A 56,964-nucleotide genomic window follows, 5' to 3' on the forward strand; every position below is an offset into this window, starting at 1 on the left:
GGGCACCGAGGGCGCACTGCCCGCCTATCTCTACGACCTGACGGCTCTCGACGCGCACGTCTCGGCGGTCCGCGCCGCCTTCGACGCCACCGATACCCGGATCGAACTCCTACATGCGGTCAAGGCCAACCCGGATCCGGAGCTGTTGACGGTCATCGCCCGGCACGTGCACGGCTTGGAAGTCGCCAGCGGCGGCGAATTGGCCCACGTGCGCCGGCACCTGCCCTCCACACCATTGGCTTTCGGCGGCCCCGGCAAGACGGACGCCGAACTGTCGGCCGCGCTGGCCGCCGACGTGGACTGCTATCACGTCGAGAGTCTGCACGAGGCGCGCCGGCTGGACGCCGCCGCCCGGGCAGCCGGCCGAACCGCCCGGGTGCTGCTGCGAGTCAACCTGCCCTCACACTCTCCGGCCGGTGGTGATGCCGCCCTGACCATGGGCGGGGTGCCCAGTCCGTTCGGAATGGATCCCGCCGAAGCCGATGCGGTCGCCACCGAACGTGGACAGCTGCCCGGGATCGAGGTGATCGGGATTCACGCCCACCTGGCCAGCGGGCACGACGCCACCGGGTGCGCCGGCCTCGCCGAGACGGTATTGGCCTGGGCCGGGCACTTCGCCCACCGGCACGGCCTGGCGCTTCATCAGGTCAACGTCGGCGGCGGTATGGCGGTGGACTATAACCGGCCCGACCGGCTCTTCGACTGGGCGGACTATGCTCGGCGACTCTCCCGGATCGTGGCCGCCTCCGCTCCCGATACCGGCCGACCCCTCACCGTTCGCATCGAACCCGGACGCGCGGTGAGCGCCTACTGCGGGTGGTACGCCACCCGGATCCTCGACCTCAAACGCAGCCAAGGTGACTGGTTCGCCGTCTGCGCCGGAGGCACCCACCACCTGCGCACCCCGGCGGCCAAGGGACACGACCAACCGCTGGCCGTGCTGCCGGTGCGCACCTGGGACCACCCCTGGGCCCGACCGTCGGTCTCCGACGAGGCGATCACCTTCGTCGGCCAGCTGTGCACCCCCAAGGACGTACTCGCCCGGCAGGTACCCGTGCCCACGCTGGCGGTGGGTGATCTGGTGGTCTTCGCGATGGCCGGGGCGTACGCGCACAACATCAGCCACCACGACTTCCTCATGCACCCCGCCCCCACGGTCGTGCACCTTCCGCGCCGCCGCGATCCCCACCAACCCGGCTCACGCCCCTAAAGGAGGACGACACATGCTGCGCCCCAATGCGGTCAAGCACGCGCTCGCGGCAAACCGGGAGGTGTACGGGCTGTACTGCTCGACCCCCGACCCGGTACCGGTGGAGATGATCGGCTGCACCGGTTACGACTTCGTCATCCTCGACACCGAGCACACCCTGGTCGACCCTCAGCAGCTCGAGTCGCTGATCCGCGCTGCCGAGGCCGTCGATCTGACCCCGTTCGTGCGGGTGCCGGAGGCCGATCCCGGCGCGGTGCTGCGGGCGCTCGATGCAGGGGCGATGGGAATCGTGGTGCCCCACGTGCGGAATCGGCACGGTGTGGACGAGGCGATTCGGGCGGCCCGGTACCACCCGGAGGGCATGCGTTCGCTCGGCGGCGGTCGCATGACCGGTTTCGGCCGTATCGACTCAGCCGAGTACATCCGGCTCGCGAACGCCGAGATCATGGTCATCGCCCTGATCGAGGACGCCGACGGGGTGGAGGCGATCGACGAGATCCTCGCCGGCGGTGGTGTCGACCTGGTGCTGCCCGGCCCCGGTGATCTGTCCCAGTCCTACGGCGTGCCCTGGCAAACCCGGCACCCGTTGGTCACGGCAGCTATCGAACGCATTCACCGGTCCTGTCTCGAACACGGGGTGCCTTTTGCGGCGATGGCCCGCACCCCGGAGAACCACGCCAGGTGGCGATCGGAAGGGGTGACCGCGTTCGTTCTCGGCGAGGAACGCGACCTCGCCGCGCAGGCCCTGCGCCGGCACCGCGATGTCGTCACCGGGTCCGGCCCTGGCGAGCCGGCCACACCCCCTCCTGTTAAGGTAACCCTACCCTAATTATCTTCTCTCCGTGGAGGTTTCATGTCTTTTTTCTCGCGCGTCCTGACGCGACGCCCGGCGGCGGTGGCCGCCGCCGTGGTGCTGGCGGCGACGCTGGCTGCGTGCGGCTCACCCGGGGGCGGCGACGCCGACTCGGGGTCGGGCACGTCTGCGGCCGGCGGCTCGGAGGCGGTGTTCCCGCGCACCGTGCAGCACCATCAGGGTGAGACGGTGATCGAGGCCAAACCCGAACGGGTGGTGGCCTTGGACAACAGTTTGGTCGAAGCGGTGGTCGCACTCGACGCCCCGCTGGTCGGCGGCATCGGCTCCTACCGTGACCAGTCGGGATTCCCCGAGTACCTCGGTGACGCCGTCAAGGACACCAAGGACGTCGGCCCGTTGGCGACGCCGGACCTGGAGGCGATCGCGGCCCTGCAGCCGGACCTGATCGTGTCGGCGAGCGTGCGTCACGAGGCACTCTACGACGAGCTGTCCGCGATCGCCCCGACGGTGTTCGTCGAGACCACCGGCCCGATCTGGAAGCAGAACATTCGCGACCTCGGTACCGCCCTGGGTGAGGAGGACAAGGCCGCGGAGGTGCTCACCGCGTACGAGACCCGCGCAGCCAAACTCGGCAAGGCGATCAACGACAAGGCCGGCAACCCGACGGTGTCGATGGTCCGGTTCGTCGACGGCCCGACCCGCCTGTACGCGAACAAATCGTTCAGCGGAATCGTCTTCAAGGACATGGGCCTTGCCCGGCCGGCGGACCAGGCCGTAGATGCCTTCAGCGTGGAGATCGGTGAGGAGGAAATCCGCAAGGCCGACGCCGATCACATCTTCGTCACCGTGTTCTCCGGCGCCGAGGCGACCGCCGAGAGTTTCCGCCGCAATCCGCTGTGGGGCGGACTGAAAGGCGTGCAGGCGAACAACGTGCACCAGGTCGAGGACGCCATCTGGATGACCTCGGTCAGTCTGCAGGGTGCGGACCTGATGATGGACGACATGGCCGAAATCTTCGGGGTGGATCCGATGAAACCCTGATTTCGCACTCGCGGATGCATCGGCGCCCGTCCTGCCTACCCGGCGGGGCGGGCGCCGCCGCACGGTACCGGCGGGGGCCGCCGGTCAGATCCGTGCGTAGGGCACGACCACCGGGCCGCCGCTGGCCGGGTCGCTGAGGATATGGCACTCCACACCGAACACCTCCCGCACCATCTGACGGTCCACGACCCGAGACGGTGCACCGGAGGCGACGATCACGCCGTCGCGCAGGGCGACGAGGTGGTCGGCGAAGCGGCAGGCCTGCGCGAGGTCGTGCAACACCATGACGACGGTCCGACCCTGCTCCCGGTTCAGGCGCTGCACCAACTCGAGCACGTCGAGTTGGTGGGCCAGGTCGAGGAAGGTGGTGGGTTCGTCGAGCAGCAACAGCGGTGTGCCCTGGGCGACGACCATCGCGATCCACACCCGCTGACGCTGACCACCCGAGAGGGCGTCGACGGGCCGGTCGGCGAGCTCGACCAACCCGGTCGCGGTCAGCGCGTCGACCACGGCCGCCTCGTCGGCCGGGGACCACTGACGCCACATGCTGGTGTGCGGGGTCCGGCCCCGGGGCGACGAGATCGCGCACGGTGATCGAGTCCGGGGTGATCGGCGACTGCGGCAGCAGGCCCAGCTCGCGGGCGACCACCCCGGTCGGGAGGCCGGCGATGTCCCGGCCGGCGAGCAGCACGGTTCCCGCCTCGAGACGGTGCAGTCGGGCCAGGGCCCGCAGCAGCGTGGATTTCCCCGAGCCGTTCGCCCCGACGATCGCCGTCACCTGACCCGAGGCCACCTCCAGATCCAGATCCGGGATCACGGTACGGCCGGGCCCGTACCCGACACGCAGCTGACGGGCCGCCAGCGACGGCGCGGGCCGGATCACCGTGGCCGGGTCGACGGTGGGACTGGGTGCCAGGTCGGCCATGTCAACGTTCCTTGGATGTGCGCAGGATGAGATAGAGCAGGTACGGGGCGCCGACGAGCGCACACACCGCGCCCGCGGGTAACTCGAAGCCGGGGATCACCCCGCGTGCCACCAGGTCGGCCGCCAGCACCACCACCGCACCGAGCAGCGCCGAGGTCACCAGCGGCACACCCGGGCCGCGCACCACCCGCCGCGCGAGGTTGGGGGCGACCAACGCCACGAACGCGACCGGGCCCGCCGCCGCGGTTGCGGTGCCGGCCAGGGCGACTGCGGCAACCACGATCCACAACCGGCTCCGGCCCACCCGGATGCCGAGTGCGGTGGCGGTGGAGTCACCGAGCAGCAGGACGTCGAGGCGGCGGACCAGCACGGCCGCGAACGGCAGCAGGATCAGCAACGCCGTCGCCACACCCCAGACGTGCTCCCACCCGCGCCCGTGCAGAGAACCGGTGAGCCACACCGTCGCCTTCGTCGCCTGGTCGACGTCCCCGCGAACGAGGGTGTACTCGACCAGCCCGGTGAACGCCGCGGCGAGCACCACCCCGACCAGGACCAGACGGTGCGGGTCCAGCCCGGCGCCGTCCACCCGGCGGCGACCGGTCAGCGCGAGCACCAGAACTGCGGCCAGGGCGGCGCCCACGACCGCCCCGAGCGGCAGGCCGACCTGGGCCAGCCCGGCCGACGCACCGCCGGCGGCGGCCGTCGTCGAACCCTGCGCCAAGAGCACCAGGACCGCCCCGGCACTGGCACCGGCGGTCACGCCGAGAACGTCCGGGGAGGCCAGCGGGTTGCGGGCCAGCCCCTGGGTGAGGGCACCGGCGGCGCCGAGCGCCAACCCGACGAGCAAACCGACCAGGGCGCGCGGCAGCCGCAGCCGCTGAACGGTGAAGACCACGGACGACTTCCCCTGCCCGAGCAGCCCGCCGACCACCTCGCCCGGCGACAGGTCCGTCGAGCCGACCGCGAGCGCGGCCAGAAACAGGCCCACCGCCCCGGCTGTGGCACCCACACCGACGAGCAGCGCGCGGGGACGCAGCAGCGCCGACACCGGCCCCGCCTGCACCACCACGGCCCCGTTACCGGCCCGGGCGGCGCTCAATGCGGGAGCGGTCACCGGGCAGCTGTCCGGATCCGGCGCAGCACCACCAGCACGACCGGGGCTCCGACCACCGCGGTGACGATGCCGACCTGCAACTCGCCGGGGCGCACCACGATTCGTCCGAGCACGTCGGCGAGCACGAGCAGTGTGCCGCCGAGCAGCGCCGCGTAGGGCACCAGCCAGCCGTGCCGGGCACCGGTGAGGGCGCGGGCGGCGTGCGGCACCGCAAGGCCGATGAACCCGATCGGGCCGGTCGCCGCGACCGCGACTCCGGTGAGCAGGACCACGGTGGCCCCGATGGTGAGCCGGATCCGTCCCAACCGCAAGCCCAGTGCGCGCGCCGCCTCGTCGCCGAGCGCCAGGGCGTCGAGCCAGCGGGCGCAGGCCCAGCCCAGCAGGACGGCGACGCCGAGTACCGGAACCACCAGGGCGGCGGTGCTGTTGCCCCGTCCGGAGAGTGCGCCCACGGCCCAGAACCGGTACTCCTCGAGGGTGTCGGCGTCGATCAGGACCAGTGTGGTCGTCGCGGCGGCCAGCAACGCGGAGACCGCGACTCCGGCGAGAGCCAGTTCGGTGGAATTCGTCCGCACGCCTGACCGGCCGGCCAGCAGCAGCACGGCGGCTCCGGCCAGTGCTGCACCGACGATCGCGAATCCGATGTGTGCGGGCAGCGCGCCGGTCCCGAAGAAGGAAATTCCCAGCACCACCGACAGTGCGGCGCCGGCCGAGACGCCGAGCAGAGCCGGATCCGCCAGTGGATTGCGGGTCAGCCCCTGCGCCGCGACGCCCGCGACCCCCAGCGCCGCACCCACTGCGAGCCCGAGGACCGTGCGCGGTAACCGTTGCTCCAGGATGATGATCGCGGCGTCGCCTTCTCGCGCACCGCCGAGTACCGCCAGCACCTCAGCCACCGGCAGCGCACGCGTTCCCACCGCCAGCCCGGTCACCGCGACCAGCACCAGCGCGCCTGCCAGCACCACCATGCCGGCAGCGAGCTGTCCGCTCCGCAACGGCACGCGGCCGAGACTGGCAGGGACGGTCATGCACTCTCCCTCAAAGATCGGCGGCCTGAAAGTTGCCCTACCCTAACCGAAGGCACAAGCTCCGATGCTCACGGCAACGCCCACACCGCCGACCCCGACACCATCGCGACCAACCCCCTCGTCAGCGGCCGGTCCGCACCGGAATGGGTGGGGCGGCGCGGCGACTGCCTCACCTACCTCCTCCGCAACCCATCCACGGTGACCTGCACGAGCCGCTGTACCCCGTCCCGGGTGGGCAGACCGGTGGCCGCGGTCAGGGCGTGCAGGCAATACCTCGCCAGTTCGTCGGCGGCGATGTCGTCTCTGAGCTCGCCGCGGCCGGCGCCCTCGGCGATCAGGTCCGTGACGAACCCGGTGAGCTGGTGCTGCGCCCGGCCGACGTGCTCACCGCGATGCAACGCGGCGGTGTCCACGGTGGGCTCATGGTCGTGGAGGATCAGGGCGTAGGCCGCGAGCACTGCCCCCAGCCGGTCGGCGGCACCGCCGACGGTGCGGTCCCGCACCTCGGCGAGCTGCTCGAGGTGACGGAGGATCTGACGTTCGTGCCAGGCCAGGACGATCGCCTGCACGTCGGGGAAGTACTTGTACAGCGTCGCCCGGCCGATACCGGTGTCCTCGGCGATCCGCGACATCGTCACCGCCGCGAGCCCATGGTGGGCGACGAGCGCCGCGGTGGCGTCCATGACCGCCTCGCGGACGGCTTTGCGATGCTCCTCGATCGTCTCGTTCCACAGCTTCGGCACCCCGCAAGTGTACGCACCGACGTACTCAACACAGTGTGATTCAGGAGTGACGTTGTGTATCGTAAAAGTCCGGTACTGCTGCGGCATTCTGCTGCTCGGATGGGAGGACCCCCACGATGACTGACCCCACCCCTGACGCCGGTTCCCCCCGACCCGACGAGGACCGTGGTTCTCCTCCTCGGCGTGAACCCACGCCGCGCTGGGTAAAAGTGGTCGGCATCGTCGTCGGAATCTTGCTCGTGCTGGTGATCCTGATGATGGTGTTCGGCGGCGGCAACCATGGCCCCGGCCGCCACCTGTCCGCCGGGACCACCCTCGGCTCTGCCGCCGCGATCAGCGGGGACGTCGACGTCATGCAAGCCGGTGGCGGTTCTGTCGGTGATCGTCTCGGAGTGCGGACGGTCGCTGCGTGAGCATGTCGCCGGGCCTGCGTAAGCTCGCGCGGACCGTGCACATCAGCGCCTCGGTCGGCTGGCTCGGTGCGGTACTCACGTATCTGGCGTTGGCCATCGCCGCGCTGACGAGCCCCGCGGCGTCGACCGGGCGGGCCCTGCATCCCGCGATGGAGCTTCTCGTCTGGGCGGTGATCCTCCCGCTGAGTCTGGCATCGCTGGTCACCGGGCTCATCTCGTCGCTGGGCACCTCGTGGGGCCTGCTCCGGCACTATTGGGTGCTGTTCAAGCTGGTGCTCAATGTCGGCGCCTCGGCGGTGTTGTGGCTGTACACGCAGTCCATCGATTACTCCGCCGCCATCGCCACGAAGACGACCCTGACCGATGCCGATGTACTCGTGCTGAGGAATCCGACCCATGTGGTCCACGCCAGTGGCGCGGTCCTGGTGTTGCTCGCCGCGACCGTGCTCGCGGTGTACAAGCCGCGGGGAGTCACCCCGTACGGGTATCGGAGCCGACGTGCGGCTGCCGCCGCCGAGTAGCTCAGAACTACATTCCAGGGCTGAAGTCGTCAGTCCAGGCCGATGATCGATGCCCCTCGTTTGGTGAGCCACTTGAGGGGGTCGGTCTTGTCCCCGTCGGGTGTTTCGACTTCGAAGTGCAGGTGCGGCCCGGTCGAATTGCCCCGGTTCCCGATGGTGGCGATCTTCTGGCCGGCTTTCACCCGCTGGCCAACCTCGACGAGGTTGTCGTTGTTGTGACCGTAGGTGGTGATGGTGCCGTCGTCGTGCCGAATCCGCACCCACAGCCCGTATCCCTGGGCGGGTCCGGCGTTGATGACCTCCCCGTCGGCGACCGCGACGATCGGCGCGCCCAACGTGTTGGCGATATCGATACCCCCGTGATCGCGCCCGTCCCCGAAGGGTGAGGTGATCGTGCCGGACGACGGTGCCACGAACGCGCGGCTCCCGGGCCGATTCCAGGTCTTCGGTTGTGGTGCCGGCACCGGGTCTTCCTGCGCCGCCCCAGCTTCCTCGTCGTGTGGCTCGGTCTCGTCGTGCGGTTCGGTCCCGTCAGTGGTGTGTGTCTCGTCCAGGGTTTCGGTGCCGTCAGCGGTGTCGGTGCCGTCAGCGGTGTCGGTGTCCTCGTGCGTTTCGGTGCCGTCCGGAGTTTCGGTGCCCTCATGGACCTCGGTCTCGTCGTGGGCTTCGGTCTCGTCGTGGACCTCGGTCTCGGTCCCGCTGCCCGCCCCGGCCTCGGGGGACAGTTCCGCGGCGCCCGAGGCCGGTGCCTCCGGCGACGGCGTCACCGGCTCGGCCGTGGTGCTTTGTGGTGCAACGGTCGCGCCGGCCGGTGTGCTGGGCCCTTCCGGGGAGGTCTCGTACTGCGGTGCGGTGGAATCGGTTGCCGCGGGAGGTTCGCTGGGCACAGCGGAACCCTCCGCAACCGTGGATTCGTCGACCGGGGCGGTGGTCGCACCCGGCGGTTCGGTGGAGGTTCCGGAGAGGTCCGGCGGCGCCGAGATCGGTGGCGACACACCAGCGGCAGGGTCGTATTCGAGGGCAGCGAGCAATCTCGGGCCGATGCTCGCGTCGATGCTGTCGAGTTCATTCGTGCAGGCGCTCAGGGCACCACCGATGCCGGGTTCGCCGTGTGCCGACCACGCTCCCAGGCAACTCGTGAGCATCTGCTGGGTGGCCAGGGCGTCCTCGAGGGATCCGTTGGCCTGCGCGTTCTGCAGGCTGGTGGAGGCTATGTTCGCCACCTTCTGCCAGAGGCTGGGGTCGACGATGACCACGTCCGGGTCGGCGGTATCCGCGGTCATGGTCAGCGCATTGGCGACCGCGGCCGCGAACGACGTCGGCGCGGACACATGGGTGGCGGATGCGGTCGGCGCACCGGCAAGGAAGAGCGCGGCGGTGGCGGTCGATCCGCCGACGACCAGCGCGGTCAGTCTCTTACGTGCGGCGAAAGCGCCTGTCGTGCCTCGCATCGCAGTCCCTTCTGAAATTCACGCTCTGCACGAATGAACGGCCAACCGGACGAACGATGCGGCGCGAGTAAGTCAAGACGACACGCCGTAACGTTAGTGCATTTCCTTCCCTTCAGTGCCGCTAATGCCCTTCTTCCTCAGAGGTGACATTCAGAAACATCAGTCAGATCGGTAGCACGACGTTGCTGACGAACTCGTCCCGAAGCCAGGCAATGAACAGATCCCACGCCCCGGTCAGCAGAGCGAGCCCGACCACGATGAGGGCGATCCCACCGACGATTTGGATGGTCCGCGAATGCCGGCGCAACCAGCCCGCCCCGGCCATCGCCCTCGTCGACCCGAACGCGAGCAGGATGAACGGCAATCCCAGTCCGGCGCAGTAGGCGATGATCAACACCACACCTCTGGCGGCCGTGGCGCCTTCGGTTCCGGCCGTGACCGACAGGACGCCGGCGAGAGTGGGCCCGAGGCACGGCGTCCAACCCAAGGCGAAGACCGCACCGAGCAGCGGAGCGCCGGCGAGGTGCCCGATCCGTCGAGGACGGGGCCGGGTGTCCTTCTGCAGTGCCGGAATCAGTCCGAGGAAGGCCAACCCCATGACGATGGTGACGCCGCCGCCGAAGCGTTGGAGCAGTTCTCGGTTCAGGTGCAGGACGCTGATCAACCCGAAGACCGAGGCGGTGGCGAGAACGAAGACGAGGGTGAAGCCGGCGACGAACAAGATGGCGGCACCGGTGACCCGGATCTTGGCCGCGGTCTTCACCCGGAGGTCACCGGCCGGGTCGGTGGTGGTTTCGGCTCCGGCGATTCCGGCCAGGTAGGACAGGTATCCCGGAACGAGGGGAATGCAGCACGGCGAGGCGAAGGAGACCAGCCCGGCCAGGGCGGCGGCCCCGAGCGCCAGGAGCAGGGGTCCGGTGGCGGCGGCGGTCTGGAAGCTGGTGCCCAGTTCCTGGGCGAGCAGGTTCATGATTCGGCCGCTATTCGTTCGATCACCGGTTGCAGATCCTCGGTAAGCAGTGCCCGCAGGTAGACGGCGGCGACCTTGTGATCGCGGTCGAGGATCAGGGTGGAGGGGATGACGCTGGTCGGATAGCCGCCGCCGAGGGCGAGCAGGGTGCGCATGGGTGGGTCGTAGATGGAGGGGTAGGTGACGGCGTTGTCGGTGACGAAGTCCTGCGCCTTGTCGCGGTGCGGGTCGCGGACGTTGATGCCGAGGAATTGCACACCGAGGTCCCGGGTCGCGGTGAACGCGCGCTCGAGGTCGTCGGCCTCGCTGCGGCAGGGGGCGCACCATTGCCCCCACAGGTTGATCACCACGACCTGCCCGGCGTAGTCGGCGAGGGAGACGGGTTCGTCCGTCATCAGCTCGGCCCCGGACAGTGGTCCGATGGATCCACGGACGTCCGGTGGGTCGTAAAAGATGTCCGTCTGCCCGCCGGGGGCCACGAAGTCGAAGGTGCCGCCCTGGGCGACGGCGTCCGCGCCGGTGGCGCATGCCGTTGCCGTGAGCAGTGCCGCGCAGACGGCCGCGAGGGCGGCTCGCCTCCGCCTCGGCCTCGGCGTGGTCATGACAACTCGCGAACGGCTCGGTGGATTTGGGTGGGATCGCCGAAGGTGGCGGGCGTGGTGATGCGGTGGATCGAGCCGTCCGGGCGCAGCAGGAAACTCAGGGGCAGTACTGGCGGTGCGGCGAGCGCGGCGCGCAGCGCGTCGGCGTCGGTGTCACCGAAGGACGGATAGAGCGCCCCCAGTTCGGTGAGCAGCGCCAGTGCGGCGGTGGAGCTGTCGTCGACATCGATGCCGACGATGCGGATCGCATCCGGGGTGTGGGTGTAGGCCTCGAGGACGGGGATCTCCTCCCGGCACGGTCCACACCAGGAGGCCCACAGGTTGATCAGGGTCGACTCCCCGTTCAGGGCGGCACCGAGATCGACCTCGGTGGCCGAGCCGAGGCAGCGGGCGGTGATGCCGCTCAACGCTCCGGCCCCGGTGGTCGCCGATTCTGCCGCCGGGCACGGCTGCAGCGCTCCGGCGGCGAGCCGGTTCGAGTCGCCCTGGTCGCTTCCTCGGCCCAGTGCCGAGGCGGTGCCCGCTCCGGTGGAGGGATCGTTCCCGGTGTTGCGTGGCCAGAGAGCGATGATCAGCACGACGATCACTGCCAGAATCGGCACGAGCCAACGAATTCCGGCCGGCATGGGTTGACTCATGTCGTGGTTCTTCGGATCCTGCGGTCTCCGGGCCGGTTACGAGGGCATCATCATCGAGCACATGTCGCACATCTGGCACATCGTGCCGTTGAGCATCATCATCTGGCAGTCCCACCAGGCCTGCAGGTTGCTCACCATATCCAGCATCATCGGCTCCATTCCTCGATTCGGACGGGATATCCCGCACCCAATATACGTACTACGTACGTAGATAGTAGATACGGTGGTCCTTTGCGGCGTCCGCACTGGTGGGCGCGAGGACCGAGGCGGTGAACACCGTCCGGGGCGTCGTAGGCTGGGGCGACGAACTTGGTGGGAGGCCACATGCGGGTGCGCGGCTTCGGCGAACTCGAAGCGGTAGTGATGGAGCGGCTGTGGGACCGGGACGGGCCGACCACGGTCCGTGCGGTGTTCGACGACATGGCCCGGGGCCGGGAGATTGCGTACACCACGGTGATGTCGACGATGGACAACCTGCATCGCAAGGGGTGGCTCGAGCGTGAACGCAGCGGTAAGGCGTTCCGCTACTGGCCCACCCTGACCCGGGAGGAGCACAGCGCCCGGTTGATGCGGGAGGCCTTCCACTCCGGCGGCAGGTCCGATGTGGTCTTGACCCACTTCTTCGAGCAGATGAGCGAGGACGAGGCCGCCGGTCTTCGGGTGGCCCTGCAGCGAATGGCCACCGACGAGGACGCCGGCCGATGATGGGCGCGGCGGCGTGTTTCCTGCTGTTCAGTGGGCTCGTTGCCGTTCTCGGCCCGCCGGTGCTGCGCCGCCTGACCCATGGTGGCCTCGCCCCGCGGCTCGGCGTGCTCGCCTGGGCGGCGGCGATCGCGAGCGTGGTGCTCTCGTGGGCGATGGCTGCACTGCTGGTTGTGCTCGACCTACTCCGGTACCGGACTCTGCCCGGCGGGTCGATGATCGGCGCGTGCCTGGCCCACCTGCGGGAGACGGTCGGCGGCGCCGACACCGCAGTCGAGATGGTGGGAGTCGCCGTGGCCGCGACGGTGGTCTCGGCCACCGCGTGGATCGGTTGCCGACTCGCGGTGGGCCTGGTGCGCCTGCGGAGGCAAACGCACGGCCACGCCCGCCGCGCCCGCCTGATCGGCCGCCGGGTGTCCGGCGTCGATGCGGTGGTCATCGACAACACCGAGCGCGTCGCCTACTGCGCCGCAGGTCGCCCGCACGCCGTGGTGATCACCACCGCCGCACTCGAGGCCCTCGATGACCGGCAGGTCCAGGCCGTCCTCGCGCACGAGCGCGCCCATCTGGCCGGGCACCACGCGCAGATACTCGCCGTCCTGCGGGTGCTGACCGCCGCCCTGCCCGGTATCACGGTGTTCACCGCCGCCGCGCTGGAGGTCGCTCGCCTGCTGGAAATGTGTGCCGACGACTGCGCCGCCCGGGTGCACGGGCCGCGGCCCCTGCTCACCGGGCTGATCGCGTTGTGCGCCCCGGCGCAGGTCCCCGATGGGGCCCTCGGTGCCGGCAACATCGCCCTCCTGGAGCGGGCCGGACGACTGGCATCCCCACCGTCACGGTCGGCGAAGATCCGGGTACGGGTGATGTCGGCGGCCGTGGCCGCCGCGCTGACCGCCGCCCCGATCGCCCTGACCGTACTCGAGGTGACCGGAACCATGTGGTGCCTGCCGACGGCCTGGTGACCAGCGGGAATCGAACCCGCGACCGCGCCCATCGCCCGACTGTCTGGACCAATGCCCAGGTCACGGCTGCTACAGTCGAGAAATTGTGACGGCACTTGCGATACGCCCCCCGCGTATGCGGACGGTAGTCGCGGTCGCCGCTGTCCTGTATCTGCTCGCGCACACGATCGCCCAGTGCGGCATCTTCCTCGCGCACGGTCACCAGGGCGAGGACGTCCACGTCTCTTCCTCGTCCGCCCTGCCTGCCGAGGAGCTCACTCCCGGGCACGCGCACATCGACGACGGATCGACCCACGCGGCGCACGAGGCGCACACCGTCGTCGCCATGCCCCGATCCGACAACCCGCTCCGCCCGCTGACCGTCGCCGCGGTCGTCGCGATGGCCCTGGCGGTGGTGCTGGTGGTGCTGTCGGCGCCGCGCACTCCGCGGGCCCCGCCGGATCAACCCATTCCCATCCGGCGCGGCCGGACCGTCTTGAACGAACTCTGTATCAACAGGTGCTGATCAGCAGCCCGCAGGCCATCTGAGGACTTCCCCTCGTGGCCCAGCTCGTGCTGCCCATCACTCACCCACTGCTCTTGTCGCAGTCACATACAGGGATTTTTTCATCATGAACAGTGCTGTTCCCACCACCCTGATTCCACCATCGTCCGCTGCACCCCTGCCGGCCGCCGCTCACCGGTGCCCGCAACCGAGCACCATGGTCGGCAACACCCCCGTGTTGTGGATCGGTGAACCGTTCGCCGACGCCGGGCGGGGTTTCTGGGCGAAACTAGAAGGCAGCAACCCCGGCGGGATGAAGGACCGCCCCGCCCTGCACATGGTCGAGAAGGCGAGGGCCCGCGGCGACCTCGCCCCCGGTGCGATGATCATCGAATCCACGAGCGGCACCCTGGGTTTGGGCCTGGCGTTGGCCGGGATCACCCATCACCATCCCGTCACCCTCGTCACCGACCCCGGTCTGGAACCGATCGTGCACCGGATGCTCGCCGCCTACGGTGCCCACGTCGAATTGGTCACCACCCCCCACCCCACCGGCGGCTGGCAGCAGGCCCGGCGTGAGAAGGTCAGTGAGCTCCTCGGCGCCCATCCGGGGTCGTGGTGCCCGGATCAGTACACCAACCCCGACAACGTCGCCGCGTACGAGTCGCTCGCGCACGAACTCATCGCCCAGCTCGGCCGCGTCGACACGCTGGTGTGCTCGGTGGGCACCGGCGGGCACTCCGCCGGTGTGGCCCGGGTGCTGCGCCGGTTCTACCCCCACCTGAAACTGGTCGGCGTCGACACCGTCGGATCGACCATCTTCGGGCAACCCGCCAGTACCCGGCTCATGCGCGGACTGGGCTCGAGCATCTATCCCGACAACATCGACTATCCCGCGTTCGACGAAGTGCACTGGGTGGCCCCACACGAAGCGGTGTGGTCGTGCCGCACCCTGGCGGCCACCCACCACGCCAGCGGCGGCTGGAGCGTCGGCGCCGTCGCCCTGACCGCCGGCTGGATCGCCCGCACCAGCCCTCCGGACACCCGGGTCGCAGCCGTCTTCCCCGACGGCCCGCAGCGCTACTTCGACACCATCTACAACGACGACTACTGCGCCGAGCACGGCCTGCTGAACGCGAACCCACCGACGGAGCCGGCCACCATCGACCACCCGACCGACCAGATCGTGCAGTCCTGGACCCGGTGCGCCACCGTCGTCGATCCCACAGAGAGCGTGTGATGAAGAACCTTCTGACCCAGTTCCGCAGCTTCGACCGGCCCGCCCAGGTCCTGATGGTCAACCAGTTCTCCATCAACGTGGGTTTCTACATGCTGATGCCGTATTTGGCCGGATACCTGGCCGGACCCCTGGGACTGGCGGCGTGGGCGGTCGGACTGGTGCTGGGTATGCGGAACTTCTCCCAGCAGGGGATGTTCCTGCTCGGCGGCACCCTCGCCGACCGCCTCGGCTACAAACCTCTCATCGTGGCCGGCTGCCTGCTGCGGGTCGCCGGGTTCGTGCTGCTCGCGGCCGTGGAATCACTGCCGGCGATCCTGCTCGCCTCGGTCGCCACCGGATTCGCCGGAGCACTGTTCAACCCGGCGGTGCGGGCATATCTCGCCGCCGACGCCGGGCCCCGGCGGGTCGAGGCGTTCGCCACCTTCAACGTGTTCTATCAGGCCGGGATTCTGCTGGGCCCGCTGATCGGGCTCGCCCTGACCACCCTCGATTTCCGGGTCACCGCACTGGCCGCGGCCGCCGTCTTCGCCGTGCTGACGATCGTGCAGATCTGGGCACTGCCCGCGCACCGGACCGAACCGGCCGCGGCCAAGACGTCCGTACTCGAGGACTGGCGGCTGGTGGTCGCCAACCGGCCCTTCGTCCTGTTCGCGCTGGCGATGATCGGGTCCTATGTGCTCTCCTTCCAGATCTATCTGGCGCTGCCGCTGCAGGCGGCGGTGGTGGTCGGCGACGACCGGTCCGACACCGCCCTGGTGACCTCGCTGTTCGTGGTCTCGGGGGTGGTGGCCATCGCCGGGCAGTTGCGGATCACCGCCTGGTTCTCCCGCCGGTGGGGTTCGGGGCGGTCCCTGGTGGTCGGCATGGCGATCATGGCGGTGGCATTCGTGCCGCTGATCGCGCTGCCAGGCCCGGCCACCGCCAGCGGATTGGCCGCCGCCGGCGCCCTGGTACTGACCGCCGCCCTGTTGGCGGTCGGCACCGCCGCGGTGTTTCCGTTCGAGATGGACACGGTCGTCGCCCTCTCCGGCGGCCGGCTCGTGGCCACCCATTACGGCTTCTACAACACCGTCGTCGGGCTCGGCATCCTGCTCGGCAACCTGGGCACCGGCGCCGTCTTCGGGATCCTGCGCGACGCGGACCTGGGTGCGCTGATCTGGGTGGCCTTGACCGGTGTCGGGGCGGTCTGTGTGGCCGCGCTGTATCTACTCGACCGCTCCGCCCGACTCTCCCCACCGCCGGTCGAACCGGCGCTGCCCGAGACCGACGAGATACCGGCCGCGACCTAGGCCGCCGGGGTGCCCGCCCTGCTCAGACACCGACCCTCACCCCATCTACTATGCAACTACGTAGATTGGGTGGGGTTGTCGGCGACAGTCCCGTGCCGCCCTCTGCGCTCGAACAGGAGTTTGTGCATGATCGAACCGTTTCCCGGCGCCGCCCGCCTGTCGCGCCGGAACTTTCTGGCGCTGGCCGGTCTGGGGGTAGCAGCGACCGCGGTCGGGTGCAGCAGGGGCGGCGGCCCCGCACCGGCGCCGCACGCCGTCGGCCCCGACTCGACGGCAGTGCGGGCGGCCGAGCAGGTCCGCAAAGCCAATATCGGGACCGGGAACACGGTCACCGCCTCGCTGCAGGCTCGGCCGACCCGGATCGACCTGGGCGGGGTCCAGGTCGATACCTGGGCCTACGGCGACCGGATTCCCGGCCGGGAGATCCGGCTGCGCCGCGGCGATCTGCTCCGCGCCGAGCTGAGCAACGACCTGCCGGCCGAGTCGACCATCCACTGGCACGGTCTCGCGTTGCGTAACGACATGGACGGGGTGCCCGGGTTGACCCAGGCCGCCATCCCCGCCCGCAGCCCGTTCACCTACGAGTTCCTCGCCCCGGACGCCGGTACCCACTGGCTCCACCCCCATGTCGGGATGCAGTTCGACCGGGGCCTCTACGCCCCAATCATCGTGGAAGATCCCGCCGACGGTGCCGATTACGACCTCGAGGCCGTCCTGGTGCTCGATGACTGGCTCGACGGGGTGGCCGGCGCAACCCCGGACCGGCAACTCGACGCCCTGCGGCGCGGTGGGATGCCGATGAACGGCATGGGCATGGACCACGGCGGGATGACCGGGATGGGCATGGGGTCGCAGATCGATCCGGGAAACCCGCTCGGCGCCGACACCGGCGACGTGGACTATCCCTACTATCTGATCAACGGCACCCTCGGCGCCGACCCGTTCACGGTGCGGGCCCGACCCGAGCAACGGGTGCGGTTGCGGATCATCAACGCCGGCGCGGACACCGCGTTCCGCGTCGCGGTCGGCGGCCATCAGCTGACCGTCACCCACAGCGACGGATATCCCGTGCAGCCGGTCACCGGGTCCTCGCTGCTGATCGGCATGGGCGAGCGCTTCGATGCGATCGTCACACTCGGCGACGGGGTCTTCCCCCTCGTCGCCTCCGCGGAAGGCAAGCAGGGGCAGGGGTTCGCCGTGATCCGCACCGGGGCCGGTGGACGACTCGACCCGGTCATCCGCACTGCCGAGCTCGACGCACCCCCGATCACCGGCCTGACGCTGCGCTCGCGTGAGGATGTTCGACTCGACCGCCGTAACCCGGACCGGGTGCACGAGCTGATGCTGGGGATGGACATGTCCGGGTATCGGTGGACGATCAACGGCGCCACCTACGGCGAGCACACCCCACTCGAAATCACCCAGGGTCAACGGGTGCGGCTGCGGTTCGTCAACCAGACCATGATGTTCCACCCCATGCACCTGCACGGACACACCTTCCAGGTCGTCGACGGCCAGGGCGCCGGTCCCCGCAAGGACACCACCTTGGTGCTGCCGAATCAGAGCGTCGAGGTCGACCTCGACGCGGACAACCCCGGCCAGTGGCTGGTGCACTGCCACAACCTCTATCACGGCGAGGCCGGGATGATGACCACCCTGTCCTACACCGAATAACCTCTCCCCGCACCGGCATACGAGGCCGGCCATGTGGCGACCGTCGATGCGCCCCTGATTCCCCGTCCCTCCCCTCACGTACAGAATGAGACCCGAAGATGGCTGCCCACCCGATCACCCGCACCCTGCTGCCCACCGCCGCCGCTCTGCTACTGCTCACCGGCTGCACCTCTGGGGCCGACGAGCCCACGACACCCGACACCTCCGTGCCGGCAGTCGATTTCAGCTCCGAACTGTCCCACCTGCACGGACTGCACGTGGGCAAGGACGGCACCGTGCTGGCCGGCACGCACACGGGCATCTTCGCCATCGACACCTCCGGCTCCACCTCCCGCGTCGGCGGCTCCGACGACGACTTCATGGGACTGACCGGTGTACCCAACACCGACAACCTGTTCGCCTCCGGTCACCCCGGGCCGTCCAGCTTCGCCGCCAACCCGCTGGGGCTGCGCAGCAGCACCGACGGGGGCGGCAGCTGGATGGACCGCTCCCTGGCCGGGCAGGTCGATTTTCATGCCCTCAGCACGGACGGCCGCATCCTGGTCGGATTCGACGGCACCGATGGGCTGCTCGTGTCGACCGACGCCGGCACCACCTGGACGCCGGGCGCGAAACTGGTCGCCGCCGCACTGGCGATCAACGACAACGGGGTATGGGCGGTGACCCCGGCGGGCCTCGAACACAGCACCACCGCCGCCCGCACGTTCTCGCCCGTGCCGGACGCCCCGCAGCTGGTGATGATTGCCGGCGCCGGGGATGCGCTGTGGGGCATCGACGTCGACGGGTACGCCTGGCGCAGCCGCGGAGGACAGGACTGGCAGAAACGCGCCCAGGTCGGCACCGTCGACGCGCTGACCGCCGCCAACTACGACACCGCCTACGCCGCCACCTCCCAGGCGCTCTACACCCTGAACTGAACCGGCATGCCCACCCCCGCCCGACCACTGCTCCGTAGCCTGATAATTCTGCTGGCCCTGACAGCACTCGCCATGATGACGGGCGTCGGGGCGGGGCCGGCCAACGCCCATCCCACCCTGCTGTTCACCGACCCAGGATCGGACACCGCGGTCGCCGATTCCCCACCCACGATCACGTTGATGTTCAACGAGCCGGTCACTCCCGGGGCGCCCGCGGTCGTCGTCACCGGCAGCGACGGCCGAACGGTGCCGATGGGTGTCGCCGAATCCGTACGGGGCGGACGGGCTCTCACCGCCCGCCCGGCCGATGCGCTGGCACCGGGCACCTACACCGTGCGCTGGCTGGTGACCGGCGCCGACGGCGATCTCGTCGAGCAGGAGTTCCGGTTCGCGGTCGGTCTCGCCCTGACCGATGACGCGGGCGCGGGCGACGGCGAGTCGACGTCGTGGACCGATGCTGTGCTGCGGTGGTTGCTGTTCCTCGGGCTCGCCCTCGCGTTCGGTGGCCTGGTCGCCGAGCGCGTCACCACCACCGCCCGACGCGAGAATCCGGCGCTCCCGGCGGTGCGGTCCCCGGTGCCGGCCGGCGCCCTCCTCGGGTTGGCCGGCGTCCTCGGACTCGGCGCAGCACTGGCCGCATCCACCGACACGGTGAGTGTGCTGTGGCAGGAACGTGCCGGCCTGGTCTTGCTCACCGAGGCCGCCGGATTGGTGCTGGCCGCCGCGCTGGCCTTTGCCGGTCGCCGGGGATGGGCGGCGGTGCCGCTGGTGCTGGTGATCGCGGCGGAAGGGGTGCGCTCGCACGCCAATATCGCCGCACCCGGGTGGGGTGGTGCGCTCACCGCGATCCATGTGGCGGCCGCCGCGATCTGGGTGGGCGCCCTGCTGCATACGGCCGGCGCGGTGCTGGCCTGGTGGAGCGAACGGGCCGCGGTGCGGTGGGTGTTGGCGGGTTACACCCGGCTAGCGGCGTGGACCTTCCTGGTCGTGGTCGCCACCGGCACCGTCACTGCCCTGCAGCTGATCCCGGTCTCGGCCCTGCTGTCGACCGCCTACGGTCAGGTGCTGGTGGTCAAGCTGGTGCTGGTCGCCGCCGCCTCAGCGGTGGCACTGGCGGCACGGTGGGCGCTGCGCACCCCGGAACGGCTCCCCGCGGTGCGGAATCGGGTTCGGGCCGAGAGCGTGTTGCTGGTCGCGGTCCTGGCGGCCAGCGCCGCCCTGGTCTCCACCACCCCGGCCGGCAGTTCCCAGCAACCCGGTCCCCCGCCGCCGGACGGTCCGGTCCTGCCGCTGGGGACCCTCGCCGGGCAGGTCGGGGTATCGGTCGCCGCCAGCGACGGGCAACTGGTGGTGCGGTTGTCGACTCCGCGGCGCGGTGACTACTACGCCCCCGAACCGGGCCAGGACTTCACCTTGTCGGGGCGGATCGCCGCCGTGGAAGGCGACAGTGCCCTCGCCCTGCGCGGGTGCGGGCCGGGATGTTTCGTCGCACCGGCCACCTGGCAGGGCGGGGACAACGTGCTCACCCTCGGCGTGGCCGCGGCGGGCTGGCAGGGCGACACTGTCAGTCTGCTCGTGCCCTGGCCGACCGCCCCCGGCGGCGACAACCTCGCCCGCGCCGTCGCCGCGACCCGCGCCGAGGGCGAGCTGACCGTGTACGAGTCGGTAACCAGCGACACCACCACCGCCGCGCCCGAACCGCAGCGACTCAACCTGCCCGCCGACTTCTTCCTGGCGCAGGAACCTTACGCCGATGGCACCGCCCCGCTGGCGGTCCGGTTGCCGCACCCGGATGGGACTGTGCGACTGGCGCTCGGCTACCCGGCCGCCGGGATGAATGTGCTGCTCACCCTCGACGCCGCCGGCCGGATCAGCGAGGAAACGCTCACCGACACCAAACATCTCGTCACCCGCAGATTCCTCTACCCGGAACCCGGCGGGGAATGAGCGGCGGGCGATCGCATCAGGTCGGGACGCCACCCGGCCCGCAACCGGCCGGCGGCGTCCCGACGACACCGTGACTCGGTCGTGCCTTCACCGCGTCGGCCACCGGGCCGGGGTCAGTAACATCATGGTCGTGAAAGTGCTGGGGACGACACCGACGGTGCAGCAACTGCTGCGGGTGACCGCCGTCGTGGCGGTGCTGTTCGGTGTGCTCCTCATGCATTCCTCACCCCTGCTCGACCACTCGGCCGCACATCCCACCTCATCAGCGTCAGCTTCCGCCGGGCACGCGCACCCGCACGCCGCGGCCGCGGTGCCGGTGGCCCTCGGGGACATTCCCGTCGTACTGGCCGGGACCGGGTGTGAGGGCACCGACTGCAGCGACCACAGGGGCCTGCATCTGTGCATGTCCGTAATGACGATCGCCGCGGCGCTGGTCCTCGCCCGCTGGTACGCCACCGCCACCACCGGGCAGACCGCGGTGGCCCGCCTGCGGGCCCTGCTCCGTCACCATGTCGGCCGGGCGCCGCCGTGGACAACTCCCACCCTCGCGCAGCTGTCGGTGTTGCGGGTGTGACAGGTGTCCCACCTCAGGTGGGTCACCCACGCAGACGTCTCTCATGCACGCCTGCTTCACCTTTCACACACCGACCTTTTCGAGGAGTCCTATCCATGTGGTCTTTGCGTTCCCCCCGTGCCCGTGTCGCCCTGTCCGCCGCAGCCGTGTCCGGAGTCCTGGTCCTCGCCGGCTGTAGCGACGACAGCGGCGGCGGACACGACATGAGTCAAATGTCTAACACCGCCGCGAGCACCACGTCGAGCTCGTCCACCACCATCACGGGTGCGGTCGCCTTCAATGACGCCGACGTGATGTTCCTGCAGATGATGTATCCCCACCACGCGCAGGCCGTCGAGATGGCGAACATGGTCGAGGGGCGCACCACCAATCCGCAGGTACTCGACCTAGCCAAAAACATTGCCGCAGCCCAAGGACCGGAAATGGAACAGATGACCGCGCTGCTCGCGCAGCGCGGCCTGACTGCCCCCTCCACCGACGCCAGCGGCGGCATGAGCGGAATGAACCACGGCGGCACCAGCGCCGCGGCCGACGGCGGCATGAGCGGAATGATGACGCCAGAGCAGATGACCGATCTGGCCGGCAAGAGCGGCGCCGACTTCGACACCGCCTGGCTGAACATGATGATCGAACACCACACCGGTGCGATCGAGATGGCTCAGACCGAGCTGGCCGACGGCGAAAACGCCGACGCCAAGCAAATGGCTACCGACATCATCGCCGCCCAGCAGGCGGAGATCACCACCATGCAGGCACTGCTGCAACAGAACTAGCCCGATGGGGGTGGGACCGCGGTCCCTTTCCGGTCCCACCCTCCTTCCCCTACGCAGCGTGCACCCCATTTTTTTCTCGGCCCCCCGCTTCGCCGCCGCCTCGCCGGTATGGAGGAACCCCATGAACACTCGCCCACCACGTCGGACCCCGGTCCTGCTCGCCCTGGCGATCCTGATCGCAGTTCTGGCCGCCTGCGCCCCGTCCGGAACCGGATCATCCAGCCCGAGCGGCGATGCGAATCCGGCCACCCCGGCTGCCCCCACGATCACTTTCGTCCCCGCTGATGGAGCCGACACCGTCAACCCCGCGGACCCGGTGTCGGTCGAGTCCACCGGTGGGGCCCTCGAATCGGTCACGATGACCAACGATGAAGGCCGAGTCATCGAGGGCATCTTCACCCCCGACCGCATCGCCTGGAAACCCGGTATCCCTTTGGGTTACGGCAGGACCTACACCATCACCGCTGCCGCACGCCACGACGACGGCACCCGCACCGAGGGGACCAGCACCTTCTCCACCGTGCGACCGGGCAACCTCACCAAACCAACATTCGTCACCTCGGGCGGCAACCTCCTCACCGACGGCGGTACCTTCGGCATCGGGATCGTCATCGTCACCCACTTCGACGAGCCGATCACCGACCGCGCCGCCGCCGAGAAAACGCTGACCGTCGAAACCTCTCCGCCGGTGCAGGGTTCCTGGCATTGGGCGGACGATCAGAACGTGCACTGGCGGCCCCAGAACTATTACACCCCCGGCACCACGGTCACCGCCCGTGCCAACGTCTACGGCGTCGACCTCGGCGGCGGCCTGTTCGGTCAGGAGGATGCCGCCACGTCGTTCACTATCGGCGACGCCCACATCTCCGTCGCCGACGACATCACCAAACAGATCACGGTCACCAACAACGGGGAAGTCGTGCGCACCATGCCCACTTCGATGGGCATGGGCGGCAGCGAAACCATCAACGGGCAAACCCTGACGTTCTGGACCCAGCCGGGCATCTACACCGTCATCGACAAGGCCAACCCGGTGATCATGGATTCCTCGACCTACGGGCTCCCGGTCAACTCCCGCCTCGGCTACAAGGAAACAATCAACTACGCCACTCGCATCAGCAACGACGGCATCTACCTCCACGAACTCGAGGACACCGTCTGGGCGCAGGGCAATACCAATGTCTCCCACGGCTGCCTGAACCTCAGCCGAGCCCACGCGCAATGGTTCTACGACTTCTCCGTCCCCGGCGACATCGTCGAAGTCCGCAATACCGGCGGGGCACCGCTCGAGCTGTGGCAGAACGGCGACTGGAGTGTGCCCTGGGATCAGTGGATGGCCGGAAGTGCGCTGGCGTGACCCCACTTTCCTGGGTTCCGCGGACCTACACCGCCTACACCGCCGCGGTGGACGACTCAGGTGGTGAGCTGACACACGGCGACGATGCCGGCTCGCGCCCCTCCGCCAGCGACACCTCCACCAGATCCCTGCGGCGCGGAAACCTATGTGTGCCAAAGATCCTCCGCGCTCGCCGAGTCCTCGCCCTGCTGGCCCTGCTGGCCCTGCTGGCAGTGGCCGCCGCACTCGTGCCCCGCCCCTCGATCTCCCTGATACGGGACTGGGCGGAATCGATGGGCACAGCGTTCGTGTTGGTGTTCTTCCTGACCCAGGCGGTGCTGACGATCGCCCCGGTGCCGCGCACGGTGTTCACCCTCAGCGCCGGGCTGTTGTTCGGTCCCGCCGCCGGGGTCGCCGTCACGATCGCCGCCACGACAGTCAGCGCCGTGCTGTCGCTCCTGCTGGTGCGGGCGCTCGGGCGCAGCGCCGTACAAGCGCGGCTGACGCACCCCGCAATCCAAGCCATCGATGCCCGGCTGGCCCGGCGGGGCTGGCTCGCAGTCGGATCCCTGCGACTCATCGCCCCGGCACCGTTCGCACTGGTCAACTACTGCTCCGCGCTCTCCGCGGTGCGCCTGCTGCCCTACACCGCCGCCACCCTGGTCGGGACTCTGCCGGGCACGGTCGCGGTGGTGTTACTCGGGGACGCGTTGACCGGGCAGACGAATCCGGCACTGATGGTGGTGACCACGGTCTGCGCGGCGGCCGGGGTGGCGGGCTTGCTCGTCGACACCCATCTGCCCGTGCCGCCGAGGAATCGTGACGCCCATCACGGGGATTGACTTCAGGGTGTCCGCAACATTAGCGGCGGTATTCGAAGCGTGCGGTATTCGCGCCCGCGCACGTCTATGCCCGTCCGGACATAGAAGATGGCGTGATGGTATATCCGACCGAGCGAGGCATCGTGGGAGAACGACGAGGCCGGCGACGACTCCTGCGGCTTGACTCGATAGTCGAGTACCGGGTTGAGAATGGTGGCATGCGTAGCAGTGAGGTCGCCGCCCGCACCGGGGTGAATGTGCAGACGCTGCGGTACTACGAACGCCGCGGCCTGTTGGCGCCGCCACCGCGGTCGCCGGCCGGGCATCGGGCGTACTCGGCCGACGCTGTGACCGTGGTCCGATTCGTCAAACGGGCTCAGGGGCACGGCTTCAGCCTCGACGAGATCGAGGACCTGCTGCAACTGGCCGAAGGCGGACCGGAGGACTGCGACACGGCCCGAGAACTCGCCGAGGCCAAGCTGGCTCAGCTGGCTGAGAAGATCACCGACCTGCAACGCATGCAGCGGTCCCTCGCCGATCTCGTCGCCACCTGCGAACGGCCACGGCCCGACCGGTGCTGCCCCCTCTTGCACACCCTGCACACCGAAGGAGATGACCGATGAGGTTGGAAATCCTGCAGGTTCCGGGTTGCCCCAACGTGGCGTTGCTCGAGCAACGGCTCGAGAAGGTTCTGGCAGATCAGCAGTCCAAGGTAGAGATTTCGCATCGGGTGATCGATGACCCGGCGGTCGCTACCGACGCTGGAATGACGGGCTCACCCACCCTGCTCGTCGACGGTGTGGACCCGTTCGCCGAACCCGGGTCGGTGCCGAGTGTGTCCTGCCGGCTCTATCCCTCCGGTGGCGCGCCCTCAGTGGTGGCACTGCGGCAGGCGCTGCACCTGGCTGCGGCAGGCGAGGCCGGCCAGCCCGCGGATGGCCGGGGCGACTGCTGCCCGGCGGATGCTGCGGGGGAATCCCCGTTGTCCGGGTTGGGTGGATGGCGCGGCGCTGCGCGACCGGACACTCCGGCCGACCGGGCGGTTCATCATGCGATTCTGCGGGCGTTCGCGGATCGCGGCGAAGCGCCCGAGGATGTCGAACTGGACTCGGTGGCAGCCGAATTCGGTGTGTCGGGTCGGCGGGTTTTGGACCGGTTGCACGCCGAGGACGTGATTCGGCTCAACCCTGCCGGGCGCATCGCGTCGGCGTATCCGTTCTCGCCTCCCCGACCCCGCACCGGGTACGCGTCGGGGGTGAGACGACCGTCTACGCGATGTGCGCGGTCGATGCGCTGGGGATGTCCGCGATGCTCGGCACCGAGGCGGTGATCGAATCCGCTGATCCGGTGACCGGTGAGCGGATCGCCGTGACCGTGCGCGGTGAGAGCGCCACCGCGACCCCGGCCACCGTTGGTGGTGTTCGTCGGTGCGATGGCCGGGCAGGGTCCGTCCGCGGACACGTGCTGCACCTCCCTGAGTTTTTCACCGATGAGGCGACCGCCCGGTCCTGGACCGGCGAGCATCCGCAGGTCGGCGGTACCGTCGTCGCCCTCGACCATGCCACCCGGCTCGGCGCGACAATCTTCAGCGGGACGCTCACCACCTGATGACGACATCGCGTATCGCGCAACCCTGACGTTTCCGCCGGGCGAGGCCCTTGTCTTGTGTCCTGTGCCACCGAATCGTGCTTGAAGCCGGCGCCTGGACCTGGGTTAAGGAATTTTGAGTGGCGAATTGGTCTCGGTCAACGCTGCTGTTGGACGCGGTCAGAGCAGGGTGGACCAGTAGGACCAGAACCGGTAGGCGACCAACCCGGCCACACTCAGCACCCAAACCGTCAGGGGAAGAACGTGGTTGGGGCTTCCCCCCGAGATGTGGACACCAATTCTTATGCGGCGGTGGCCAGCGTAGCCGATCGCTGCTCGAAGTCGATCGGACAGATCTGGCCGAGAGTGGAGTGCCTCCTTCTGGTGTTGTAGCGGGTGATCCAACGGAAGACGGCGGCGCGGGCCTCACCCGCGCTGTTCCAGCGCTTCCGGCCCTGGAGCGTCTCCCGTTTCAACGTCGCGTTGAACGATTCGGCGGCGGCGTTGTCCGCTGACGTTCCGACCGCGCCTCGCGACCGGGTCACTCCCAGCTCGCGGCAAACATCCGCGAAGTTCTGCGAGACGTATTGGGCGCCGTTGTCGCTGTGAAATATTGCCCCGTCGAGACCGGTGGCACCACGGGCGGCGGCCGCCGCCCGCAGCGCGTCAGTGACCAGCTCGGTGCGCATGTGTGGGGCGATCGACCAACCCGCCAGCCGTTTCGAGTTCAGATCCAATACTGTTGCCAGGTACAGGAATTGCCCGTCACCGACCGGAAGGTAGGTGATGTCCCCGACGTACTTGGTGTTCGGTGCGCTCGCGGTGAAATCGCGCCGGATCAGGTCCGGCACCGGAGTCGCGGAGGGTTCGGGGACCGTGGTGCGGACCGTCTTGCGCAGGTGCACCCCGACGATTCCGTTCTCGCGCATCACCCGTTCCACCCGCTTGTGATTGACCTCGATCCCGACATCGCGCAGCTCGGCCGTGATGCGTGGGGCCCCGTAGGTGCCATCGAAGTCGTCGTGGATGGCGCGGATGCGCGTCGCGAGCTCCTCGTCGGCGTGGGCGCGTTCAGCACGGGCCGGTGCGGCGGCAAGCCACCGGTAGAAGCCGGACCGGGACACCTCGAGGATCTGGCACAGCCACTTCACCGGAGCGGTGTCGCGGTGGTCGTCGACGAACTGGAAGCGGCTCACCAGTTGGTCTCGCCCGCGAAATATTTCGCGGCCCTGCGCAGGATCTCCCGTTCGGTTTCGAGCTTCCGGATCTGGGCCTTAAGCTGCTTGTTTTCTTCCTCCAACACGGACTCGGACGATACCTCGCCTGCCCGCGATGCCGGCCGCGCCGCCCCATTGGCCCGCAGCTCAGCCGTGGAGATACCGGTGCGTTTGCGTTCCGCGCGGACCCAGTTGCGCAGAGTCTCGCGGCTGACTCCCAGGTCGTTGCCGATGCCGTCGAAGGTGTGGCTCGGATCGGACAGATACAGTGCGACGGCATCGGCCTTGAACTCCGCCGAGTACGCCTTCATGACCATTGGTGACATCTCTTCCTCTGGGCCCTCACGACCCAGTGTTCACGATGTCCTCATTCAGGGGGGAACCCCCGTTTCCGCTCGCGGTCACCACGGCCGCCGGTACCGGTCGGGTGAGAGTGCCGTGGTGCAGGTTACGCAGGGTGACGTACCAGAAGATCGGCACGGTCACCGCCCACACCGCCATGCAGTACGGGCACAGGGCGCCGATCACGTAGAGGCTTTGCACGATCAGCCAGTGCACGAACACCACCGCCGCGGTGACACCTACCTGCAGGCCCAGCCAATACCAGCGGGCGAACCGGGCACCGGCCAGCAACCCAGCCCCGGTCGCAGCGACGACGGCGAAGCCGGCGATCCCGAGAAGCGAGTTGGGGAATCCGAACACCGACGCCTGCGCGGTGCCCATCACCGAGCCGCAGTTCAGGACCGGGTTGAGGCTGCAGGACGGGACGTACGCACTGTCGGCGGCGAGGGCGAACTTCTCGATGGTGAGCACGAACGCGGCCGCGAGGCCGACGAGCCCGCCGATCAGCAGCAGCCACGGCAGCGACCGCGAGAACGGCGCCGCATCACCGCCCGGGCCGGGCGGCGCTGCGGCCAGCGCCTTTGGGGTATCGGTAGCCGCGGGGTTAGCGGAGGGCGGCGTCGAGAGCATCGGTCAGATCCTGGTAGCTGGTGGGTTCGATCTTCTCGCCGTTCAGGAAGAACGTCGGGGTGCCCTGCACCCCGAGCGCTTCCCCGTCGGCGACGTCGGCGCGGATGCGGTCGAGGGTCGCGGGATCGGTGTAGGCGGCGTCGAAGGCGGCCAGATCGAGGCCGAGGTCGGCGGCGTATCCGCGGAACACCTCGTCCTTCGGGGTGCGCTGCTCACCCCACTCGGCCTGAGTCTCGTACATCCGCTGATACATCTGCTCGAACCGGCCCTGCTGCGCGGCGGCCTCGACCGCCCGGGCCGCCCGCTCGGCGTTGAAGTGGCCGGGCAGCGGGAAGTAGCGGACGACGAAGCTGACCCGGTCGCCGTAGTCGGTGCGCAGCTGCTCGATCGCCGGGTACACCGATCGGCAGGCCTCACATTCGAAGTCGAGGAACTCCACGAACGTGGCCTTGCCGTCGGCGACCGTGTTGAGTCGGTGACTGTCCGGGCGCACTACCGCCGCCGCCGCACCGTCGGCGGGAACCGGCGCCGAGTCGGACCGGTTGACCAGCAACAACACCCCCAGGCCCACGGCGAACGCGACCACCAGCGCCACCGACCAACGGATCCCGCGGCTCACCGCGCGCCCCGCCACAGCGACACCGGGGAATCGGGCAAACAGGGCAACCGGAACATGGGCACACCCTAACCAACCTCACCAGCTGCCCGGTGCCACGCCTGGCTCGGATGTGGTGGTCCTCACCACGGCTGGACGCTGGGTGCTGCCCTGCCTTCTCAGAGGCAGCTGGGGGTCAGCGGGCCGCGGCCAGGGTGTCGGCCAGGTCCGTCGGGATCGGCATCGGCGTTCTCAGCCCGGCGCGGGTGCGGCCGGTGTTGCCCTCGGGGTAGCGGCCCAACGCCGAGCCGGGGGCGGCGACGACGATCCGCACCACCTGGCCGAGTGCCTCGCGGCGGTCGTGCTGGCGCAGCGCGAGGGCGAGCATGGCGAGGTGGTTGCGGGTGTGCGGCCACGGATAGGGCTGGGACAGAATGTGTGCCTGTTCGAGGTGCGCCCACCGCTGGGTGTCGTCGGTGGTGGTGCGGGCGGCGGCCATCTCGGCGGTGTAAGCGGTACGGATGACGGTGGGCATCGCGGTCATGACGTGATCTCCTTCGCTTGGGCAGAGCAGGCGTCGAGCGGACTCGAGACGAGACGTCGTCGCCGTGCCCTCGACACCGGTGTACGGGTCATGGGTGGGCGGCGGTGGTGGCTGGAACCGGTACGGGTGCGGCCGTTTCCGGGTCGGTGAGGGCGCGGGCGCGGCCGGCCCGGACACCGTTGGCGATGACCACGATCTCGGCGACCTCGTGCACCAGGACCACGGCGGCCAGGCCGAGGACCCCGAACAGGGCCAGCGGCATCAGCACGGTGATGATCGCCAGCGACAGGCCGACGTTCTGCAGCATGATGCGGCGAGAGCGGCGGGCATGCGCCAACGCCTGGGGCAGGTGCCGCAGGTCCTCACCCATCAGGGCGACGTCGGCGGTCTCGATGGCCACGTCGGTGCCCATCGCGCCCATCGCGATGCCCAGATCGGCGGTGGCCAGGGCGGGGGCGTCGTTGACACCGTCGCCGACCATCGCCGTCGCCCGCCGGGTGCGCAGATCGGCGACGATACGGGCCTTGTCCTCCGGGCGCAGGTCCGCGTGCACCTCGTCGATTCCGACGTCGGCGGCCAAAGCCTGTGCGGTGCGCGCGTTGTCACCGGTGAGCATCGCCACCTGGTAACCGCCGCGGCGCAGCCCGGTGACCACCTCGCGGGCCTCGGGGCGCAGCTCGTCGCGCACCGCGACCGCCCCGATCAGAAGGCCGCCGCGCTCGATCAGGACCGCGGTGGCCCCGGCGTGCTGCATCCGCTCGATATCCCCGGACAGGGGTCCGGGGTCGATCCAGCCGGGCCGCCCCAACCGGGCGGGGACACCGTTGATGTGCCCGGTCAGGCCGGCACCGGGAACGGCATCGACGTCCTCGGCCGGGGCGTACTCGTCGACGGCGGCGAGGATCGCAGCGGCGAGGGGGTGTTCGCTGCGGGCCTCCAAAGCGGCCGCAACACCGAGGACCTCGCCGCGGGTGACGCCGCCGGTGGTGGTCACGTCGATGACCTCCGGGCGGTTGCGGGTCAGGGTGCCGGTCTTGTCCAGGGCGATCCCGCGGATCCGGCCCAGCGCCTCGAGCGCGGCGCCGCCCTTGACCAACACCCCCAGCTTGGACGCGGCACCGATCGCGGCGACCACCGTCACCGGGATCGCGATGGCCAGCGCACACGGAGACGCGGCGACCAGCACCACCAGGGCACGTTCGATCCACACCCGCGGATCGCCGAACACGCTGCCGATCGCGGCGATCAGCACCGCAGCGACCATCACACCGGGAACCAGCGGTTTGGCGATCTTGTCGGCCAGGCGCTGCGCCTCACCCTTGCGGGACTGCTCGGCCTCGACGATCCGCACGATCTTGGCCAGCGAGTTGTTCTCCGCCCGGGCGGTGACCTCGACCTCGAGGACCCCGGTCCCGTTGATCGAGCCGGCGAACACCTCGGCGCCCGGCCCGGCCTCGACGGGCACCGATTCCCCGGTGATCGCCGAGGTGTCCAGGGCGGTACGGCCGGATCGGATGATGCCGTCCGTGGCAATCCGCTCCCCGGGTTTGACGATCATCAGTTCACCGAGCGCCAAATCCGCTGGGACGACGACCTGTTCGCGGCCGTCGCGCAGGACGGTGGCGGTGTCCGGAACCAGGGACAGCAGGGCACGCAGGCCGCGGCGGGTGCGGGCGACGGCGTACTCCTCGAGCCCCTCGCTGATGGCGAACAGGAACGCGAGCATCGCGGCCTCGCCGACCTCACCGAGCAGGACCGCGCCGACGGCGGCGATCGTCATCAGGGTCCCGACCCCGATCTTGCCCTGCGCCAGCCTTTTCAGGGTGGAGGGGACGAAGGTGTAGCCGGCGACGAGCAGTGCCAGCGCTTCGAGGGTCAGTTCGACCGGGTGCGAGCTGTTTGTCCAGCCGACGATCAGGGCGGCGACCAGCAGCACCCCGGCTATCGCGGCGGCCCGGATCTCGGTGATCTGCCACAGCTTGTCGGGTTCGTGTTCCTCCTCGCCCTCGGGGCGGGGGTACTCGTGGCCGCAGCCGCAGGCATCACTCACGGTGTCACCTCCGTACCGGTGTCGGTGCCGTAGTTCGGGCACAACGCGACCGCGTTCCCGGTGGCCGCGAGGAGGGTTTCGGCGGCGGCGAGCAGATCCAGCAACTCCGGCCGGGTCAGCGAGTAGAACACCTGCCGGCCCTGCGAGCGGCCCTGCACCAGGCCGCAATCGCGCAGGCAGGCCACGTGCGCCGACACCGTGGACTGCGCCAACCCGAGCTCACCGACCAGATCCGCCACCCGCGACTCCCCGTCCGCGAGGCGACGCACGATCGCCAACCGGGTGCCGTCGGAGAGGCTGTGGAACAACGCCACCGCCGCATCCAGGTTCGATTCGGTTCCTCGGGAGGCGAGGCAACCGCCCGCACTATTGATCGTCATACGACGATAATAACCGGGAAATGACGATGATGGAAGAAGTCGGTCGAGGTGCCCAGGCGGTTCTGTTCCAGGTTCGTGCCCGTTAGCGCGCCGTGATCCGGCTGGAGGCCACCGGTGGCGACCCGCTCACCGGGGCCGACCGGTCGAGCATCATCGGTCGGCGGGACGCGGTTGCCCGGCCGGGTCGGTGACGTCGGCCGAGGAGGTCAGCCACCGGCGGGCCGCGATCGAGGCCGCCGCCGTGAAGACGACCACCGCGGCTCCCAGGGCCACGGCGACGCCGAGTCGTTGGTCGGCTGCGAGATCGTCGAACCAACCGCGGCGCAGGGTGGTGTAGTACTCCGCGGCGATCACCGTGGGTGATCCGAGTACCAGGATGAGGAAGCCGGCGAAGGCGGTGGCCGCGGCGAGCACCAGGATCAGCCGCGAGCGCGCGGAGCGCGGTGTCGGGGTGGGATCGATCCCGACCGCGACCCAGAAGAACAGCAATCCGGCGGTCACGAGATACGCGTTCGCCAGCAGGTGCCAGGTATGCGAACCGGCGACCGCGTCGTAGACGCCGCCCAGGTAGAAGACGTAGAACCCGCCGACCAGCAGGACCGCGGCGACGACCGGCTGGGTGAGCACCCGCACCGGGGCGCTGCGGTGAAACGTCCGCGACCAGGCCCGGATCCCAGGAACATCGGCGGGCTCGGGGCGCCCGGTCCTGGCCCAGAGGGTCAGCGGCGCCCCGAGCACGAGCAGCAGCGGGCCGAGGAGCCCGAGGGCGGTGACCGCCCCCATATGGACGCTGAACACGGCCGGGGCGAAGCGTCCGATCCCTGAGGAGGTGGCCAGCAGCAGCACCACACACCCGGTCACCCAGCTGGCGGTGCGCCGCACCGGCCATCGGCGGCCTTGCGCATGTAGCCGCCGCACGCCGAGCAGATAGACCGCGGCCAACAGGATCGCGGCGGTGCCGAAGAACAGGTCGAACCGCCAGTCGATCAGCAGGCGCGCCGCGGACGGTGCTCCGGCCAGGTCGTAGCCGAGGGTTTCACCGAGCGGGGTGGGCTCGCGCCGCTCACCGGCAGGCGGCGGGGTCCGCCCGAGCGCGACGGCGATGCCGAGGGTCACCGCGAGGACGACCGACTCCACCACCACGAGCCGGATGAACGCCGTCCGATCGTGGGGATTGTTTTCCAGCGCGGTCACCGCGACGGTGCGCTGCCGCCACCCCGCGGCACCCACGACGACCATGGCCACCATTTTGGCCACGATCATCACGCCGTAGGCGCTGGTCATCAACGCGATCAGCGGCACCCGCACCGCGGCGTTGATCACCCCGGACACCGCCACCACGACGAACGTGCTCAGCGCGAGGGCCGAGAACCGGCGGGCCGCGACGTCGAGATGCGCCCCGCCGCGCCCCGCGTGGAGCCCGAGGGCGACCAGGCCGCCCACCCACAGCGCGGCGGCCACGATGTGCAGGATCAGGCTGTTGGTGGCGACGTCGTGGGCCCCGCCCGCGGCCGAGTGCCCGGACAGCGCCCGGGGCAGCACGCTCACGATCGCCATCCCCAGCACCAGGGGTGTCCACTTGTGCCGCAGAGTAAGTCGGCTCGACACCGCGACCAGCAGTGCGAGCAGGCAGGTCCACGCCCACGCCTGGGGAACCTCGAGGTCGGCGATTGCCCGCAGGAACGGGCCCGGATCGGCGAACACGGTCCCCAGACTCTGGCCCGAGGTATCCGACAGGGTCAGCGGTACCAGCAGCGCCGCGCAGAGCGCCCAGATCATCGCGGCGGCACTGGCTGTGCGCACCGCCAGATATCCGTCGACGTCGAGGACCCCGGATCGTTGCGGCGGTACCAGCGCCGTCGCGAGCAGCAACGAACCCACCATGACGACCGCGGCCGCCTCACCGAACGCCATCACCGCCGGCAACCCGTAGGTGGTGATCGGGCCGGGGTCCGGCAAGCCCAGCAAGCGCAGCGCCTCGGCCGTCGACAGCTGCGCCAGCGCCGCCGCGACGAGCGCCGCGATCGCCGCCCAGCCGAGCACCTTCGGTGCGGCGCGGTTACCGGCGCGGCCGGCGGGCCGCGCACTCCTGTCGTCTACTGCACTCACGCGGAGGAGGCCTTCCTGTCACTTCGTTTTTCAGTCCTGTCGGGCCAGTCCACCGCACGTGCACACCGCCGCCGAAATACTACGCAGGATAGTAATCGGCTCGTGCAGGTCGGCCCGCAGCTCCGCGGGTGGAGGACCGATCGGACTCTCGCCCCGGCGGGGGTCGGTTCGGGTGCGGCCGTGGATGTCCGGACCGGGAACTTCATCCCGCGAGGGAGCTCACCCGATGGTGAGGAACTCCCCGGTGCGGGTGACGGGGTAGGTGGGAAGGGGCTGTTGGGCGGGGCGGCGGACCACCGAGCCGTCGGTGCTCGAGTAGCGGCTGCCGTGGCAGGGGCAGTTGATGGTGCCGTCGCGGACCTCCGAGACGGTGCAGCCCTGGTGGGTGCACACCGCCGAGAAGGCGCGGAACACCCCCGGTTCCGGCTGGGTGAGGACCAGACCGTGCTCGGGCAGGACGATGCCCCCGCCGACCGGGACCTCGGTTACGGGAATCCGGGGGAGGTCGGCAGGTCGGCCACCACCGGCGGTGGCCGACCCGGTGCAGCCGGCGGCAGCGAGGCACCCGGCGGCGCAGGCGGTGGCGAGGAAGGTGCGCCGCGGCATGCCGGTAGTCGGTGGACGGATGCTCATGCGGGCACCGCCAGCGCGGTGGCGAACATCAGCAGCAGTCCGGTGCCGACGCCGAGAAGCACCCAGGGACCGGGTTCGGTGCGGTCGGGGCTGCGCAGCGAGGGGGCGATCTGAATGATCACCTGGATGATCGCCCCGACACCGACACCGAGCAGGAGTGCGGAGACCTCGGGGTTGCCGACACCCGCGCCGAGGACGGCGCCGAGGATGGCCGGTGCCCCGGCGAGCATCCCCAGGCCCAGGAGCGTGGGCACCGAGGTGCGGCGACGGGTGAGCGGGGCGACGATGGCCAGGCCCTCGGTGGTGTTGTGCAGGGTGAAGCCGAGGACCAGGAAGGCGCCGAGGGCGAGTTCGCCGACCGCGTACGCCGATCCGATCGCCAGCCCCTCACCGAGGTTGTGCAGTCCGATTCCGGCAGCGATCATCACCGCCAACCGCAGGCCGGACGCTCCGGCGGCGGCGTCGGCGCCCGCCCGCCGGGCCCGCAGGAATCGGTCGATTCCCATCAGGGTGAGGAAGGCCGCCGCGGCGCCGAGGACGACCAGGGTGGTGCCGCCGAACGCACCCCCGGACGCAGCTGCCAGCTCGAGTCCCTCACTGGCACCGTCGAAGGCGAGGAACGCGAGCAGGCCCACGGTGACGGCGAGGACGAACCGGACCACCTCGGCGCTCACCCGGCGCAGCACCGGCAGCAACAACATGCCCAGCAGGACCGGGATGATTCCCACGTAGGTGCCCAGCAACGCCATCGTGACGTAGAAGTCGCCCCCCGGTGCCGGGGTGGCCACCGCGGCGGGGATCTCGTGCTCGATGACCAGACCGGTGTTGGTCAGCATCGAGATCAGATACGGCTGGCCGGTGATCCACGGATAGTCGAGGGTGATCGTCTCGGACGTTAACCGGCCGAGGGGCTCCTCGGCGCCGGCGACATCGACGAACGCGTCGTTGACGAACACCTGCGCGACGGTGACCGGGTCGGGGCCGACGTTCCGCAACGTCAGGCTGATCTGCCCCGGCTCGAGGACGGTGCGCTCGACCGCGATGTCCTCGATCGGCGGGCCGGCGCGCTCGGGCAGGCTCTGCGCGGCCAGCATCGCCACTCCCGCCAGGGCGGCGACAATGATCATCACCGCACCCAGGCCGCGGATCCACACCCCGGTAGGTGAGGCCGCTGCGTCCGGGGAGGATTCGGTTCCGGTGACCGCGCCGCGCGCCGCGGCGGGCTCCGTCGCCGCGGTACGGCCCGGGTCGTCCGCCCGCGCCGGTTCCGGGGTGGGCGTCATTCGGTCACCTCGAAGAACCCCATCCAGCCCAGGTCGGCGAACTCGGTTTTGTGGGCGTGGAACATGTAGCGGCCCGGGTAGGGGAACCGCATCTCGCAGATTCCGCGCTGGCCCTGGGCCTGAATGATGGTGTCGGTGAACTCGGCCGGCTCGAGCCGGGTCCCGGTCGGGTAGTAGTCGAAGAAGTTGCCGTGCACGTGGAAGCTGTTGATCGGGTCGTACTCGAGGATGTTGACCAGGTAGATCCGCACCAGTTCGTTGCGTCTGACCTGCACCGGTTCGTGCATGTAGTGGAACGGGATGCCGTTGACGGCGTAGAGCTGGTTGCCTTCGCCGTCGAAGGTGGTGTTGTAGCCGTGCATCACCATCACCATTTCGTCCGCCGGGGGACGCCCGCGGGCCGGATCGATGATGAAGGTGCCGTACATGCCGCGGGCGATGTGCTCGGCCAACGGGCTGACGTGACAGTGGTAGAGGTGCAGCCCGAACGGGGTGGCGTCGAACTCGTACGTGAAGGATTCCCCGGGCTCGATGATGCCCCTACCCACCCCGGGAACACCGTCCATCTCCGCCGGATGGATGCCGTGGAAATGCATCGTGTGTGGATGCGCGGACCCGTTGGTGAACCGCACCCGCAACCGATCGCCCTCGGTGCACCGCAGCGCCGGACCCGGTACCCGCGAATTGAACGTCCACGCCGGGAAGACGACACCGGGTGCTACTTCGATCTCCTCGTCACCGGCGAAGACCTCCCACTCGCGCAGCGTGCGACCGTCCGGCAGCACGGAGGTCGTTCCGTAGTCGAAATCGCGGAGCATCGCGGTCGGGTGGAACCCGTTGGCCTCGTGGTCGACCTGCTGACCGGCCCGGAACGTCGGCCCGGCGTTACCGCCGCCGTGCCCGGTATGACCCGAGAGGTGCGAGGACTGGGCGACACTGCCGGGAGCCGGGTACTGCCCGCCCGGTGGTTGGGTCAACCTTCCCGCACCCAGCACCAGACCCGCCGAACCCGCCAGCGCACCACCGAGCAGCACCTGACGGCGAGACGGCGCGCTCACCACACCAGCCCCGACCGGACCGCACACCCGTAACGCACCTTGATCAGCATCGGCACATCTTAGAGTTTGGCATCCCAAAATAGGAACTTCAATATACCGAATCCGAGTCGGACGAGGAGAGGCCGACCATCCCGGTATCGGAAAGGGGGGAGGTCCAAGAAGTGGCAGACGTTCCCGATGAGCGCGGCAGAGACTGCGCGCATGAGGGCACGTTCCCACCTCACCCGGAACCCGGATTATGTGGTTTCTATCACATTCAATCGAGGCGCGGCGTGTCCGCTTGCATGTGTCAGTGAAGCCGCCCGAACCGCGTCGCGGGGTGTCGCCGCGGGGGTCCCCCGCACTCACTCGCCAGCCCCGCAAACGTCGAGGTCACCACCGGTTTTCCCTCCCTTGCGCGGTGCTGCTCGACGGGGATTCCGGAACGGTGGTCCCGTGGCGTTACCTGTCTGCGATGCCCGCTGCAGGGCTCTGACGTGGGCATATTCGAGCAAGATCATGTTTGTATATCGATTAGGTCACGATAGCGAGTTCGATACCGTTTTGTTACTTTCCTTTTCGACGGGGGTCCGAGGCCGCGAATCTCTACGAACGCGGGCCTAGCCAACACAGATGAGGTAAGACACCGTGGCGAAACACCGCAGGACGGCACATCGTTCTCATTCCATCACCGGCCGCCTGAAGATCGCGACCGTCGCCGCGGCGAGCGGTGCCATCCTGATCGGCGGCGCGCAGTTCGGCGCCGGGTCCGCGACCGCCCGCCCGCTCGAGATCCCGCCGGGCCTACTGCCGGCCGGTGTTCAGCTGCCCGCGATCGAGCTGCCCGACCTGCCGGCCGCACCGCCCGCGCCCGGCATGCCCGGGCCGGTCAACCCGGGCACCCCCGCCCCGCTCAACCCGGGCGCCCCCGCCCCGCTCAAGACCCACACCGTGCAGCCGGTGTCCGGCACGCTGTCCTCCGGTTACGGCCCCCGTTGGGGCGCGCAGCACGGTGGCCTCGACATCGCGGCCCCGATCGGCACCCCGATCCAGTCCGCGGCTGACGGTGAGGTCATCTCCGCGGGCCCGGCCTCCGGGTTCGGGTTGTGGGTGCGGGTGCGCCACGACGACGGCGCCGTCAGCGTCTACGGCCACATCAACGAGTTCATCGTCAACGTCGGCCAGCGGGTCGCGGCGGGTCAGCAGATCGCCACCGTCGGCAACCGTGGTCAGTCGACCGGCCCGCACCTGCACTTCGAGGTGTCGGACGCCAGCGGCAACCGGCTCAACCCGAGCCAGTGGCTGCGCGACCGCGGCGTCTCGGTGACCTGGTGAGCTGACTAGAACTTCGCCCCGGCGGTAGTCAGTTCCACACGATTCCGCCGCACTGCGTCGAATGACCCTGGCAGAACCCCGATGTCGTTCGATGCGGTCACACGGGAAGCCCTGGTTCCAGGTTCCTAGCTCGAAAACAGCCCAACCCACACCTCGGGTCGTGGAATCGTCGAGCTTGCCCCCCGACGATGATCGAGCTCCACACCCGAGAGAACGCGCCGCTGATCGCCGAGACGGTCACCGACATCGGCCTCTAACAGACGCATTCGGTCGTCATTGCATCTGATGACGCAGTCGTAGCCGATCGCCTGCGCCACGTCGCTCCGGTTCGCGTGCACAGGCGGTTCCCTGCACCACCGGCACAATTGATGTCGGACACCGCCCCTACCCTCCCGGTAACAGCACCGCGGAGGCGGAGGGAGAGCAGTGTGGCAGTCGTAGACGACGTTGTTCCGCTCCCCGGGATGCCCGCACATCAGTTGGTCTCGGCGGTGGAACAACTCGCCCTGCTCGGGCAACCGCAACCGATCCGGGTCCCCGAACGACTGTGGCGGTCCTGGCTCGACGACCCCTCGGTACTGGCCCGGTTCGAGGCCAAATGCTATGAGAGGGAATCGGACCGATGCACGGTCTGGCTGGGCAGTGTCTCCTCCACCGGACACGGCTCCTTCCGGGCCGCGAGCCTGCCCGGGCCCTCCCGCCGCGGCACCGTCCCGGCCCATTTGTTCGCGTATCAACGCGAATACGGGATCATCCCCCGGCTGGGATGGTCCGGCACCGACGACGCGGTGCTGTGCCACCAGTGCGACTTCGCCGGTTGCGTGAATCCCCACCACCTGCGGTTGGGCACCAACGCCGTTAACCGCACCGAGTACCACCTGCGGCGCCGTAACCTCGCCAGCCCCCTCGCCGACGTCCGCGGCCCCGCTGGCCGCACCCGCGCCGTCGCCGCCGCGATCCGGATGGGTTTGGCCGATCGCGAACTTCCCCACGTTGTCGAAACACGGATCGCGGTGGCTGAGGCCGCCGGAATGCCCCTGACTCTGTGGTAACAGCAGGCTGCGACCGTCGCTTGCCTTGACCGACAAGTAGTGTCGCGGCACCTGCCTAGAATTGCTGCTCATGCTGACAGCCTGGGGTGACGAGAGCGGATCCCAACCCGACCGCGACCCCAACACGTACCTCCTCGCCGCAGCCTTGTGCGACGAGGAGGATGTTCCGACCGTACGGAAGGCGATGGAATCGCTCCGTCTGGGGCATGAGACGAAGGTTCACGGGCACGGGAGCAGTTCCGATCGTCGGCACGAGCTGGTGGCGGCCGTGAGCGAACTCCCCCTGGCCGGACTCGTGGTGGTCCATACCGAGGAGGGCGCGTCCGATCGCCGGCACCGTCGCAAGTGCCTCGAGTACCTGCTGCCGAATCTCGCGGAGATGCCCTGTTCTCGCATCACCCTCGAGTCCCGAAGCCACCTCGATGCCATTGACGTCGACATTCTGCAGAAGTTCCGGGCGCAGAAGGTGATCACGTCCTCGCTGCGGGTCCACCATGCCATCGGTCGCCTCGAACCGGCCCTCTGGGTCGCCGACGTCGTGTGCGGGGCCGTCGTGCAATCCCGAGTGGGGAATCCCGAATACCTGCGGAGACTGGCGGGCGCCATCGACCTCGAACAAATCTAAGGGCGAAAACGACGCGAGCCACAGGCCTCGTCGTCCGGCGAGTAATCCTGCGGCTCACTTCCAATCCCACCGCGATGGGATGGCTACACCGAAACTATAGCAATCGCCATCAATCGCCACCAGAAAGAAGCGATCGGAATGGGCGCGCAAGGCTGGAAACCGCTGGGTGGGGCTGCCAACAGGGGTTCTTACGCCCCGGAGACCTCCTACACGAACCACTTCCCTCGGCTATTGCCTCGGACATCCGCATTATGTTGGTCCGGGTTGTCTCGACGCAACCGTCGGACCTGGCCGCCGACACCCGTCTTCGGTGGCCGCCTCCCCCGCCACCCGTCAGCGCCCCGTTCGGCACACCCCGCGTCCAGTGACGACGCCGCGGCGGTGTAGCCGCGTGAAACTCGAGCATGGACGCGGCGGCGCTCTTCACCCTCACCCACAACGGATGCCGCACCCCGGCCGCGGTGCTGCGGCTACGGACCGCGTTCGCCCAACAGGCGGATTAATCCTCCCCGTTTTCCGACACCACCTCTTCCCAGCCGGAAAACATCCAGTCACCAAGTTAGATTCACGGCATGAAATCCGCGTCCGCGCACGTCCGTCGCAAACCGTGCCGCACCGCGCACGACGTACAGACCCGATTGGCAACGGGCGCGAGAACGGTAGTCCTCGACAGCCCCCCTGAGACCACCATCGAACTGCGCGACCTCCCCGATGGCCTCACCCTTCGCGTCGAAGGCTCATCTCGCGTGCAGATCACCGACACCACCAATCGGCCAGAGAAACACGCCCCGGCGATCGTCATCACCGGCGCCGCCCACGCCCAGCTCTTCGGGCACACCCGCGCGCACGCCTACACCACCGCCACCGTCGACGCCTTCGATCACGCCCGGGTCACCGCCCACAACCGCGCATCCGTCTCCGCCGTCGACCACGCCCTCGTCCTCGCCGGCGAGAACACCACCGTCTACGCCTACGACTACGCCGCCGTCCACGCGCACGACGACGCGCAGGTACACGCCACCGACGACACCCGCATCGTGCTGCACGGCAACGCCCACGCCGCGGCCGCCCGCGGTGTCACCATCTTCGGCCCTGCCCGCACGAACGTCACGGTCACCGCCAGATAGCGCAGCGCGCCGAACATCGATGACCTGGAACTGGATCGCGATGTCCGTTTTGCCCGTTGTTTACCGCGGTAAACAAACCAAACCGATTGGTCTTGTTTGTTTACCGCGGTAAACAACGGCACGAGGTGCTCGAGCCCCCACAGAGAGTGCTGGTGGCGGTGCGGGGACGAGCGCTGCGGACGCCTGCCGCGTCAGCGCGTTTCGCGCGGGCCGGACCTTTCACGAAAAAACGTGGAGACCTCGACGATGATCCGTTTTCCGAGGACAGCCAGCTTTGCCCTCCGATCGCGTGACGCTCCGCGTGTCGGCCCCGCTCCAACTGCTGCGGTGCCGTACCGTGCATCCCGTCCGAAGTAGCCCACAGGAGTGGGTGAAGCAAACGGAAAGGGTCCCATGACCATTCATGTCCTTCTCAATCAGAAGGGCGGCGTCGGCAAAAGTACCGTCGCCGTCAATCTCGCCGCCGTCACCGCGGACGTACTCAACCAAGACGACGATCCCGACGCCACCTCCCCCGTTGCCGCGGTCTCTGTGGACCCGCAGGGCTCGGCGATCTGGTGGGCCGACCGCCTCGACAACCTGCCCTTTCACGTCGTCCAGGCCCACGACGACCTCACCGGGCTCCGTCAGCTGGGTCAGCTGCCCGGCATCCGCCACGTGTACGTCGACACCCCTGGATGGATCGACCTCAACGCCGCCGACGACACCTCCGACCCACTTGGTCGCGGCCCGGCCGCCGATGCGTTGCGGACGGTCCTCGAGGTTGCCGATCACGTCATCGTGCCGATGGAAACCGAACCGCTCTCGTTCGACCCGACCGCCCGCACCATCCGAAAAATCTTGGAGCCGCGCGGCATTCCGTACACGGTGGTGATCAACAACTGGGATCCACGTGACGGCAAGCTCGATCTCGAGGAGACTAAGGACTTCGTCCGCGCGAACAAGTGGCCACTGGCGAAAACCGTGATCCGCCACTACAAATTGCATGCCCGGGCGAGCGCCGACGGCCTGGTGGTCACCGAGTACCCCGCGAACAGGGTTGCGCTGCAAGCCCGTGAGGACTTCTACCGACTGGCACTGGAGTTGCGGATCGACGGTGGTCGGTGATGGCACGCGGCACCCGCACCAACCTCGCAACCCTCGCCGGCGTCGTCGGCGAGAACTCCCCCGTCGACCGGCCCACCGCCGGTGGGACACCGACCAACGTGCCCTTGAGCGAACTGGCACCGAATCCACGTAATCCACGTGATGACCTCGGCGATCTCAGCGATCTGGCCTCGATCACCGGCACCCAACTCCAACCCGCCCTGGTCGTTACCCGGGACGCCTATCTGCGCCTGTATCCGGAAGACGACACCACGATCGGGCTCGCCCGATGGGTGGTGATCAACGGGTGCCGGCGACTGGCCGCGGCCACCAACTTCGGCCGCCCCAACCTCGATATCGTCGTCAAAGATGAAGTCGCCAAGGACCGAGTCACCCTGCTCGCCGCGGCGGTCATCGAGAACGTCGGCCGCCGCGACTTCGACGTCATCGAAGAAGCCAAGGCCGTCGAACTCCTGATCGGCGAGTGCGGAACCGTAGAGAAGGCCGCCATGAAACTCGCGAAGTCCAAGGGCTGGATCTCCCAGCGACGGGCCCTGCTACAACTCACCCCCGAACTCCAAACCGCCCTACGTAACGGCGAACTCGCCATTCGCACCGCCCGCTCGCTCGCGCAAGTTCCTCCAAAGGAGCAAGTCGAGGCCTGGAACTCCGAACGCAAGCGAAAACATCAAGGCATTGAACAAGATTCGGCTCCCAATGACAGCGGCCACAAGCCGGTCAAACGAGTGCCGGTAACCGCCGCGAAGGTCACCCGCACCTTCAAGCGCCTCGACGCCGACCCGACCACGCTCGCCGACGCCCTTGTCGACTACCTCGACCCCGACGGACTGCAAGCACTCATCAAGGCACTCACCGATCGACACTGACTCGGGACTCCTGCTGGGGCTCTTCACCACATGGTGAAGAGCCCCAGCATCGAAATCCTTGTTACCCAACTGCGTCACGAGCACGACGTGCGACGAACCTAACGCTTCCCGACGACGTCCGCACGTCACGTCGGCTGTGCCTGCATCCACCTATTCAAAGGGGTGAGCAGTAGCTGACGATCGCGAACATCCGCTTCGTTAGCTGTTACCGAGTCCGGCCCACAAGGCAAAACGGGCTGAGCGCCGTTCTGCGGCCACCAGGGTCCGTTTTGGCCAACGTCATACCGGCACACCCGAGAACGGCGCTCTACGGCGAAACTGTGCCCGGTCGACACGCTCCCCATCGTTCGGTTTCAGTGTTCGGTTGAAAAATCCGGTATGACGCGCCGATACCGGACGATGTGGATGTCGGACCGTCCGGAGATACTGATGGACGTGAAAATCGGCTACGCACGATGCAGCACCAAGGCTCAAGACCTGGCCGGCCAGGTCGCCTGGCTCGGCAAGCTCGGCGTCGAGCAGTCACGCATCTACACCGACCATGGATACACCGGGCGCAACAGAAAACGTCCCTCACTCGCCCGCGCCCTCGAGGTCGCCCGCGCCGGGGACGAATTCGTTGTCACCAAACTCGACCGGCTTGGCCGATCGGCCCGCGATTTGCACGAGATCGTCGACGGACTCGTCGCCCACGGCGTCGCCCTCAACATCGACGGCCGGGTGTACGACCCGACCGACCCGATGGGCAAGATGTTCATTGGCTTCCTCGCGATCATGGCCGAGTTCGAGTCGGACCTAAACCGGCAGCGCACCCGGGCCGGCGTCGAGGTTGCGAAAGCGAAGGGCAAGATGCGCGGCAAGCAGCACCGGTTGTCTCCGCTCCGCCGCAGCCTGCTGCTCCGCGACTACGAGACGGGCAAGTTCACGATCGCCGACCTGAGCCAAAATTACAGCCTCAAACGCACGAGTCTCTACGCCAACCTCGAGCTGGCACGTGTGGAACGCGATGGCGCGGACGTGGGCTCGGCGGAAGCGGGACTATCTGCTTGACCGCCCGTTTCAGAAGGCGATTGCACGGCAGGAACATTCAGCTACCAAAGGGTGTCGGACGGGTTTGCGACACTCAACGGTTCGGTAGTGAAAGGTCACCGGCGACTGCCCGTGCCGATCCCGGAGCGTCCGAGAAGGTATCGAATGTGAGACTTGCGTAGAAGTCCACAACTATCCTCCGATCGCCGAGGGTGTCATCGCGGTCAGGCAGAATCATTGCTGTGCCTCCCATGAACAGCCCGGCAGCCCGGCTCGCGAACATTCTGAAAAGACTGCTCGAAGCAAACAAGAACATTTCAACCAAGGACGCGCTCGCGCCCATCTTAGGAAGTGCCGACGGGGTCGAGTTTGCGCGTAGCTTCGGGTATCTGATCGGGCTACCACAGCAGGTTGCGGCCGCAGTCACCAACGCGGCCGATCCCGACCATGACGACGTTGACTGGTATCTCCAGTGGAGGCCCACCGTCGACCGAGCATTGAGCCAGGCATGGGCTTTTACGTCTGCGGTCCACAGTGTGCAGCAGTTGTATTCCTCAAATGACATCATTTACCTCGAAGCGTGCGGCAATCTGCTCGGTCGCGCGCGAATCGAACCTCGCATTGCACCCGAAACGCTCGACGACCTCTGGCAGAAGACGCAGGATCTTCGCGATGACCTGTTCAACGCAGAGGACCTCCCAGCCGATCTCAAGTCGTTCATGCTGGACCAGCTCGAAGGAATTCTCCGAGCATTCCGTGAGTTCATAATCCGAGGACCCGAAGCGCTGGCAGAAGCAATCAACCAAGCTGTGGGCGCAACAGTCACATCGAGGATCATGCCCCGGATTCAGGAGAGCCCCGAAGCACAGCCGTGGTGGAAGAAGTTTTCCGTCCAGATCGCCCTGATCACCAGTTTGATCGGCATTCCTGGCACGGTTTTGGCCTTACCACCTGCGTATCAAGCCGCTGTCGAGGCCATTTCGCCGTCCGCTGAGGCGGGGCGGCCTACGTCTACCATCGTCATAGACCAGTCGGTGAACATCGAGCTTGATCAGTCGCCATCAGAGGATGACTCGGCACCTTCACACCCGTAATAGTGGTTCAGGCGCGCGGACGATGTCGCACCTATAACCATCTCAGTAACGGTCGTCACTGAGGCGCGCCAAGGAGACTTGGATATCCGAGCCCGACCTCGCGCGCGACTTACGCAGATCGATCCATGGCACGCTGCGTCGCGAATCTGAAGTCTGTGGGTCAGAATCCCCTCTATGACTCTTCCGCCGCAGCCGATGCCGCAGCCACCGGCTCCGACGCCGACCCCTGGTCCTTCAACTCGTTGGGGACGTGCTCGTGTCTGGTTTCGAGATCCGCCATGGTGGTTCAGAGATGTCGTGATTGCGGTGTTGGTGTCTGCTTTGGTCGTACTGGCAACTACGGTGATCGACGATAGGCGTGCCGTTAGGGACCGAGAGATTGCAGCAGCTGCCGAAGTGCGCGCGGAGCGTATCGAAAACCTACGGTTTGTGCGGGAGCGCTCCAGTTCGGACGCCGATCTGCCTCGCCCGTTTGCGGCACTGGATCTTGCCGACCAGAGCCTGGGGGGATTGCAGTTGCGCGGCGCGATCTTCAGCGGTGCAAGCCTGTCCGGTGCCACCTTCGACGGCGCGGACCTTTCCGGAGCAAAACTTTCGAAGGCAGATCTGACGAAAGCGCAGCTTCAGGGTACAGACTTGACCGGCGCGATCCTCTTACAAACCAATATGACCGGTGCTTACATGTTGGTCGTGAACCTGTCCGGCGCGAACCTGGTTGAAGCAAATCTGACCGGCGCGCACCTGCCGGGAGCAAATTTGACTGGCGCAATCCTGACGGCGGCGAACTTGACGAGAGCGGATCTGTCCGCAGCGGATCTGTCCGGCGCGTTAATGACCGGCGCGGAGCTAGCCAACGCAAACCCGGCCGAGACGACGCTGGCGGGCATGCATCTACCGGATGTGAACCTCACAAGTATCTGCTGGGATGACTCCACCAAGTGGCCCGCAAATTTCACACCGCCATCAGATCGGACAGGGTGCAACGAGTAGACACTCGCACTAACACTCCGTTGTTCCCCAACTGCTCCCGCGTTTCGCGAGTTCCAGATCGGCTGAATGAGAGGCAACGAAAAAGCGCGTCATCCAGAGCAGCTTAACCACGTTTCATTCGGCGTCGTGGACTGAACTACGCAGGGAGACAGGGCTGATCCCCCGCTCAGGGATCACACGAGTTGAGTACGGTCAGCACCGTTCCGTTTCGATGACGAAGCGCGAGGCCAAGCCGATCTCGAAGGCCGACGGCAAGTCAGGCTGTCGGGTACCCATGCGAAGATGTCCCCGTTCCGATTGTTTCCCGGGGCAGTGAATCAACGATCCGACAGGAGTCTGAAATTGGGTGCGTGGGTCAATATCGACTGTCCCGAAACCGGATGCAGTTATCGCACAACCTTCCGGCTGGGGATGGGCGAAGAAGACGACCCTGACGCCTACGACGAGCGGGTTCACGTACTCGGTGGCGAGCACCCTAATCATCCGGAAAGCTAGGGACAGTGACCACAGACCACTACACGCCGAGTGGCGACTATCAGTCGATCAGAAGCGCCGCCGCCGCGCGCATCGCCGACTATGCGCGCGAAGCCACCATGACTCCGTTTGACCCCCAACAACTCGGCATGCACGCCCGTGTCCTGAAAAAAAGCTTGGACGCTCACACCGCCGCGACCGAGTCCGTCGGGTCCGACTGCCTTAAGTGCAACCAACCGTGGCCGTGCCGCGACATTCGTCTGATTTTCGTACCGCCGAACATCCTTAACTAACACACGACGCTCGTCGGAGCAGGCGACGCACACGCTGGTCGCCCGCTCCGGGCGTGCATCGACCACTTTACGCAGGCTGCAAGTCGGCCTCGGTGTCGAACGGCTGCGGCAGGGACAGCACGGAGGAGCCCTCGTCTTCGGCAGCGGCGACGAACGACTTCCATCGCGGGGGACTGGTCAAGTTCAGCGGCTACGGGCCGTGAGTTCGACCCGTTGGCGGAGCGAGCCATCTGCGTGCGGAACCCATGCCCCAACAGGCACCCACCGCCGCTTTCTGAGGGCTGTTCGAGCGGCGATGACCGCCGGCAGATCATCGGACACAGCGCCTATTACCCAGCTATCGAGTAGATCGCCGTCACTTGTACGGACTTCGACGTCATGCGACTCTGATCCGTCCTGAAGGATCGCGACCGGGCGTTTGAGGCGATCGTGCTGGGCGATTGCGTGAAGCTCGCACACGTACAGGATGGTGGGCAGTCCGGGAATAGCGGCTAACAGCGAGGACAACAACAGCAACAGATCCGAACCGGTGGTCGAGACAAGAGCCTGGGCGACGACGTAGAGGGCAGATATCGAAGCCATTCCGATCACGCCCAGCGCCCAGGCGGCAGAGCGCGGAAGCCGATGACCGCTGCGGTGGTCGGCGAGCATCACCGTGGACGCGACAACCGACACGCTCAACGCTGCCACGGCCGCAGTCAGACCATTAGTCTCGTCGACAGCGATTGCCACGACGAGGATTCCGGCAGAGAACGCACTCATCACCACCGCGATTTCAGCAGTAGCTACGGCGACACCAACCACTTCATCCCGGGTCCATGCACCCCGGAAGACTGACGATCGCTCGCGCATCGGCACTGTCCTCTCCCTCATTTCTCGGGACAGCTTATCGGGGCGCTGACAGCCAGATTCGTGGTCCCATAGTGCCGCCCGTTGACCCGCCGCCCGCCCCACGATCCGATCAGGTACGCCTCCCAATGGTGCTGGGTTCGTTGCGCTGCACGGGGAGTGCAACGGCGACTCTCCTGTGCGGCCGCAACGTGTGGATGTTGCACCGCAACGTCGGACTCGGTGGACGTTGTTGCCGCAACGGATCTGTCGAGGGGTTGTCCTCGGACCGGTTGTCGGCGGTCAGGTCGAAAAGCGCGAACTGGTCGTCACTCCCCCAGCCTGGGATCGGACATCACCGGGCACCGACCAGTGCGTACTGCTGGCCTGTCGTTGCCGCATTGCGGCCATCCGTTGCGTCGTCGACCTCGGGCAGCGGCGGGGTTCGGAACCCCGCCTGTACAGCGCGTTGCGCGACCTTGTCGTATCGGCGCATTGCGGTGGAAGCCGCCTTGGCGTGGGTAATCGTTGCGATTTCCGCGTAGCTGAGATTCTCGGTGATCCGGAGGCGGGCGGTTTCCTTGACTGTCGGGTCGAAGTCGTCGCAGGCGTCGATGAAGTCCAGGAGGTTCTCGATGGTCTGTTCCCCGTCGGGCAACACGTTGACCTCCGGTGACGCCTCGGAGGGCGCATTGCGGGCAACCAACCGCTCCCCCAGGTCTGCAACGGCGGCAACGCTGGGTGCATCCGCAACGAGCGGTTCGGCACCCACCGCAACAGTGGCTGGCGTGGTGTCCGTCTGGTCTTCAAGCGGCACCGACGCGTCGCCAGCTGCGGTCCCTCGCGGTGCCGGATCGCCGGCCTCGGCAACCGGCCCCGTCGCAACGTCGGATGCCGACGCAACGTCGGGTGCAACAGGGTTGGCCTGAAAGCGTCGGAACGCCTCCCATGCTTGGTGGTTCACCTCGATACTTTGCTCCTCGAGCACGTTGCTGAGTTCGTTGCGCCCCACCTCAGCCCTGACGTTTGCAGCCTGCATGAGGGCGTTGTACTCGGCGTAGGCGGTCCCGATGGACTTGATGAGAATGCCGACGCCGTGCGTGAAGGCCAGAACCAGCAGCGGCGGAATGATCGCGAGGAGAGCGGCGCCGGTCGGTGTGAGGGGGGTGTAGCCCAGGTCGATACCAGCGGCGAGTTTCCGTGCAGCGTCTTCACCGGCCCGGTGCGCGTGGTAGGCGTTGCCGTAGACGCTGATGAGGACCACGCTGACAGCCAGCGTCAGGAAGAACTTCTTCCCCGCTGCACTTCCGTTGATCTTGCTCAGCGCAACGGTCGCGATCGTTGCGCCGAGGATTGCGCCGTCGACGATGGAGGGAAAGATCCAGGTGAGGTATTGCGGGACACCGGCCTGCAATGCGAGGTCGCGTTGCACCGCAAAGGACAAAACGAATGCACCAGAGGTGATCCCCACCGCAATGGCGATCGCAACGGCGAGGGCTGCAATCAGGGATCGGAGCTGGATTCGTGCTGCTCGGAGATTAAGGTCAGTCATGATCGGGTTTTCCTTCCACGGGGTCCCGGTCGACGAGGCCCCTGCCGACCCACTCGGCAGGGGTCTCTCTTCGTTGCGGCCATTCGCTGACCGCGCTCGCGTCGCGCTGCTAAGCAATTCTTTCTGCTGGTAGGACCCATATCTGCTCGGGTGCAATGCACCTTTCGCCCATATGGGCTATTTCACCCCATATGGGCTGTAGGGGTTATATGGCGATTTCGTCGGCGGGCGCGGGAAAGGGTTCGCCGTTGTTGTACTGATTTTCGAGTCTGGCGCAAAGCTGGTCGATCGCGGTGCGGATGAATACCTGCTGACTCTTGATCCCGGTACGGGGGCGAGTGTGCTCGAGGGCTGCAACCATGCGGTCCTTCAACTCTTCCTCCAGCGATAGCAGAATGTCGGTGGTCTGAGCCTTCCGCTTTCTCTCCGTTGGCTGCCTCGCCGGCGCCGACGCCTTGCGCTGTTGCGGCGTTGCGGTCGGCGTTGCGGTCGGCGTTGCACGCGGGGCGGTCGTTGCGGGCGTGACTGACGACGTTGCGGCTGGCTCGGGTGCAACAGGCTCTGGCGTTGCCGTCGTCTTCGCGGCGGCTTGCTTGAAAGTGTTGCGTGCACTGCGAGGTGCGGGCGGGGCAGGTTTGGGAATTGCGCTCATCAGAGGGCCACCTTCTCCAGGATTTCGATGAAGTTCTTATGGAGGTTGCGGGACCACGCCGGCTGGCTGGGATGCTCATCGAAGCCCATTCCAACGTTGGTCAATTTCGATATGTCTGCCTTCTGCGGGATCGGGTCGCCGAGGAGCGCAATCTGGTCCTCAACCGCGTAGTTCTTTAGATAGCTGACGATCTCGGCGTGATCGTTACGGCGTCCGTCGATCTTGTTGATGACGATCCCAGCTATTGGGAGGACTTTGTCCATGTACTCGGCCAGGTCTTCGAGGGCCTCGCGAATCGAATCAAGCCCGTCGACGGCATCCGATTCCGGCTGAACGACGATCAGTACGTTATCCGCGGCGTACAGGGCGCTCCGAGAGACAAGGTCAATCGCGGGACGGCAGTCGATCAGGATGTGCTCGTACTCGCCCGAGACTGGCTTGAGAGCGCGAGCGAACGACATCTCTCCCCCAGGCTTTGTGCCGAGCTGATCTGAGACAGCCTGCAATTCGGCGAACCCGGATGGCAGGACATGAATCGCTTCACGCCGCGCCACGACGATCGCATCGCGGGCCGGTAGATCCGTCTGACGGTCGAGTACGTCGGCTAGCGAGTGTGGTGCGGGCTCGGATGTCGTGTAACCGGTGAGGTGCTTGGTTGAGTTGCCCTGCATGTCCGCGTCGACTAGCAGAACTGTGCGGCCTATCGCGGCGGCGGCGTGCGAGAGCCCATTGGCCACCGTTGTCTTTCCCACGCCGCCCTTGAGGTTCGCGATCGCAGTGATCGTCATGTCCCTCCCTCCATTCCCATATGGGAGCTTATATAAGCTAATATTAGCTTATAGCATCGTATCTTTGGTGTCGTGCCGGTAGATAGTGGAATCGTATGCAGCCCAATATCACTTAACGGGTAATGACATGCGGTTATATAGAGAAACTTTCGCTCATATTCGCTACCTAAAGCACATCGCAAGGAAGATGATGCGAGATAAGAGCAGTTGCCAAAACATCTTTTGATCTGATAAATGGCAGGTCAGCGACATCAGGGCTGACGCAAACTGTGCTCAGCCAAGTGCGAGGTCCACGACACCAACGTGTTCCACAACGACGAGATGAACACCTAGGGCACCTACTCGGATTCGATCGAGATGACGTAGATCGACAACTGACAAGCCGAACGATCGGCAACCCCCCGCACCTGGCCAGTCCGATTCCATGAGGGCGTCAATAGCCGATCGACTGCGCTACGCGCGAAGGGCACCTCCATGCCCGGCATCGTGAAGAAGCTGACCTTCACTATGCCGGCAAGAACGCCGGCCGGCGTCCGTCAGTCTCCCTCTACGGAGTCCTCGCCGTCGACAACGATGCCCGAACAGGGCCAAGCAGTCACCCGCGGCCCTTTTCCGGCCGCATTCGGTTCCACACCTAAAGCACGTTCGGGGAAGCTGGATTCCACCGACCCGTTCGAGACGCGGCGGCAAATACGGCTGGTGCCCTCACCGTCGAAACGATGAGGGCACCAGTTCTCGGATAGGGCCGGTCATTTCCGGCTCGCCCGGATGGATGGATGGATGGATGGACACCCCAGGAAGCCCATCGAGCTTCAGGTCTTGTAGAACCGTTGGGAGTCTATCGCGATGGCACCGCACGATTCCGGATTGTGGTTCTCACTTTGGAACTCGGCTACCAGCCTCGCTCGCGCCATTCGGCGAGGTGTGGCCGATCTACGCCGAGGGTGGTGTCGTCGCCGTGGCCGGGGTAGACGACAGTGCTGTCTGGGTATCGGTCGAAAATCTTTGTTTCCACGTCGGCGATGAGGGTGGCAAAGTTCTCGGGCTCCGCAGTCTTCCCGATACCGCCGGGGAAGAGAGAATCGCCGGTGAAGAGATGGGTTCGCCCACCGTCGGGTTCGGTAAGGGCGAGAGCGAGGGACCCGGGAGTGTGCCCGCGGAGATGAATGACCTCGAAGGTGAGAGTACCAATCGTGATCGTGTCACCGCCCACGAGAAGACGGTCTGGAGTGACGGGCAGGGCGTCGGCATCGAGTGGGTGCGCTGCAGTGAGGGTGCCGGTAGCCGCGACGACATCCTTGAGCGCCCACCAGTGGTCGATGTGCTGGTGAGTGGTGACGACCAGGCGAAGCTCGGGTGCTTCCTGCTTTACGAGCGCTGTGACGCGTTCAGGTTCGTTCGCGGCGTCGATGAGTAGCGCTTGCCCGGTCGCGGTGCACTCGATGAGGTAGACGTTGTTGTCCCCGGCCGCGACGGACATCTTGATGATGCGGCCGCCGGGGATGAGGCGCACTTGGGGGTTCGATCCAGGTGAGACGTGACCGGTGTAGGGCTGGTCGAGGGTAATAACCACGTTCAGTGGGACCTTTCTTGATCGCGGATTTGCGACGGTGGTCGCGGCCAGTGGTACATCATTCTGCTCGTGCGGGCGTACTGCGTCGGGGAGGGTACCGCGGGCGATAAGGTAGCCCGCCACCGGTGGATAGTTCGTCACAGTGACGAATTGCCTGCGATTATGTGCGATTGCAGTCACGCCACAGCACCTTCCGCCGGTGCAAGACAGCTACGGACGATGTCACGTGCGGTCCGGTAGTCTGCCCGGCCGCTGGATTTTGTGGGAAATCTTCCGTACTTGATCCTGGCTGGTCCGCCGATCGGCAGCGCGAGGGTTGTTGCGACTTCAGAGTGACGTTTGAGTCCGCGCTTCTTGCCCTTCCGCCGTCGCCACGCTAGTTCGTCGTTCCACCATTCGAACAGCTCCCGATCGATGATGTGCCGCTCCCGTCTGTTAGCTGACACGTCGGCCACGCCTAGCTCCTGCGCGGCCCCATGAAGCCGCCTCAGCACTCTGTCCGCACCCCGCGAACTCGATCCAATCAGCTGGAGACGACTGAATCGCCGTAGGGTCTTTTCCACGGTCACAGGGGAGTAGCCCGTCGCACTCGTGACCTGCTGAGTAGTCCGTGCTCCACCGAGGAGCGCCCAGTGGATACGAGCAGCGGCAGCACCGAGACCGGGCCGGGGGGACCAGAGGTCGTGTGTGTGGTGAGCCAGGACTGTAAGACCGGGTTCCGTGAGCGGGGGCGGGTTCCCTTGTGTTGCAGCTGCATCTTCCCAACCTGTCGGGGGAAGATTGAGAGTCCAGCTGGCTGCTCTGGTGCCGGCCGCAGCGGAAGTCCGCGTGACCCACCCGGTCTGAGCAAGCACACGTAGGCGCCGTGAGATCGTCGACGCCGCGAGGCCCGCCCTCTGCGCAAGACGGCGACAGTCGATGTCCAGGGTGCGAGTACGGGCTGTACGGGCGAAGGAGATCAGGGCGTAGAGGATCCGCTCGTCGCTCTCGCCACCGGGTTGAGCGAATCGCGCTGCGTGGACAGTGAGGGCCCGTTCGATCATGTCGAGATCTTCGTCGAGCGGTTCCTGCGGGAGAGTGCGATCGGGGAGGTAGGAGAAGGTGGCGGCGCGCTGTAGGGCTCGGCCCCATTGACGGGCGACGTCGTCGCGGCCGTTGTCGCGGTCTTCCCGAAGGCGGACAAGTCCGGGCGCGGATGCGGCCGCGGTGCGGGCATCGCTGAGGGTATGGCCCGCACATGCCATCCCCAGAAAGATGCTGTGTGTGATGGCGCTTCGATCGGCACGCTTACCGGGCGCGGTGGAGAGGAGCTCCTGGGTGGCGGCAGACAGCAGACGGCGTGGGCGGTCGAGGTGAGGGTTTGTCTCCGGGTCACCGATGCGGATCGGTGTGGCGCGCACCGTCGCCGAGGTCGCGGCTGTCGGCCTCGGTATGGGTGGGGTGTGGGGGTGGCGCGCTAGAAGCCAGGTGACGACTTCCGGCGTCGTTCCGCGGCTGACGCGGTTGAGAGCCTGGTGCAGCTCGACACCGGCCAGGTGAGGGACGGACCGTCCTCCGTTGCGATGGGGTGCGCCTGGAGGCCGCACAACCCCCGAACCAGGGTTTTCCAGGGGTGATCTGTCGAAGGTGGCGTAGTGCTGTTTGAGTACGCGGGCCAGTTCGCGGACATCAGCCGAATCGGCGCCGTCCGCGCTCAGGCGGAGCCAGATATGTTGGCCGCCCGCCGGGCCGGAATGCGCTCGCAGGTAATGGACACCGAGGCTGTCGAGGTGTGCGGCGAAGCGGTCCGAATCGCTACGAGCCTGATCGGCGCCAAGACGGGCAGAGTCGAAGTCGAACGCGAGAAGCCGAAAGCGGTGGTCCACCGAGCTTGCGAGATAGATCGCCCATGGATAGTCAGGCGCCTGCTGCGGCACCACCATGCTTGCGCGGTACTCGTGTGTGCGCGATGGGTCGACCCGGACGGTCCGGCGAGGCGACCATTGATGCGCAAATGTTTGATATAGATCAGCATGCGTGTGCTCGTTAGTTGAGACACGCGCATGAATGGAAACCTCATCAGGGCATGCAGTGATACCCTGGGTGCTGTCTACCACGACAGTCCCTTCGGGGAACATTTGAAAACCGCAGAGAACCGAGCGGCCACTCGTTTCTCAGACCTCGAATACCCTCGGCTTGCCCGCCGGGGGTTTTTCGATTGTCACTTGCGGTTGAAGTTTTGAGTCGCGGGTCAGCCCCGCGTCCACCTAGCGGTTCACGCTGTCCGTGGCAAGACCTCCTGTTGGATCGGTGCAACTAAGTCCGTGAGACCAATTTCCGCAGCCAAGATGGCGGAGACATAGTCGTTTTCGGTCATATCGTGCTCACGAGCGGCCCTGTGCACTGCCGCTTTGAGCTCCACCGGCACGCGAGTAACGAGCCGTGTGCGTTCTCCCTTGCTTGGCCGTCCTATGCGGCGTGTCGATGGTTGTGCCATGCCAGACATTGTGGTGCCTAAAATCTCTTCAAGATGGACGACACGCCGTAAGCAACGCAATTCATACGATCATCACCGTTGGCAACATACATGCAACATATGAGCATCATAACGGTTCCGCCATCCCCGCTCCTGTCTTCGGGCCGGCATGCGGTAGAACCGGGGCATGAGCGAAGAGATCCAAAGCGAAGGCGACATCAGCGCAACGGCAGTGGCTGTCGCGCACTTCCGTGCTCTGGAGACCGGACGTGATGACCGCCTTTTTTCCGACCCCTTAGCAGCGCATTTCGTCGATGCTTCGGGGTTGCCGATCGGGTCAATCGGTCTCAGTGACGTGACAGCGTCGCGGGTCTATCAGTCGGTCGTCACGCGTACGAAATTCCTGGACGACGCGCTGCGCGAGGCCGCTGCCTCGGGTGCGGTCAAGCAGCTAGTCGTGCTTGGCGCGGGCCTGGACACCCGCGCCCGAAGGCTCGTCCTGCCGGGGGTGGAATCGGCTTACGAGCTGGATCTCCCGCACCTCTTCAGTTTCAAGCGGCGCGCGCTCGATTCAGCGCCCACGAAGCCGATCGGCGCTGCTTTTCCGGTCATTGACGTCGCAGCTGATCTCCTCGCCGATGATTGGGGGACACATCTGGTCGCTGCGGGATTTGATGCAAAGCTGCCGACTGCATGGGTCGTAGAGGGAGTCTTCATCTACTTCACGACTGAGCAGAACGCCCAGATCATGAAACAGCTCACGCAGCTCTCCGCTTCCGGAAGTCGTCTACTGGCCGTCCATTTCGGAGTCGGTTCGCTTGAAGAGGCGCAGTCCAAGGAGATGGCGGCGCGCACTGAACAAGGGGGCTACGGCTTTAAATCCGTAGTGGCCGATCCCGGTGATTGGCTGGCCGAATGGAGTTGGGTGACCGAATCCGTATCGATAAAAGGCTTCGCTCAGGCCCTTGGCAGGGAGGTCCCGTACCTCGAACAGCCAGGGCATGAGGTTGCCTGGCTCATTGCGTCGCGATTGCCGTGACGGGTTGCTTGGGAGCTAGATCCGAGGCATCTGCGAGCTCTACCTGGAGATGGAATGCGGCGGTCGGTGTTCTCGCGGCCGCCCAGCAAGCCCAGCGGGTGTATTTCAGCTCGTGTGAGCGGTCCAAGACAACTACTGGGGTGTTTGCCCGTGCTGTGAGCCAGTCGCGGCCGTATTTGCGCAAGAGGCGGTAGCGCTGGAGTCGCTGGGGCAGTGGGGCGCCGGCGTAGATGCCGGCGGCCAATGCCGCGAATGCCAGCGCCGCGAGCACAAGTACCAGCGATATGGCCTTGGCGTTATGCGAGTATGCGTTGTCGATCCCCGAATACTGCAAGAACAGGTCGACCCCCTTGTGAGAGCAGTAGAGAATCCCGACCGCTGCTGCGCAGAACAATGCGCCCAGGGCGCGGGCCAGTAGTCCTCTACGTACGAGGAACAGGGATACCGCACAGTGGTAGGCGGTCACACCACACGATGCGAGAATCGGTAGAAGGAACGCCAACCAGTACAACAGCACCGAGCCGGTGACGGGAAAATCGCTGGTCATGTAGGAGGTGGGCTGGTCGGCCATCGGCGAATACAGAAAGGCGATGGTCATCACGCCGACGATGAGGCCGGCCTGGAGCATCTGCAGCCGTGCCGAGAATTGCACGCCGCCTGTGATGTAGGCAGCGATACCCATTAAGGGAATGGCAATCAACGCCGCCCACGTCATACCAACCAGAGACATGATGTTGGCGACGCCTGTGAAGTCGCGGAGTCGTGGATTGATGATGTCGTCCGTGATCACGGGTACCCGACAGAGTTTGGCGAACCCGAGGCACAGGAGGAGCTGAGTCACAGGATTGGACAGTCCCGCCAGAGGGCCACGAGTTCGAGTCGCGGCACCATCGACGACAATCCGGTAGGAAGCGACGGCGAGCACCGCTAGCGAGATCACGGCAGTGATAAGGATCGTCATTGGTCCCATCCGAAGGCACGCGCAGCACGTTCGAGCATCCGACGATGCCGAGGTGATGCATCCTCTGGTACCAAAGGCGCAGTCAACTCCGACCCCTTCTCCAGGAGAATCCGACTGAACCATTCGGCCTGCCGCTCGACCGGCTCTTGGTATTGGGATCTCATCAGGCACAGAGGAGTCGAGAATCGCGTGATCATCTCTCGCGGCAGACGACTGTTGAGACGCGAATTGTATCGCGCGACGGCCTCACGGCTGAGACGACCATGGCTGAGTACGATGTGGCCCAGCTCATGACAGATGATTGCGTTGCGTTGCATTCCCGTTGCCCCAGCACGGTAAAAGACGAGGTCACGGTCTTCGCGTGGAACCCACAGTCCCGACACTTCCCCGCTCAGCTTCGGCTTGCGCTGGAGTGGAGCAATGACGATAGGCCGACCACGTTGCAGGCTCAGTTCCGCGACGAGCCGGTCGAGTGACCACGGCCGCTGCATAGGCATCCTGGCGACCGCACGTTCGGCGATCTCTTTA

Annotated in this window: 55 protein-coding genes and 2 pseudogenes (2 of these 57 running past the window's edge); 31 read left to right on the forward strand and 26 right to left on the reverse strand. The window is 67.2% G+C overall.

Annotation, left to right across the window (positions count from 1 at the left end; all coding sequences use genetic code 11):
• The 3 genes in view from GFS60_RS31605 to GFS60_RS31615 are tightly spaced (at most 24 nt apart) and all read left to right on the forward strand, a layout consistent with a single transcriptional unit that may run on beyond the window.
• Positions 1-1,210: the 3' portion of a type III PLP-dependent enzyme gene (locus GFS60_RS31605; RefSeq protein WP_159928128.1), read on the forward strand. 104 nt of this gene lie to the left of the window's left edge; the window shows 1,210 of its 1,314 coding nt (coding positions 105-1,314); the start codon falls outside the window, past its left edge; the stop codon is at positions 1,208-1,210.
• A gap of 13 nt (positions 1,211-1,223) precedes the next feature.
• Positions 1,224-2,039, forward strand: coding sequence for an HpcH/HpaI aldolase family protein (locus GFS60_RS31610; RefSeq protein ID WP_159928130.1), 816 nt, complete (start codon positions 1,224-1,226; stop codon positions 2,037-2,039).
• Between the two features lie 24 nt (positions 2,040-2,063).
• On the forward strand, positions 2,064-3,065 hold the full coding sequence (locus GFS60_RS31615) for an ABC transporter substrate-binding protein (RefSeq protein ID WP_159928132.1): 1,002 nt from the start codon (positions 2,064-2,066) through the stop codon (positions 3,063-3,065).
• Positions 3,066-3,149: 84 nt separating this feature from the next.
• Here the strand turns inward: GFS60_RS31615 and GFS60_RS31620 are convergent.
• The 4 genes and pseudogenes from GFS60_RS31620 to GFS60_RS31635 form a co-directional block, all read right to left on the reverse strand.
• Positions 3,150-3,990: pseudogene (locus GFS60_RS31620) on the reverse strand (ABC transporter ATP-binding protein).
• Between the two features lies 1 nt (position 3,991).
• The gene (locus GFS60_RS31625) at positions 3,992-5,104 is read right to left on the reverse strand and encodes a FecCD family ABC transporter permease (protein WP_159928134.1); all 1,113 of its coding nucleotides are present in this window, start codon (positions 5,102-5,104) and stop codon (positions 3,992-3,994) included.
• Positions 5,101-6,132 (reverse strand): FecCD family ABC transporter permease, encoded by a 1,032-nt coding sequence (locus tag GFS60_RS31630; RefSeq protein WP_236603589.1) that lies wholly within the window; start codon positions 6,130-6,132, stop codon positions 5,101-5,103. Before GFS60_RS31630 ends, GFS60_RS31625 begins: the two co-directional genes overlap by 4 nt.
• A 173-nt stretch (positions 6,133-6,305) precedes the next feature.
• Positions 6,306-6,875, reverse strand: a complete 570-nt coding sequence (locus tag GFS60_RS31635; protein WP_159928136.1) for a TetR/AcrR family transcriptional regulator — start codon at positions 6,873-6,875, stop codon at positions 6,306-6,308.
• A 116-nt stretch (positions 6,876-6,991) separates the two neighbouring features.
• Here GFS60_RS31635 and GFS60_RS31640 point away from each other — a divergent pair, with 116 nt between their 5' ends.
• Positions 6,992-7,288, forward strand: a complete 297-nt coding sequence (locus GFS60_RS31640) for a hypothetical protein (RefSeq protein WP_159928138.1) — start codon at positions 6,992-6,994, stop codon at positions 7,286-7,288.
• Between the two features lie 2 nt (positions 7,289-7,290).
• Entirely contained in the window at positions 7,291-7,809 is a 519-nt protein-coding gene (locus GFS60_RS31645) for a DUF2269 domain-containing protein (protein ID WP_159929080.1), read from the forward strand.
• 29 nt (positions 7,810-7,838) lie between these two features.
• Here the strand turns inward: GFS60_RS31645 and GFS60_RS39440 are convergent.
• The 4 genes and pseudogenes from GFS60_RS39440 to GFS60_RS31665 form a co-directional block, all read right to left on the reverse strand.
• A pseudogene (locus GFS60_RS39440) lies at positions 7,839-8,330 on the reverse strand (M23 family metallopeptidase); the annotation flags it as partial.
• Positions 8,331-9,423: 1,093 nt separating this feature from the next.
• Positions 9,424-10,230, reverse strand: coding sequence for a cytochrome c biogenesis CcdA family protein (locus GFS60_RS31655; RefSeq protein WP_159928142.1), 807 nt, complete (start codon positions 10,228-10,230; stop codon positions 9,424-9,426).
• The gene (locus tag GFS60_RS31660; RefSeq protein WP_159928144.1) at positions 10,227-10,832 is read right to left on the reverse strand and encodes a TlpA disulfide reductase family protein; all 606 of its coding nucleotides are present in this window, start codon (positions 10,830-10,832) and stop codon (positions 10,227-10,229) included. Before GFS60_RS31660 ends, GFS60_RS31655 begins: the two co-directional genes overlap by 4 nt.
• A complete protein-coding gene (locus GFS60_RS31665; RefSeq protein WP_442972210.1) occupies positions 10,829-11,470 on the reverse strand; it encodes a TlpA family protein disulfide reductase in 642 nt (213 codons plus the stop codon). The genes GFS60_RS31660 and GFS60_RS31665 overlap by 4 nt, the downstream gene beginning before the upstream one ends.
• Before the next feature lie 324 nt (positions 11,471-11,794).
• On the opposite strand from GFS60_RS31665, the gene GFS60_RS31670 reads away from it, so the two are divergent.
• The 15 genes from GFS60_RS31670 (at position 11,795) to merB (ending at position 25,797) form a co-directional block, all read left to right on the forward strand.
• Complete coding sequence (locus GFS60_RS31670; RefSeq protein WP_159928146.1) at positions 11,795-12,175, forward strand: BlaI/MecI/CopY family transcriptional regulator; 381 nt, start codon at positions 11,795-11,797, stop codon at positions 12,173-12,175.
• Positions 12,172-13,134: a M56 family metallopeptidase gene (locus GFS60_RS31675; protein ID WP_236603590.1), complete on the forward strand. Its 963-nt coding sequence runs from the start codon at positions 12,172-12,174 to the stop codon at positions 13,132-13,134. The genes GFS60_RS31670 and GFS60_RS31675 overlap by 4 nt, the downstream gene beginning before the upstream one ends.
• A gap of 115 nt (positions 13,135-13,249) precedes the next feature.
• Positions 13,250-13,639 carry a hypothetical protein gene (locus tag GFS60_RS31680; protein WP_159928148.1) on the forward strand — a complete coding sequence of 130 codons (390 nt, stop codon included), beginning with the start codon at positions 13,250-13,252 and terminating at the stop codon, positions 13,637-13,639.
• Between the two features lie 106 nt (positions 13,640-13,745).
• Complete coding sequence (locus GFS60_RS31685; protein ID WP_159928150.1) at positions 13,746-14,858, forward strand: PLP-dependent cysteine synthase family protein; 1,113 nt, start codon at positions 13,746-13,748, stop codon at positions 14,856-14,858.
• On the forward strand, positions 14,858-16,147 hold the full coding sequence (locus GFS60_RS31690; protein ID WP_159928152.1) for an MFS transporter: 1,290 nt from the start codon (positions 14,858-14,860) through the stop codon (positions 16,145-16,147). The genes GFS60_RS31685 and GFS60_RS31690 overlap by 1 nt, the downstream gene beginning before the upstream one ends.
• A 126-nt stretch (positions 16,148-16,273) precedes the next feature.
• Positions 16,274-17,821, forward strand: a complete 1,548-nt coding sequence (locus GFS60_RS31695; protein WP_159928154.1) for a multicopper oxidase family protein — start codon at positions 16,274-16,276, stop codon at positions 17,819-17,821.
• 98 nt (positions 17,822-17,919) lie between these two features.
• On the forward strand, positions 17,920-18,738 hold the full coding sequence (locus GFS60_RS31700; protein ID WP_159928156.1) for a F510_1955 family glycosylhydrolase: 819 nt from the start codon (positions 17,920-17,922) through the stop codon (positions 18,736-18,738).
• 6 nt (positions 18,739-18,744) lie between these two features.
• Positions 18,745-20,685, forward strand: a complete 1,941-nt coding sequence (locus tag GFS60_RS40000) for a copper resistance CopC/CopD family protein (RefSeq protein ID WP_159928158.1) — start codon at positions 18,745-18,747, stop codon at positions 20,683-20,685.
• A 124-nt stretch (positions 20,686-20,809) separates the two neighbouring features.
• On the forward strand, positions 20,810-21,259 hold the full coding sequence (locus tag GFS60_RS31710) for a DUF6153 family protein (protein WP_159928160.1): 450 nt from the start codon (positions 20,810-20,812) through the stop codon (positions 21,257-21,259).
• 95 nt (positions 21,260-21,354) lie between these two features.
• Entirely contained in the window at positions 21,355-22,032 is a 678-nt protein-coding gene (locus tag GFS60_RS31715; protein WP_159928162.1) for a DUF305 domain-containing protein, read from the forward strand.
• Between the two features lie 121 nt (positions 22,033-22,153).
• Complete coding sequence (locus GFS60_RS31720) at positions 22,154-23,389, forward strand: L,D-transpeptidase (protein WP_159928164.1); 1,236 nt, start codon at positions 22,154-22,156, stop codon at positions 23,387-23,389.
• Between the two features lie 149 nt (positions 23,390-23,538).
• Entirely contained in the window at positions 23,539-24,210 is a 672-nt protein-coding gene (locus GFS60_RS31725; RefSeq protein WP_159929083.1) for a TVP38/TMEM64 family protein, read from the forward strand.
• Between the two features lie 197 nt (positions 24,211-24,407).
• Positions 24,408-24,812 (forward strand): MerR family transcriptional regulator, encoded by a 405-nt coding sequence (locus GFS60_RS31730; protein ID WP_159928166.1) that lies wholly within the window; start codon positions 24,408-24,410, stop codon positions 24,810-24,812.
• Positions 24,809-25,519, forward strand: coding sequence for a hypothetical protein (locus tag GFS60_RS39455; RefSeq protein ID WP_236603591.1), 711 nt, complete (start codon positions 24,809-24,811; stop codon positions 25,517-25,519). Before GFS60_RS31730 ends, GFS60_RS39455 begins: the two co-directional genes overlap by 4 nt.
• Positions 25,465-25,797, forward strand: coding sequence for an organomercurial lyase (gene merB / locus GFS60_RS39460; protein WP_236603592.1), 333 nt, complete (start codon positions 25,465-25,467; stop codon positions 25,795-25,797). Before GFS60_RS39455 ends, merB begins: the two co-directional genes overlap by 55 nt.
• Positions 25,798-26,078: 281 nt before the next feature.
• Here merB and GFS60_RS31745 read toward each other — a convergent pair.
• The 10 genes from GFS60_RS31745 to GFS60_RS31790 all read right to left on the reverse strand — a co-directional run bounded on the left by GFS60_RS31745 (position 26,079) and on the right by GFS60_RS31790 (position 36,617).
• A protein-coding gene (locus GFS60_RS31745; RefSeq protein WP_159927925.1) for an IS3 family transposase occupies positions 26,079-27,310 on the reverse strand; the annotation gives its coding sequence in 2 pieces (ribosomal slippage) (positions 26,079-26,989 and positions 26,989-27,310; 1,233 coding nt in all).
• Positions 27,311-27,335: 25 nt separating this feature from the next.
• Positions 27,336-27,965: a vitamin K epoxide reductase family protein gene (locus tag GFS60_RS31750; protein WP_159928168.1), complete on the reverse strand. Its 630-nt coding sequence runs from the start codon at positions 27,963-27,965 to the stop codon at positions 27,336-27,338.
• Positions 27,940-28,584 carry a DsbA family protein gene (locus GFS60_RS31755; RefSeq protein WP_159928170.1) on the reverse strand — a complete coding sequence of 215 codons (645 nt, stop codon included), beginning with the start codon at positions 28,582-28,584 and terminating at the stop codon, positions 27,940-27,942. The genes GFS60_RS31750 and GFS60_RS31755 overlap by 26 nt, the downstream gene beginning before the upstream one ends.
• 172 nt (positions 28,585-28,756) lie before the next feature.
• The gene (locus tag GFS60_RS31760; RefSeq protein WP_159928172.1) at positions 28,757-29,104 is read right to left on the reverse strand and encodes a DUF3703 domain-containing protein; all 348 of its coding nucleotides are present in this window, start codon (positions 29,102-29,104) and stop codon (positions 28,757-28,759) included.
• 88 nt (positions 29,105-29,192) lie between these two features.
• Positions 29,193-31,154, reverse strand: coding sequence for a heavy metal translocating P-type ATPase (locus tag GFS60_RS31765; protein ID WP_159928174.1), 1,962 nt, complete (start codon positions 31,152-31,154; stop codon positions 29,193-29,195).
• Positions 31,151-31,534: an ArsR/SmtB family transcription factor gene (locus GFS60_RS31770; RefSeq protein WP_159928176.1), complete on the reverse strand. Its 384-nt coding sequence runs from the start codon at positions 31,532-31,534 to the stop codon at positions 31,151-31,153. The genes GFS60_RS31765 and GFS60_RS31770 overlap by 4 nt, the downstream gene beginning before the upstream one ends.
• Before the next feature lie 150 nt (positions 31,535-31,684).
• Positions 31,685-33,643 (reverse strand): cytochrome c oxidase assembly protein, encoded by a 1,959-nt coding sequence (locus GFS60_RS31775; protein WP_159928178.1) that lies wholly within the window; start codon positions 33,641-33,643, stop codon positions 31,685-31,687.
• A 219-nt stretch (positions 33,644-33,862) separates the two neighbouring features.
• Positions 33,863-34,276 (reverse strand): Rieske (2Fe-2S) protein, encoded by a 414-nt coding sequence (locus GFS60_RS31780; RefSeq protein WP_236603593.1) that lies wholly within the window; start codon positions 34,274-34,276, stop codon positions 33,863-33,865.
• The gene (locus GFS60_RS31785) at positions 34,273-35,403 is read right to left on the reverse strand and encodes a ZIP family metal transporter (protein ID WP_159929089.1); all 1,131 of its coding nucleotides are present in this window, start codon (positions 35,401-35,403) and stop codon (positions 34,273-34,275) included. The genes GFS60_RS31780 and GFS60_RS31785 overlap by 4 nt, the downstream gene beginning before the upstream one ends.
• 152 nt (positions 35,404-35,555) lie before the next feature.
• Entirely contained in the window at positions 35,556-36,617 is a 1,062-nt protein-coding gene (locus GFS60_RS31790) for a multicopper oxidase domain-containing protein (RefSeq protein ID WP_159928180.1), read from the reverse strand.
• 627 nt (positions 36,618-37,244) lie between these two features.
• Between GFS60_RS31790 and GFS60_RS31795 the strand changes: the two genes are divergently transcribed.
• The 10 genes from GFS60_RS31795 (at position 37,245) to GFS60_RS31840 (ending at position 46,588) form a co-directional block, all read left to right on the forward strand.
• Positions 37,245-37,931, forward strand: a complete 687-nt coding sequence (locus GFS60_RS31795) for a M23 family metallopeptidase (protein ID WP_159928182.1) — start codon at positions 37,245-37,247, stop codon at positions 37,929-37,931.
• Between the two features lie 464 nt (positions 37,932-38,395).
• Complete coding sequence (locus GFS60_RS31800) at positions 38,396-38,983, forward strand: hypothetical protein (RefSeq protein ID WP_159929091.1); 588 nt, start codon at positions 38,396-38,398, stop codon at positions 38,981-38,983.
• Positions 38,984-39,053: 70 nt separating this feature from the next.
• Positions 39,054-39,608 carry a hypothetical protein gene (locus GFS60_RS31805; protein WP_159928184.1) on the forward strand — a complete coding sequence of 185 codons (555 nt, stop codon included), beginning with the start codon at positions 39,054-39,056 and terminating at the stop codon, positions 39,606-39,608.
• A 572-nt stretch (positions 39,609-40,180) separates the two neighbouring features.
• Complete coding sequence (locus GFS60_RS31810) at positions 40,181-40,735, forward strand: hypothetical protein (protein WP_159928202.1); 555 nt, start codon at positions 40,181-40,183, stop codon at positions 40,733-40,735.
• 393 nt (positions 40,736-41,128) lie between these two features.
• The gene (locus tag GFS60_RS31815) at positions 41,129-41,842 is read left to right on the forward strand and encodes a ParA family protein (RefSeq protein ID WP_159928204.1); all 714 of its coding nucleotides are present in this window, start codon (positions 41,129-41,131) and stop codon (positions 41,840-41,842) included.
• Positions 41,842-42,708, forward strand: a complete 867-nt coding sequence (locus GFS60_RS31820; protein WP_159928206.1) for a ParB/RepB/Spo0J family partition protein — start codon at positions 41,842-41,844, stop codon at positions 42,706-42,708. The genes GFS60_RS31815 and GFS60_RS31820 overlap by 1 nt, the downstream gene beginning before the upstream one ends.
• A gap of 378 nt (positions 42,709-43,086) precedes the next feature.
• Complete coding sequence (locus tag GFS60_RS31825) at positions 43,087-43,758, forward strand: recombinase family protein (RefSeq protein WP_236603594.1); 672 nt, start codon at positions 43,087-43,089, stop codon at positions 43,756-43,758.
• Positions 43,759-43,988: 230 nt separating this feature from the next.
• Complete coding sequence (locus GFS60_RS31830; RefSeq protein ID WP_159928208.1) at positions 43,989-44,831, forward strand: hypothetical protein; 843 nt, start codon at positions 43,989-43,991, stop codon at positions 44,829-44,831.
• Between the two features lie 297 nt (positions 44,832-45,128).
• On the forward strand, positions 45,129-45,821 hold the full coding sequence (locus tag GFS60_RS31835) for a pentapeptide repeat-containing protein (protein WP_159928210.1): 693 nt from the start codon (positions 45,129-45,131) through the stop codon (positions 45,819-45,821).
• Between the two features lie 500 nt (positions 45,822-46,321).
• A complete protein-coding gene (locus tag GFS60_RS31840) occupies positions 46,322-46,588 on the forward strand; it encodes a hypothetical protein (RefSeq protein WP_159928212.1) in 267 nt (88 codons plus the stop codon).
• A gap of 183 nt (positions 46,589-46,771) precedes the next feature.
• On the opposite strand, the gene GFS60_RS31845 is transcribed toward GFS60_RS31840, so the two are convergent.
• The 6 genes from GFS60_RS31845 to GFS60_RS31870 all read right to left on the reverse strand — a co-directional run bounded on the left by GFS60_RS31845 (position 46,772) and on the right by GFS60_RS31870 (position 53,903).
• Positions 46,772-47,350 carry a hypothetical protein gene (locus GFS60_RS31845; protein ID WP_159928214.1) on the reverse strand — a complete coding sequence of 193 codons (579 nt, stop codon included), beginning with the start codon at positions 47,348-47,350 and terminating at the stop codon, positions 46,772-46,774.
• A 421-nt stretch (positions 47,351-47,771) separates the two neighbouring features.
• Positions 47,772-48,968 (reverse strand): DUF2637 domain-containing protein, encoded by a 1,197-nt coding sequence (locus GFS60_RS31850; protein ID WP_159928216.1) that lies wholly within the window; start codon positions 48,966-48,968, stop codon positions 47,772-47,774.
• A gap of 205 nt (positions 48,969-49,173) precedes the next feature.
• Positions 49,174-49,620: a hypothetical protein gene (locus GFS60_RS39465; protein WP_236603595.1), complete on the reverse strand. Its 447-nt coding sequence runs from the start codon at positions 49,618-49,620 to the stop codon at positions 49,174-49,176.
• Complete coding sequence (locus GFS60_RS31860) at positions 49,620-50,408, reverse strand: ParA family protein (protein ID WP_159928218.1); 789 nt, start codon at positions 50,406-50,408, stop codon at positions 49,620-49,622. The genes GFS60_RS39465 and GFS60_RS31860 overlap by 1 nt, the downstream gene beginning before the upstream one ends.
• An 892-nt stretch (positions 50,409-51,300) precedes the next feature.
• Positions 51,301-51,981 carry an MBL fold metallo-hydrolase gene (locus GFS60_RS31865; protein ID WP_159929097.1) on the reverse strand — a complete coding sequence of 227 codons (681 nt, stop codon included), beginning with the start codon at positions 51,979-51,981 and terminating at the stop codon, positions 51,301-51,303.
• Positions 51,982-52,157: 176 nt separating this feature from the next.
• On the reverse strand, positions 52,158-53,903 hold the full coding sequence (locus GFS60_RS31870; protein WP_159928220.1) for a winged helix-turn-helix domain-containing protein: 1,746 nt from the start codon (positions 53,901-53,903) through the stop codon (positions 52,158-52,160).
• 720 nt (positions 53,904-54,623) lie between these two features.
• Here GFS60_RS31870 and GFS60_RS31875 point away from each other — a divergent pair.
• Positions 54,624-55,475 carry a class I SAM-dependent methyltransferase gene (locus GFS60_RS31875; RefSeq protein ID WP_159928222.1) on the forward strand — a complete coding sequence of 284 codons (852 nt, stop codon included), beginning with the start codon at positions 54,624-54,626 and terminating at the stop codon, positions 55,473-55,475.
• Here GFS60_RS31875 and GFS60_RS31880 read toward each other — a convergent pair.
• Both GFS60_RS31880 and GFS60_RS31885 read right to left on the reverse strand, forming a co-directional pair.
• Positions 55,453-56,436: a hypothetical protein gene (locus GFS60_RS31880; RefSeq protein ID WP_159928224.1), complete on the reverse strand. Its 984-nt coding sequence runs from the start codon at positions 56,434-56,436 to the stop codon at positions 55,453-55,455. The two genes, GFS60_RS31875 and GFS60_RS31880, sit on opposite strands and share 23 nt — an antisense overlap.
• A protein-coding gene (locus GFS60_RS31885) for an ImmA/IrrE family metallo-endopeptidase (RefSeq protein ID WP_159928226.1) crosses the window boundary here: on the reverse strand, positions 56,433-56,964 show its 3' portion. It continues 29 nt past the right edge of the window; the window shows 532 of its 561 coding nt (coding positions 30-561); its start codon lies beyond the right edge, outside the window; it ends in the stop codon at positions 56,433-56,435. Before GFS60_RS31885 ends, GFS60_RS31880 begins: the two co-directional genes overlap by 4 nt.

The organism is Rhodococcus sp. WAY2, from assembly GCF_009859915.1.
In the GTDB taxonomy this organism is placed as follows: domain Bacteria; phylum Actinomycetota; class Actinomycetes; order Mycobacteriales; family Mycobacteriaceae; genus Rhodococcus_F; species Rhodococcus_F oxybenzonivorans.

Bases quoted from the DNA above. Each gene is read 5' to 3' on its own strand.
- GFS60_RS31630 (WP_236603589.1), bottom strand. From the start codon at position 6,132: ATGACCGTCCCTGCCAGTCTCGGCCGCGTGCCGTTGCGGAGCGGACAG.
- GFS60_RS31830 (WP_159928208.1), top strand. From the start codon at position 43,989: ATGAACAGCCCGGCAGCCCGGCTCGCGAACATTCTGAAAAGACTGCTC.
- GFS60_RS31670 (WP_159928146.1), top strand. From the start codon at position 11,795: ATGCGGGTGCGCGGCTTCGGCGAACTCGAAGCGGTAGTGATGGAGCGG.
- GFS60_RS31785 (WP_159929089.1), bottom strand. From the start codon at position 35,403: ATGATCATTGTCGCCGCCCTGGCGGGAGTGGCGATGCTGGCCGCGCAG.
- GFS60_RS31645 (WP_159929080.1), top strand. From the start codon at position 7,291: ATGTCGCCGGGCCTGCGTAAGCTCGCGCGGACCGTGCACATCAGCGCC.
- GFS60_RS31615 (WP_159928132.1), top strand. From the start codon at position 2,064: ATGTCTTTTTTCTCGCGCGTCCTGACGCGACGCCCGGCGGCGGTGGCC.
- GFS60_RS31760 (WP_159928172.1), bottom strand. From the start codon at position 29,104: ATGACCGCGATGCCCACCGTCATCCGTACCGCTTACACCGCCGAGATG.
- GFS60_RS31610 (WP_159928130.1), top strand. From the start codon at position 1,224: ATGCTGCGCCCCAATGCGGTCAAGCACGCGCTCGCGGCAAACCGGGAG.
- GFS60_RS31730 (WP_159928166.1), top strand. From the start codon at position 24,408: ATGCGTAGCAGTGAGGTCGCCGCCCGCACCGGGGTGAATGTGCAGACG.
- GFS60_RS31815 (WP_159928204.1), top strand. From the start codon at position 41,129: ATGACCATTCATGTCCTTCTCAATCAGAAGGGCGGCGTCGGCAAAAGT.
- GFS60_RS31750 (WP_159928168.1), bottom strand. From the start codon at position 27,965: ATGCTCTCGACGCCGCCCTCCGCTAACCCCGCGGCTACCGATACCCCA.
- GFS60_RS31770 (WP_159928176.1), bottom strand. From the start codon at position 31,534: ATGACGATCAATAGTGCGGGCGGTTGCCTCGCCTCCCGAGGAACCGAA.
- GFS60_RS31655 (WP_159928142.1), bottom strand. From the start codon at position 10,230: ATGAACCTGCTCGCCCAGGAACTGGGCACCAGCTTCCAGACCGCCGCC.
- GFS60_RS31800 (WP_159929091.1), top strand. From the start codon at position 38,396: ATGCCCGCACATCAGTTGGTCTCGGCGGTGGAACAACTCGCCCTGCTC.
- GFS60_RS31710 (WP_159928160.1), top strand. From the start codon at position 20,810: ATGGTCGTGAAAGTGCTGGGGACGACACCGACGGTGCAGCAACTGCTG.
- GFS60_RS31805 (WP_159928184.1), top strand. From the start codon at position 39,054: ATGCTGACAGCCTGGGGTGACGAGAGCGGATCCCAACCCGACCGCGAC.
- GFS60_RS31875 (WP_159928222.1), top strand. From the start codon at position 54,624: ATGAGCGAAGAGATCCAAAGCGAAGGCGACATCAGCGCAACGGCAGTG.
- GFS60_RS31715 (WP_159928162.1), top strand. From the start codon at position 21,355: ATGTGGTCTTTGCGTTCCCCCCGTGCCCGTGTCGCCCTGTCCGCCGCA.
- GFS60_RS31825 (WP_236603594.1), top strand. From the start codon at position 43,087: ATGACGCGCCGATACCGGACGATGTGGATGTCGGACCGTCCGGAGATA.
- GFS60_RS31685 (WP_159928150.1), top strand. From the start codon at position 13,746: ATGAACAGTGCTGTTCCCACCACCCTGATTCCACCATCGTCCGCTGCA.
- GFS60_RS31720 (WP_159928164.1), top strand. From the start codon at position 22,154: ATGAACACTCGCCCACCACGTCGGACCCCGGTCCTGCTCGCCCTGGCG.
- GFS60_RS31665 (WP_442972210.1), bottom strand. From the start codon at position 11,470: ATGAGTCAACCCATGCCGGCCGGAATTCGTTGGCTCGTGCCGATTCTG.
- GFS60_RS39455 (WP_236603591.1), top strand. From the start codon at position 24,809: ATGAGGTTGGAAATCCTGCAGGTTCCGGGTTGCCCCAACGTGGCGTTG.
- GFS60_RS31860 (WP_159928218.1), bottom strand. From the start codon at position 50,408: ATGACGATCACTGCGATCGCGAACCTCAAGGGCGGCGTGGGAAAGACA.
- GFS60_RS31850 (WP_159928216.1), bottom strand. From the start codon at position 48,968: ATGACTGACCTTAATCTCCGAGCAGCACGAATCCAGCTCCGATCCCTG.
- GFS60_RS31690 (WP_159928152.1), top strand. From the start codon at position 14,858: ATGAAGAACCTTCTGACCCAGTTCCGCAGCTTCGACCGGCCCGCCCAG.
- GFS60_RS31700 (WP_159928156.1), top strand. From the start codon at position 17,920: ATGGCTGCCCACCCGATCACCCGCACCCTGCTGCCCACCGCCGCCGCT.
- GFS60_RS31640 (WP_159928138.1), top strand. From the start codon at position 6,992: ATGACTGACCCCACCCCTGACGCCGGTTCCCCCCGACCCGACGAGGAC.
- GFS60_RS31675 (WP_236603590.1), top strand. From the start codon at position 12,172: ATGATGGGCGCGGCGGCGTGTTTCCTGCTGTTCAGTGGGCTCGTTGCC.
- GFS60_RS31660 (WP_159928144.1), bottom strand. From the start codon at position 10,832: ATGACCACGCCGAGGCCGAGGCGGAGGCGAGCCGCCCTCGCGGCCGTC.
- GFS60_RS40000 (WP_159928158.1), top strand. From the start codon at position 18,745: ATGCCCACCCCCGCCCGACCACTGCTCCGTAGCCTGATAATTCTGCTG.
- GFS60_RS39465 (WP_236603595.1), bottom strand. From the start codon at position 49,620: ATGAGCGCAATTCCCAAACCTGCCCCGCCCGCACCTCGCAGTGCACGC.
- GFS60_RS31880 (WP_159928224.1), bottom strand. From the start codon at position 56,436: ATGACGATCCTTATCACTGCCGTGATCTCGCTAGCGGTGCTCGCCGTC.
- GFS60_RS31870 (WP_159928220.1), bottom strand. From the start codon at position 53,903: ATGGTGGTGCCGCAGCAGGCGCCTGACTATCCATGGGCGATCTATCTC.
- GFS60_RS31780 (WP_236603593.1), bottom strand. From the start codon at position 34,276: ATGAGCATCCGTCCACCGACTACCGGCATGCCGCGGCGCACCTTCCTC.
- GFS60_RS31695 (WP_159928154.1), top strand. From the start codon at position 16,274: ATGATCGAACCGTTTCCCGGCGCCGCCCGCCTGTCGCGCCGGAACTTT.
- GFS60_RS31820 (WP_159928206.1), top strand. From the start codon at position 41,842: ATGGCACGCGGCACCCGCACCAACCTCGCAACCCTCGCCGGCGTCGTC.
- merB (WP_236603592.1), top strand. From the start codon at position 25,465: ATGTGCGCGGTCGATGCGCTGGGGATGTCCGCGATGCTCGGCACCGAG.
- GFS60_RS31680 (WP_159928148.1), top strand. From the start codon at position 13,250: ATGCGGACGGTAGTCGCGGTCGCCGCTGTCCTGTATCTGCTCGCGCAC.
- GFS60_RS31810 (WP_159928202.1), top strand. From the start codon at position 40,181: ATGAAATCCGCGTCCGCGCACGTCCGTCGCAAACCGTGCCGCACCGCG.
- GFS60_RS31845 (WP_159928214.1), bottom strand. From the start codon at position 47,350: ATGAGTGCGTTCTCTGCCGGAATCCTCGTCGTGGCAATCGCTGTCGAC.